Here is a 57,671-nt window from a genome sequence, read left to right as displayed (position 1 = left end):
CGGTGTCACGTTTCACGGACGGGAACAGCGCGGCGGCCGATTCGAGTCCGCTCGTGTCGGCGAACCGTAGGCTGATGTGGCCTCCGGGGATACGGCGCTTCAGCTCGTCCGCAGTGCCTTCCGCGACCAGTTTCCCGTGGTCCAGAACGGCGATACGGTCGGCGAGCTGGTCGGCCTCCTCCAGATACTGCGTCGTCAGGAAGATCGTGACGCCGTCGTCGGCGACCAGGCCTCGGATGATCTCCCACATGGTGCGGCGGCTGCGCGGGTCGAGTCCGGTCGTCGGCTCGTCCAGGAAGATGATGCGCGGATCGCCGACCAGCGTCATCGCGAGATCGAGCTTGCGCCGCATACCGCCCGAGAAGGTGACAACGGGCTTGGTGGCAGCGTCGGTCAGTCCGAAGCGGTCCAGCAGTGCGGCGGTGCGCCGTCGGCCCTCGCGGCGGTCGAGATGGTGCAGGTCCGCCATGAGGATCAGGTTCTCCTCGGCGGTGAGCAGATTGTCCACCGCCGAGAACTGGCCGGTGACACCGATCGTGGCGCGTACGGCATCGGCCTCGCCGGCCAGATCGTGGCCCGCGACACGCGCCACGCCGGCGCTCGCGGGAATGAGCGTGGAGAGGATCTGCACGGCGGTCGTCTTGCCTGCGCCGTTGGGGCCGAGCAGCGCGAAGACCGTGCCCTGCGGGGTGTGCAGATCGATGCCGTCGAGCACCACCTTGTCGCCGAAGGACTTGGACAGGCCGACGGCGGTGATCGCCGGTGGGAGGCCGGATTCGAGAGACGCGGGAGACGCGGTCATGGCAGTCGGGTCCCTATCTGCGGTGCGGACGGGTGAGGAGAAGGAGGAGGAGAAAACGAAGAAGAAGCATCTGCGGATGCGGAGACGTACAGAGAGACACGGAGGTCAGGAGCGGCGGATCACGATGTCGCCCAGCCCGGTACGGGCACGGACCTCGACGGTCTCGTCCGAGGGCCCGGGACCCTCGGCGGAGCTGAGGGAGTTACGCACATGGCCCAGACGGGTGTTCACATCGAGCCAGGCGGCGGTGGACTCACGGATACCGACTTCGAGGTCACCGGCGCCGGTCTGGAGCACGATCCGGCCGCGCGCCGCTTCGCCGATCCTGATGGCGCCGTTGGCGGACTTGGCGTCGACTCCGGCCTGCGCGGCACCGACGGAGATCGGGCCGTTGGAGGAGGCCGCCCGCAGATCGCCGGTGACCTCACCGATCGTGGTCTCGCCGTTGAGATTCTTGATCGTCGCCGCGCCCGTGATGCTGCCGATGTCGACGCGGCCCGCGCCGGTGATCTCGGCGTCTCCCGCCGCGCGGGCCAGGCGGATATCGCCGAGACCGGTCTTCAGATGTACGGTTCCGGCCTCACCGACCCGGATGTCGCCGGCCGAGGTCTTGATCCTGCACTGCCCGAGAGGGCCCTCGCAGATGAAGTCCGCCAAGGGCGCGGTGCCTTGAACGTCGGATCCGGCCGGCAGCTCGATACTGATGTCGAGCGAGCCGCTCCGGCCGAACAGGGAGCGCTTCTTGGGGCCCTTGACCAGCAACGTGCCGTCCGAGCAGGTGACTTCGGCCTGGCGCGCGGCCCGTACGTCGCCTTCGTCGGCTCCGTCGCCCGGCAGGATCTCGACGACCGTGTCCTTCCGCTCGCTCGCGGTGATCCGGGCGGTCCCGACGTCGAATTCAAGGATGACCGAGATGGGCTCGGGTGTGTCGAAACTGGGCATGGCTGTCCCGTCCTCATGGCTGTGGTGTGCGTTCCCGCCGGCAGAGCGGGTGAATGGCGACAACGGAGAGAGAAGTGGTGTGATGTTGCGCTGGCTAGGACATACGGGCCGGGCGCCGGGGCCGGGATCAGCGGACCCAGCCCGTATAGCCCTTCTGGCCTCGATGGCGGCTGCGGCCGGCAGGTCGGCCACCACCCTCGGCGGCGGGTTCCAGGGCCGTGGCGACGGCCCGTACCAGCCAGGCGTTGACCGAGAGGCCCTCCTGTCCCGCGGCGTCCTCGACCCGGGCCTTGAGATGAGCGGGAAGACGGAAGTTGATACGCGCCATCCCGCCCTCGTCTCCGTCCGAGACGGCCGAAGCGGCTGAAACAACGGGAGCGGGTACGGACACGTGCGGTGCGGGCGCGGCCACACCGCCCGGTGCGCTCTCGTACTCCTCGGCGTCTTCCTCGTACGGCTCCGGCGCCGGCGGTGGTGTCACCACGAACTCGGGATCGAGCCCGCGCAACCGTACGTCCACCGAGCCCGGTGCCAGCTCTCGGGTGACTTCTTCCATGGCGGCGGACAGCGCGTTCAGCAGGGTGAGCCGGGCGGCCGATTCCAAGGGCGCGGTGAGCCGCTCGGCCAGTGCGCGCGCCTCGTCCCCGCCCGCTTCCGCGGCGACGGCCAGCTCATGCCGGAGATTGCCGACATACGGCGTGAGATCCATAGCGCCATCATGGCACACACATGGCGCCACAGTCGAGCCATAGTGGCGCCATGCTTGCGCCGTCGTGCCACACGCAGGACGCCACACGCCGCACGAAGGACGCTGCCTCAGCCCTCCGCGAGATCGGAGGGACCCGTGGGATCCGCGAGATCCGCGGGCGGGGCCTGAGTGATCGGCAGCAGGACCTGGAACCGGGTGTCGCCCGGCCGGGACTCCACCCTGATGTCGCCGCGGTGCTTGTTGACCACAATGCGGTACGAGATGTCCAGGCCGAGGCCGGTGCCGTCGCCCACGGACTTGGTGGTGAAGAAGGGCTCGAAGATCCGCGGCCTGACCTCAGGCGGGATACCGGCTCCGGTGTCGGCCACCTCCACGAGCAACCGCTCGCCCGCCCGCCGAGTGCGCAGAGTGAGCGTGCCCTTGTCGCCCATGGCGTCGACCGCGTTGTCGATCAGGTTGGTCCACACCTGGTTCAGCTCGGCGCCGAACGCCGGGATCGACGGCAGCTCACGGTCGTACTCCTTGACCACCCGGATACCGGCCGGGATCTTTCCCTTCAGCATGGTCAGCGTGGCATCGAGCAGGGTGTGCACATCCACCGTTCGGTGAGGCGCCCGGTCGAGCTGGGAGTACTGCTTCGCCGCGCCCACCAGGTCGGAGACCCTGGTCACGGCGTCGTCGATCTCGCCCATCAGGAGCTCGGAGTCGATGGTGTACGCGAGCCAGCGCACCGCCGAGTCCAGATGCTCGTCGCCAACCGTCTCCGCGACCATCGACAGCCAGGGCACACCCACTCCTCCCGACACCAGGATCGGAGCGAGATCCCAGGGACTGGCCACCCTGTGCTCCTCCAGCCAGTCGCCGAGTTCGTCCTCGGCGTCGGCGGCGTCCAGCGCCGACAGCGGAGATGCCGCGGCGGCCTGTTTGACCGCCGCTTCCTGGAGTTCCACCAGGCCGCGCAGCCGGGTGCCGTCCAGTCGTCCGTCCGCGATCATCGCGAGCTTGTGGCGCATACCGGTCACCCGTTCGCGCAGCGCCTCGGTCGCTCGTACCGCCGCCGCGGCCGGGTTGTTCAGCTCATGGGTCAGCCCGGCGGACAGCGCGCCGAGCGCGACCAGCCGCTCCCGCTCGCCCATCACCGTGTCCGCCGCGCGCGTGCCGAAGAACAGTCCTTCCAGCAGATGGAGGGCCATCGGGAACCAGCTGCGCATCGCGTCGGCGAACTCGTCGGCCGGCAGCACGAAGAACTCCGCGTCACTGACGGCCCGCAGGGTGTTCGGATACACCTGCGCCACTCGGTCGCCCAGATACGCCTGCGTCGCGCCGCCGTAAACACCTCGCCGGTCGGTCCTGGAGACCTCGATGTCGTCGCCGTGCAACCGTCGGCTGAGCGTCACCGCGCCGCTGAGCAGTACGAAGAAGCAGGTGGCCGGTTCGCCCTCGTTGTAGACGGCGCTGCCGCCCTCGCGCTGCTCCACCCTGCCGCGCTCCGCCAGCCACGCGAGCTGGCTGTCGTCGAGCGCCTCGAACAGGAACAGCGTGCGCACCTGCTCCGGCGCCAATCGGTCCGAAGCGGTCATTGCGCCTCCAAATTCCCCATATCGCTGGTCATTGCGCCTCCAAGTAACGATGGACCAGCGAGATGGCCATCGCGCCGTCGCCGACGGCGGAGGCGACCCGCTTGAGGGACGCGGCGCGGACATCACCGGCCGCGAAGACCCCGGGCACGCTGGTCTCCAGGTGGTACGGATCCCGGGGCAGGGACCAGTCGGCCGGGCGCTGCCCGTCGGCGATCAGATCGGGACCGGTGAGGACAAAACCTCGCTCGTCGCGCGCGACCACACCGTCCAGCCACTCCGTACGCGGCTCCGCGCCGATGAAGACGAACAGCCAGGAGGTGGCGACCGTGTCCACCGCGCCCGACCGGGCGTCCCGCAGTGTCAGCTGCTCCAGATGGCCGTCGCCCTTCCCGCCGACCACCTCGGTCCATGGATGTACGACGATGTTGTCGATGGTGCTGATCTGGTCGAGCAGGTACGTGGACATCGACCGGGCCAGATCGGCGCCCCGGATCAGCATGTGCACGCGCTTGGCGTAGCGGGAGAAGTGCAGGGCGGCCTGGCCGGCGGAGTTGGCGCCGCCCACCATGTACACCTCGTCGCCCGAGCAGGTCGGCGCCTCGGTGACGGCGGAACCGTAGAACACCCCGGCGCCCGTGAACGGCTCCAGGCTGGGCGCCGCCAGCATGCGGTACGAGACGCCCGTGGCCAGCACCACCGTATGCGCGGTGATCGAAGCGCCGCCGCCGAACCGCAGCACCCTGCCGGAGCCGGCCGCCTCCAGGGCGACGACCTCCCGGGCGCTGAGGATCTCGGCCCCGAACTTCAGCGCCTGGCGGCGGGCCCGGCCGGTGAGCTGTGAGCCGGAGACGCCGTCGGGAAATCCCAGATAGTTGTCGATCCGGCTGCTCTGTCCCGCCTGTCCGCCGGTCGCCTCGCGCTCGACCAGCACCGTACGCAGTCCCTCGGACGCGCCGTACACGGCGGCGCCCAGCCCGGCCGGGCCGCCGCCGACCACCACGAGGTCGTAGAAGTCGGCGGTGGGCATGGTGCTCAGTCCGACATGCGCGGCGAGTTCCTTCTCGGCGGGCGCCACCAGGGAGGTGCCGTCGGCGGTGACCACCAGAGGCACGTCGGCCGCGGTGACTCCGGCGGCGGCCAGCAGACGTGCGCCCTCGGGCTCGTCGGCCCGCAGCCATCGGTACGGCACCAGATTGCGGGCGAGGAAGTCGCGTACGGCGAAGGACGGCGCGGACCAGCGGTGGCCCACCACCCGGGTCTCGGTGGCGGTCGGGTCGGGCGTGGCCGCCCAGGCGTCCAGCAGGGAGTCGATCACCGGATAGAGGTGCTCCTCCGGCGGGTTCCACGGTTTGAGCAGATAGTGATCGAGATCGACCACATTGATCGCGTCGATCGCGGCGCCGGTGTCCGCGTACGCCGTCAGCAGCACCCGCCGGGCGAGCGGGAAGAGGTCCATCGCCTCTTCGAGGAACTCGATGCCGTTCATCTTCGGCATCCGGTAGTCGGCGAGCATGACCGCGAGCCGTTCGCCGCGCAGCTTGATCTCGTGCAGCGCTTCGAGCGCCTCCGCTCCGGAGACGGCGCGCACGACCCGGTACCGGTCGCCGTACCGGCGCCGGATGTCGCGGGCGACGGCTCGGGAAACCGCCGGATCGTCGTCAACGGTCAGGATCGTCGGATTCGCCATGACACCACCATCGTCTGGGGATGGGACGACCTCCCGGACCAGCGGCGTCTTCAAGAGGCCTGGGCATCCAGTGTACGAGCGGCACGGTTGTCCGGGACAGCGCTGAACACGCAGGTCAGCGAGGTGCGTTGTCCGGGACGGCCGATCTGCCTTTCTCCGCCGCTCAGCTGCCGGAACGCTGCTCGGTGTCACAGGGAACTCCTGTGGCACCGCACGAGCGACTGGATGGTCACCATGCGCAGCACAGGTACGTATACATCGGACGGGGCGCCCGCTCCGTCGAAGACTCCATGGGGCGCCGCGGTAGCCGCTCTACGGTTCCACGAAAGCGCGAGCGAGGCCCCTTGAGCGATGATGGTAGAATGGTATGACAGTTTAACCTCAGTGGGAGATCTTCGACCGGAGAGGACACCCGATGCCGCCCGAAGACCAGCGACACCGCCCCCGACGGGACACGGAACGCGGGATGCCGGTCCCGTCCCGGTGTTTCTCCCGATCTTTCCCGTATGCCTCTTGGGGGCCTCGGTGAGCGGGGGGACACTGATTGTCGGCGCGAGTCAGGCCGGTCTGCAACTCGCCGTGTCCCTGCGGCAGTTGGGCGACACGGCGCCGATCACCCTGGTCGGCGAGGAGCCCCATCCCCCGTATCAGCGACCGCCCTTGTCGAAGGAGTTCCTGGCGGGCGAGGCGGACCTCGGGTCGCTGGACTTTCGGGTGCCCGGCTTCTACGAATCCGCCGGGATCGATCTCATCTGCGGTGAACGCGTGACCGATGTGTCCCGGCCCGAATCTGCTGTCGGCAGCCCCGCCGGATCCGGTGTCGCCACGACGGCCACCGGACGCACTCTGCCGTTCGACCGGCTGGCGCTCACCGTCGGTTCCGCGCCACGACGGCTCACCGTGCCCGGATCGGACCTCGACGGGATCTGTGTGCTGCGGGACCGTGACGACGCCGACCGACTGCGGTCACGGCTGCTGACCGCCTCCCGCGTCGTGGTGGTGGGCGGAGGTTTCATCGGTCTTGAGGCGGCGGCGGTGGCCAGGGCGCTCGGCAAGGACGTCACCGTGGTCGAGGCCGCGCCCCGGCTGCTCGCGCGCGCCGTGGCGCCCGTTCTCTCCGAGTTCTATCTGCGGGCGCACCGACGCCGTGGGACGCGCGTCCTGCTCTCGGGCGCGGTGACCGCCTTCTCCGGGACGGACGGGCAGGTGACCGGCGTGGACCTCGCCGACGGCACACGGCTGCCCGCCGATCTCGTACTCGTCGGCGTCGGTGTCGTCCCGCGCACCGAACTCGCGGAGCGGCTCGGGCTGGAGTGCGACAACGGCATCGTCGTCGACGCCGACGCCCGCACCAGCGATCCGGCGGTCTGCGCCGCGGGTGACTGTACGGTGCAGCCGCATCCGACGACCGGGCTCGGCAGGGTACGGCTGGAGTCCGTACAGAACGCCGTGGCCCAGGCCACGGTGGCGGCGGCGACTCTTCTCGGCAGACCGGCGGGCCCGCGCGCGGTGCCGTGGTTCTGGTCGTACCAGGGCGATCTGAAGCTCCAGATCGCCGGTCTCTCCACCGGCTACGACGACTATGTGGTGCGCGGCGAGCCGGACAGCGAGCAATTCTCCGTCCTCTACTACCGGGAGGACCGTCTGCTGGCGATCGACGCCGTCAACAGCCCGGCCGACTATATGGCCGTACGCGGAGCGCTCACCCGAGGCGCCACCGTCGAGCGCGGCGCGGCGGCCGATACGTCCGCCTCCCTGAAGTCGCTCCTGGTCACCCGCACGGATGTGGTACTGCCGACCTGACAGCAGCAGCACCTACAAGGCTCGGCACCGACAAGGCCCGGCACCGTCCTCCGAGAGAGGAGACGGGGCCGGGCCTGCGTCATACGCCATAGGTCATTCGCCATACGCGCCACACGCCGGACGTCGTGCGTCAGATGACCGCTGCTTCCAGTGACTCCGGCGCGAAAAGCTCCTCCGGCGTCCACAGCCGCTCGGAGAGCCCCTGCTCCTGGTGGTAGCGCAGAAAGGTGGCCAAGGTTTCGCGGTTGTCCCGGATCCCGTAGGACCAGTAGTCCCTGCCGAGCAGGGCACGGGCCTCCTCCAGCTGCGGAATCAGCCACGGCAGCATGAAGCGCAGCGCCGAGGTGTCGTAGAGACTCGCGTACGCCTCGTCCCTGGCCGTGGTCAGCGCCTTGTTGAGCGACTGCGCGACCCACGGGTAGCGGTCGTAGACATCCCGTCTGATCACCACCACATGCATGATCGGAAAGATTCCGGTCGCCTGGTAGTACTCCTTCTCACTGGAGACGACATCGGCGAACACGCGCCGCACCCGCGGGTCCCCGGCGGCGAACGGGCTCGGGACACGCGGTGTGCACAGCGCGTCGATCTCGCCCTCGGCCAGCATGGCGGAGAGCGTCCTGTCCTCGGGGATACGGCTGATCCGTACCGAGTCCGGAAGGGCGACGGCGGCCTTCTCCACCCGGCCGGCCGTCTCCTGGCCGCCGGTGAGATAGCTGACCGAGTCGAACGGCACCCCGTGCCGGTCCCCCAGAATGCCGCGCATCCACACACACGCGGTGAGCTGGTACTCCGGAGTGCCGATCCGCTTGCCGCGCAGGTCCTCGGGCGAGGAGATACCGGAGTCGGCATGGCAGTACAGCGATCCGTGCCGGAACATCCGGGAGGTGAAGACGGGCAGGGCCACAAAGGGCGACGGATCGGCGCGCAGCGAGAGCACATACGAGGAGAGCGACATCTCCGCCACCTCGAACTCCTGATGGCGCATCATCCGGAAGAAGGTCTCCTCGACGGGCAGCCGCAGATATGTCAGATCGATACCGTCGGGACGGACCGTGCCCTCGGCCAGGGCCCGGGTACGGTCGTAGTCGCCACAGGCAAAGGTGAGACGCAGTCGGGACATGGTGGAGGACTACCTGCCTTCCGCGGTCAGCCGGGCGCCGAGTCGCGGATAGACGCGCCGGGCGTTCGCCTCGAAGACCTTGCGGAGCTCACGCTCGGAGAGCCCCGTACGGTCGAGATAGCGCTTGGTGTCGTCCCAGGCGATACCGGTCTCGGGATCGACACCGCGGACGGCGCCCAGCATCTCGGACGCGAACAGGATGTTGTCGGCGCCGATGACCTGGCACAGCAGGTCGACGCCGGGCTGGTGGTAGACACAGGTGTCGAAGAAGACGTTCTCCCGCAGCAGTTCGGCGGGATCGGGCCGGCCGAGCCGGACGGCGAGACCGCGGTAGCGGCCCCAGTGGTACGGCACGGCGCCGCCGCCGTGCGGAATCACAAAGCGGAGCCTCGGGAAGCGGGCGAACAGATCGCCCTCGACGAGCTGCATGAACACCGAGGTATCCGCGTTGAGGTAATGGGCCCCGAGCGTATGGAAGTTCGGGTTGTGGGAGGTGGAGACATGGATCATCGCGGGAACGTCCAGCTCCACCATCGCCTCGTACAGCGGGAACCAGTACGGGTCGGTGAGCGGCGGCGAGGTCCAGTGGCCGCCGGACGGATCGGGATTGAGATTGCAGCCGACGAAGCCGAGTTCGGTGACGCATCGGCGCAGCTCCGCGACCGAGTCGTCGAGCGGCCCTTCGGGCACCTGCGGCAGCTGACACACACCGGCGAAGTGCTGCGGGAACAGACCGACCACACGATGGACGAGGTCGTTGCTCACGCGGGCCCATGTGCGCGCCGTGGCCGGATCGGGCACATGGTGCTCCATCCCCGATGCCTTGGGCGAGAACAGCAGCAGATCACCGCCTCGCGCTCGGAGCACCTTGAGCTGGTTGTTCTCGACGCTCTCCCTGATCTCGTCGTCGCCGATGGCGGCGGGCACCGGCAGCGGCAGCGCGGCGTCCCGGAGCCGGGCGAGCTGGGCGTCGCGGAACCGCTGATGCTGAGGCGGTGTGGTGGTGTAGTGGCCGTGACAGTCGATGATCATCGATATGTGGTCCTCGTCCTCGTTGCTCGGCCTGCGCCTCAGTCGCCGGGCGCCTGATCGGGCGCCTGGTCGGGCGCCTCAGGTGCCTCGGGTGCCTGATCGACATACGTCAGTCCCTTGCGTGCCAGCCGCTCGCGCATGGCGTGGACATCGAGGCTGAGTTCACCGCTCTCGTACCGGGCACGTGAGACGGCCTCCTTCTCCTCCCGCGCGCGCGACGCCTCCAGCACCCGCGCGGCGTCGAGCCGGGGCACGACCACCACACCGTCGTCGTCGGCGACAATCACATCTCCGGGCTCCACCCGCTGACCGCCGCAGACCACCGGGACATTGACATCGCCCAAGGTCTCCTTCACCGTGCCGTACGCGCAGATGTGCCGTGCCCACACCGGAAAGCCCATCCGCTCCAGCTCGGCCACATCCCGGCAGCCGGCGTCGATGACCGCGCCCCGGACGCCACGGGAGGCGACGGCGGTGGCGAGCAGTTCGCCGAAGTAGCCCGCCTCGGACGGTGAGGTGGGCGCGACGACAAGGATGTCCCCTTCCCGGCACTGCTCCACCGCGACATGAAGCATCCAGTTGTCCGCCGGCGGCACACTGACCGTCACCGCCGTGCCCGCGATATGCGCGCCCCGGTAGACCGGGCGCAGGGCCGGTGACAGCAGTCCGGTGCGCGACTGAGCCTCGTGCACGGTGGCGACACCGTACGCGGCGAGCCCGTCGGCGCTCGCCCGGTCCGCACGGCGGGGATTGCGCACCACCACGCTCATGCCGCCGCCTCCGCCCAGGGCAGCAGGGACACATGGACGACGCCCTCGCCGTACTCACCGCCGACGGTCCTGATGGCACGGTCGGTATCGGCGAGGCCGAAGCTGTGGGTGCTCAGCCGCTCCAGCGGGAAGCGGCCCGAGGCGAGCTGTTCCAGGGCGAGTTCGCAGGAGCGGTAGCTGTGGCCTCGGGCGCTTCTGACACTGATGGACTTCTCGGTGATCTTCTTCAGCGGGAAGTCGGGGAAGGCCGCCAGCTCTCCCTGGACCACCATCGTGCCCTCCCGGCGCTTGAGCGCGTCGACACCGAGGAGTACGGGAGCGGTGCCGGCACCGGCCGTACAGTCCAGCACCACATCGACGCCACGGCCACCGGTGATCTCCAGCACCCGGGCGAGGGCGTCCTCCTTGCGGACGTCGATGACATGGTCGGCGCCCAGCTCCCTGGCGAGGTCCAGCCGCGCGGCGTCCTGAGTAGTGCCGGTGACGATGACGAGCGAGGCGCCCGCCTGCTTGCAGGCGACGACCTGGGACAGGCCCTGCTGTCCGGGGCCCTGGATGAGCACCGTCGAGGCATAGCCGACACCCGCGGTGACCAGGGCCCACTCGATACCGTTCGACAAGGGCGTGACCAGGCCCGCGAGTTCGGCGGAGACACCGTCCGGCACCCGGTGGATCACCGCGTTCCACGGCAGATACAGATACTGCGAGAAGCCGCCCCAGAGGTGGTACGGATTGCTCGCCGAGGTGTAGCCGTAGCGGCGCGCGTCGGGATTGGTCCGCCAGTCGGTGGCCTCGCAGTGGCGGTATTCGCCCTGGTGGCACCACTCGCAGCGGAAGCATCCGACATAGTGCTCGACAAAAACACGGTCGCCCTCGGCAAGCCCTCGGCGCGCGGTGAAGGTACGGCCGGCCGCGGCGATGACACCGACGTTCTCATGACCCATGATCACCGGATCGCCGAACGGCGGCTTCGCGTACATCTTCACGTCCGTGCCGCAGATTCCGGCGACCTCGACCTTGAGCAGTGCCCCGTCGTCGGGAATGTCCGGCATCGGGAACTCGCGCAGCTCGGTCGTGCCCGGCGCGGTCCTGACCGCCGCCAGCACCTGCTCCGCCATGGTTTCTCCTCACCCTCGGGGACTGTCGGGCGGCCACACTACTCTATGGACTGATGGACTGACCATGGTACCTTTCGGCCGTCAGTCCGCCACGAGTGGAGCCGCCCACGAGAGAGCCGAGCAGACACCATGGCCGCATCTCAGCTCAGGACCGTGACCCGTACGCAGGGCAACAACGAGGCGCTGAAGACCGGGGAGGTGACACCGCGGGGCTTCCGCTTCGACTTCGAGGAGGTACCCGTACTCGTCCACGCCTTCCGGCGGATGGTTCGCGACCTGGAGTTCGACGTCAGCGAGATGGCGCTGACCACCTATCTGGTGGCGAAGGCCCACGGCGTACGGTTCACGGCGCTGCCCGTCTTCCTCGTACGGGGCTTCCACCACGGCGCGATCCTCCACGATCCCGCGTCGGACATCCGGAGCCCCAAGGATCTGGAGGGCCGGTGGGTCGGTGTGAACCGCGGCTATACGGTCACCACCGGCGTCTGGGCGCGGGCGGTCCTGCGCGAGGAGTACGGAGTCGATCTCGACCGGGTGCGGTGGGTGCTGTCGGGCGACGAGCATGTGGCCGCGTACCGGCCTCCGGCGAACGTCGAACCGATGGTGGGACAGCGCTCGCTGGAGGAGCGGCTGACGGACGGCGAACTCGCCGCCACGATCGGTGTGAACGCCGAGTCGCCACGGCTGTCGCCGCTGATCGCCGATCCCGAGGAGGCGGGCTTCGCGGCCCTGCGCGAGCGCGGGTTCTATCCGATCAACCATCTCGTGGTGGTGCGGGACGAGCTGCTCGCCGAACGGCCGGAGCTGGGCCCGGAGGTCTTCGACGCCTTCGCCCGCGCGAAGCGGTTGTACGTCGACCGGCTGCGCGACGGATCGGTGGAGACCCCCGGCGCGGCCGACCGGATGTACCGGCGCGTCATGGACGAGACCGGGGCCGATCCGCTCCCGTACGGCATCGAGCCGAACCGGGCGGTGCTGGAGACGCTCGTACGTCATGCGGTGGACCAGCGGATCCTCGACCGGCCGCCGGTGCTGGAGGAACTCTTCGCCGAGAGCACGCGCGACCTGAAGGCCTGACGGTCGGATCGTGCCGCCGGTCCCTGACAGACCCGTCCCCACAGGAGGAGGAGAGACCCATGCACATTGTCATCGCCGCGGATCACAACGGTGTGGTACTGAAAGGCCGTCTCGCGGCATGGCTGGCGGCACACGGCCATACCGTCGACGACCGTGGCGCCTACGGAGACGCCGAGCAGATCGTGGACTATCCGCCGCTCTGTGCCGATGTCTGCTGGCAGGTGACGAACGGCCCGGCGGACCGCGGGATCGTGCTGGGCGGCAGCGGACTGGGCGAGACCATCGCCTGCAACAAGCTTCCCGGAGTACGGGCCGGGCTCTGCCACGATCTGTGGAGCACCAGGATCTCGCGCGGCAACAACGACTCCAATGTGCTGGTCCTGGCCGCGAAGGTGCTGGCGCCCGAGGCGGCGGAGGAGATCGTGGCCACGTGGCTGGAGACGCCCTTCAAGGGCGGGATACATCAGCGGCGGCTGGACCAGATCGAGGCGATCGAACGCGGCGGCGGGGCGCGGGCGTTCTGACACCGCCCGCGCCCCGCGCCTTCGCCCCGCCCTCGGGCCCTGAGCGAGGGCGGACGCAGGTCGTACGTTCCGTATGTTCACAACCCTGCGGCCGGGACGCTACTCCCCGGCCCCGGCCAGGAATTCCAGCACTCTCGTCGGCGCGCTCGTCTCCGTCTGTTCCGTCACGGGAACATTCCAGTACTCGGCCAGCGGCAGACACTCCTGGAGATACCGGGCGGCCGACGGCGCGTGCGAGTCGTCCTGGCCCGGCACCACGAGCGCCGGGACATCGAGTGTCAGCAGATCCTCGGGCTCCGGGCCCGGCACCGTGTCACGGTCGAAGAGCAGCCGCGCCATACCGGTGACCATCACGCGATACCGCTCCGGGTCCGTCCGTACGTACCGTTCGGCGAACGCCTCGTCCCGGCGGATGACGCCCGCCCACGGGCCCACCCTCGGATCCGCGGTGAATCCCGAGCCGGTGCTCCGCGCCAGTTCCGCCACGCCGGCCGTACCGTACTCCTCGGCATGGGCCAAGTGCCGCAGAAACCGCGCGTGCTGCTTCATCCGGTACTTCACTCCGCCCGCGGGCGAGTAGAGCACCATGCTCAGCACCCGCTCGGGACGGGCCACCGCGAGCACCGCCGCGGTGGAGCAGCCGACGCAGCCGCCCATCAGATGCGCCCGCTCGAACCCGAGATGGTCGAGGAGTCCCAGGCCCTGGGCGGCGTAGTCGGCCCAGGAGATCCGCTCCAGCCGGCCGCCGGAGCGGCCGGACTCACGGCGGTCGAAGGTGATACAGGTGTAGCGCTCGGTGAGCCGGTCCAGCAGGCGCAGCCGCCGGTAGATCCCGGTCTCCCGCCAGCCTTCGAGCGAGGAGTCGAAGCCTCCGGGCGAGAACATCAGCAGCGGCGGGCCGGAGCCGGCCACCTCGTAGCGGGTGGAGATCCCGTCGATGACGGCGGTGGGCATGGGCGCTGTTCCTCTCGTGGTTCCCTGTCCTGCCCGGTCGCGACCGGCCGCGCGAGGGCTCAGGTCCTGGGCGTTACGGAGATGCCTCCGGCGATCTGCCGCGCGGCCCGGACGTCGCCGGCGTACGCGGTGATCGCGTCGAGCGTGATCCGGGCGACGTTCGCATAGGTGTCCGGCGGGTCGTCGAGCGACGAGGCGGCGTAGCCGATGGCCGCGTTGACCATGCGCATCCGGCCGTCGAGCCATGGGCCGCCGCCGAATCCGCCGACGACCGGGATGGAGACCGCCTCGGCGACGGCGGCGCCCACGACCGGGCCCGAGTTGGTGAAGTTGAGCAGGACGGCGCCCGCCTCCTCCAGCAGCCTGGCCTCGGCGACCAGCGCGTCCTTCATCGCCACCGGCACCTGGTCGGCGGCGGAGGGAATCGCGCTGTACTCGACGCCGTAGCGAAGGGCGGTCTGCGGTGTGATGCCGAACTGCGCGAACACCGGGATGCCCGCGCGCGTGATGGCCGTGACCGCCTCGGGAAAGTCCGAGGCGGCGTCCAGCTTGACCATGTCGACGCCGGCCTCCTTGACGAACCGGATCGCCGCGCGCACCGCGCTGTCCGTGCCCTCCTGAAGCGGACCGAACGGGAAGTCCGCGCTGACCAGCGCGCGGCGCACGCCGAGACGTACCGCCCGGGTGACCACGAGCATCTGCTCCATGGTGACCTCAAAGGGATTGGACTGCCCCCACAGATTGACACCGACCGTGTCACCGACCGAGACGAGGTCGACACCGGCCCGGTCCACGATCCGCGCCATCTGGTAGTCCCAGGCCACCACACCGACGATCTTGCGGCCGTCCTCCTTCATCCGCTGGAGCGCGCGCGGACTGATCTTGTCGGTCATGATGCCTTCGTCTTTCCGGTCGTCGTCGGACGGATGAAACAAGACCTGGCCCAGCCCGGACAGGACCGGGACTAGACCCTGAGCGCCGTGAGCAGTTCGAACACATCGCTCTCGTCGGCGGACAGCAGCAGCACCCGGGCGTACGGACGCAGCGCGGCGACGGCGTCGCCGGCCTCGAAGCCGTCGCCGAGCACCACTCCCGCGGTCGTGATGCCCTTCCTCCCGCAGAGCCGCCCGATCGCGGAAGCGGCGGCCCGGCCTCCGTCCTCGGTGGCGAGAACGACCACCACATCGGTGTCGGTCAGCACCTCTTCGAGCCGTACGAACGGACCGTCCAGCTCCCGCAACAGCAACTCGCCGCCGGGACCGGAACCGCCAGGCCCGGAACCAACGGGCCCGGGCCCCCGCCCGCTCCGGTTCGTGTAGAAGCGCGCGTGCCGCCAGCCCCGGCCTGCCAGCCGGTTCGCGACTCCTTCGGCCCGCTCGTCCAGGGCGATCACGCGCGCGGCCCTGGCCGGTGCGATGGCCGCGCGGATCCGGAACCGGGACTCGCCCGGCGCGGTCGCCCGCGCGCATTCGCTGAGATACGTCGACGCCGCCGCCATGTCAGACCGACGACTGCGGAACGCCGGGAGTCGACTTGACCGCGTCACGGCAGGAGTCGAGGAAGGACTCGGCCTGTGGCAGCACCACGGCCGCCGAACGCACCCTGTGGTGTGCGGGATCCACTCCCGGCGGTGTCACACCCTGGTCCCGCAGCGCTATCGCGGCCTTGCGCAGCTTCTGCCGGGCCTTGATGATTCCGCTGTCGGCGGGCACCAGACGCTCCCGGGTACGGTCCACGATCGGTCCCATGCTCTCCTGGAGCGAGGCGTCCTGCATGGCGATGCCCGCGACTCCCGAATAGGTGTCACCGCGCTTCTGGGCCTCGCGGTCGATCAGATAGTCGTTGTCCATATTGGCCTCGGGCCGGTAGGTGCCCGGGATGTTCTTGCTGTGCACACCGTGTCCGTCGATCATGGCCTGGCGCTCGGTGTCGGTGAGCGGGCGGACCGGGTGGTAGTCGAACGAGTAGGTCCAGCAGTTCTCGTCGTCGATCGGTACCCAGAAGTGGCCGTGGATCGGATGGTCGCCGCGCGGTGGCACCATGGTGAAGTTGGGCATCACCCAGGGCGTGATGCGCCAGTAGTAGGTGCCCTCCTCGGCATTGCGCCGGGCGCCCACGAAGAGACCGCCGTCGCTGTCGGCGACCTCGAAGAACGGCTTGGTGTCGTTCATGTTGTACTCGTTGCCCTTGGCGCCCCGGAACAGCGGATCGGTCTTCAGCCCGCCGGAGTGCAGAAAGGTGACATGGCTGGAGTCGATGCCGCCCTCGAACGCCTGGAGCCAGTTGCACTGCTGCCAGCGCTTGGAGGTGTACGTCTGCTCCGGTGGCACCTGGGCGAACTCGAACTCCGGCAGCGCGGGCCGGGTGGCCGCGTCGCCCATATGGGTCCACAGCACATCGCCCACCTTCACCAGCGGATACGACGTCAGCTGCACGTTCTGGCAGAAGCTGCTGTTGTCGGCCTCGGAGGGCACTTCGACACACTGGCCGGTGACGTCGTACTTCCAGCCGTGGTACGGGCAGCGCAGCCCGGATCCCTCGTTGCGGCCGAACCAGAGCGAGGCGCCCCGGTGCGCGCAGAACTCGTCGACCAGTCCGTACCGTCCTTCGCTGTCACGGAAGGCGACCATGCGCTCCGAGAGCAGCTTGACGCGCACGGGCGGGGAGTCGTTCTCCGGCAGCTCCTCGGCCAGCAGCGCCGGAATCCAGTACTGCCGGAACAGCTCCCCCATGGGTGTCCCGGGACCGGTCTGCGTGAGCAGCTCGTTGATGTCTTGTCTAAGCACAGCCGTTTCCCTTTCAGGTACTGAACCGCACCGCGATGGCTTCGGTGGGGTGCGACCGCCGGCGCGGCGGCTCGGGCGCGGTGTGCGGCACGGACGCGCAGAAGCGCCGTCAGGGCTGCACGGGAGGTATGTCGACGGTCAGCCCGTCCAGCTCCGGTGTGACACGGATCTGACAGGAGAGGCGGCTGGTGCTCCTGCGGTCGGACACGCCCATGTCGAGCAGATCGTCCTCCATCTCGCCCGGAGGGCCGACCAGAGGCGCGAACTCCTCCCGCACCCAGACATGACAGGTGGCACAGGAACAGTTGCCCCCGCACTCCGCCACGATCCCCGGGACGCCGTTCCTGACAGCTGCCGCCATCACCGAATCACCGGCCGTCGCGTCGACGGTGTGTTCGGAACCGGCGCTGCCGACGAAGATCACCTTGGGCAAGGTCCACTTCCTCTCAAGGCTGGTCTCTACCGAAGCGACGGACGCGGCATCAAGCCATCCCGCCCTTGGTCCGACCATTAGACCAGATCGCTGACACGTGAACAAGCAAGTGAACGAGAAGGTGGCGCGACCACCGTCGGGCGTGGTCACAATCGGGCCCATGCACACGCTGATCCTGCTCCGCCACGGCGAGAGCGAATGGAACTCCAGAAATCTCTTCACCGGCTGGGTCGATGTGGATCTGACTCCGCACGGCGAGGAACAGGCGCGCGAGGCCGGCCGGTCGCTGCGTACGGCCGGACTGCTCCCGGACGTGGCGCACACCTCCGTGCTGCGGCGTTCGGTGCGCACCGGCACACTCGCACTGGCGGCGCTCGGCCGCCCGCAGGTGCCGCTCACCCGTGACTGGCGGCTCAACGAACGGCACTACGGCACCCTCCAGGGCAGGGACAAGAGCGAGGTGCTGCGGGAGTACGGCGCGGAGCGGTTCCGGCTCTGGCGCAGGTCGTACGATCTGGCCCCGCCGCCGCTCCCGCCCGGCGCCGACGAGGACGGAGGGCCGGCGCCGCGCACCGAGTCCCTCGCCGATGTCAGCGCCCGGCTGCTGCCTCACTGGTACGAGGTGATCGCGCCCGATCTGCGCGCCGGACGGACCGTTCTGGTCGTGGCGCACAGCAACTCGCTCCGCGCGCTGGCCGCCCATCTCGACGGGCTGGACCACGACGAGCTGATGGAGCTCAACATCCCCACGGGCATTCCTCTGCGCTACACGCTCGACGAGCATCTGGCGCCCGTCGTACGCGGAGGCCGCTATCTCGATCCGGCCGGCGCCGCCGAGGCCGCCCGCGCGGTGGCGGAAGAGGGCCACCGGGACCCGCGAACGGCCGGCCGCACCTCGGGATAAGGCCCTGACCTGCGCGCCTGGGACCTGACCCGCGCGCCGGATCCCACGGGAGTCGTTGACATGAAAAATCCGTGGACTTATGGTTCTACCAATCCAGATACGGTTCCACCGGCCCGCCTTCCCGGCTCCCGTGATACGGCCGGTCCGGGGCCTCTTCCGCTACTTCCGTGGCACACAGAGCCGACGTGGCACACAAGCCGACAGGAAAGGCCGTGGTAATGGCCAAGGACGCGATCGTCGACGACAAGCTGGCGGCGAAGTTCGCCACCGAGAAGGACTCTCCCTATACACGCTGGGTCGCCGCGGAGGGACTGGACATCATCTCCGCCCACTATGTGCCCGATCTGCGCACGGTCGAGCTGAAGCCGTGGGCGCGGCGCGGCGGCCGAGGTGTGTTCATCAATCACGAGGCGACCCGTACGTCGAACGACTGCTATGTCTGCGAGATCCCCGCGGGCGGTGAACTGGCCCCGCAGCGGCAGCTCTTCGAGGAGATGATCCTCGTCCTCGACGGACAGGGCTCGACCAAGGTGTGGAACGACACCGGCGCCGAGGTCACCTTCGAGTGGCAGGCGGGATCGATCTTCGCCATCCCGCTCAACGCCCATCACCAGCACTTCAACGGTTCCGGGCTGAAGGCCGCGCGCTTCGTCTCCTCGACGAACATGCCGCCGGTCATCAATCTCTACGACGATGTGGACTTCGTCTTCCACACGCCGCACGACTTCCCGGACCGTTTCAACGGTGAGCCGGACTACTTCTCTCCCAGAGGCGAGCAGAAGGGTCTGCTGCTGGACACCAACTTCGTCGCCGACGCGGTCAATCTGCCGCTGATCGAGGCGAAGGAACGCGGCGCGGGCGGCGGCCATATCCGCTTCGCGATGGCCAAGGGCTCGATGAACAGCCATATCTCGCAGTTCCCGACGGCCACCTACAAGAAGGGTCACCGGCATGGTCCCGGCGCCCATGTGATCATTCTGTCGGGCGAGGGCTACAGCCTGATGTGGCCGGAGGGCGAGGAGCCGCAGCGCTACGAGTGGGGTCCCGGCTCGCTGATCGTGCCTCCGAACATGTGGTTCCACCAGCACTTCAACACCGGCGCCGAGCCGGGCCGCTATCTCGCCTTCAAGCATGAGGTGGTCTCCATGCGCAATGCGCAGGGCGTGCCGAAGGCCTGGATCAGTCGGCGTATCGGCGGCGACCAGATCGACTACGCCGACGAGTCGCCGCTGGTACGGGAGACCTTCCGGGAGGCGCTGGCCAAGCACGGCATGGAGCCGCGGATGGACGAGGTGTACGAGGCGGAGCTGCCCACGCTCGCGCCCAAGCCGGAGGGCACGGTCACCGGCTGACGGACCTCCACCACGTGTGCGGCCCGTGTCCCTCACGGGCACGGGCCGCATGTCTGCTTACGGGCGCGGACTCGACCGCCCGAGCCGTGCCGCGATCACGACGAGGAGCACCATCGTGAGGCACGCCGGACCGCACAGCGCCGACCACCACGACCACGACGACCATCCCCGACACAGCCACAGCCACGCTGACGGTCACGGTCACGGTGAAGACATACGCACGGTCTTCTCCGCCTATGTCCCCGACCATGACCATGTCCACGACGACGAGCCGCTGAGCGCCCTGGAGGAGAACCCGATCTGGCAGCAGGACAACGTGCTGCTGCACAGCGTCGGCATGGACATCGGCTCCTCCGGCACCCAGGTCGTCTTCTCCCGGCTCCGGCTGCGCCGTATCGGCGAGGATCTGACCAGCCGGTACATCGTCGTGCGCAGGGAGACCCTCTACCGCTCCCCCGTCGCCCTGACTCCGTACGCGAGCGACGAGCACATCGACGCCGAGGCGCTGGGCTCGATCATCGACCGCGCGTACAACGACGCGGCCGTGGAACCCTCCGCCGTGGACACCGGCGTCGTGATCCTCACCGGTGAGGCACTGCGCCGCCGCAACGCCGAGGCCATCGCGGATCTGCTGGCCGAGCGCGGCGGCGAGCTGGTCACCGCCACCGCGGGCCACCATATGGAGGCCATGCTCGCCGCGTACGGCTCGGGCGCGGCGAAGGTCTCGTACGACACCGGACTGCGTGTGCTCGTGATCGACATCGGTGGCGGAACGACCAAACTGGCGGTGCTCGACCGGGGCGAGGTGGTGTCGACCGCCGCGCTGGACATCGGCGGGCGGCTCCAGGTCATGGACGGCGCGGGCCGTGTCGTACGGCTCGATCCGGCCGGCCGCCGGCACGCGGCCCGGGCCGGCTACTTCTGGGAGCGCGGCGACCTCGCGCATCCCGACGAGACGGAGAAGGTCGCGGAGGCGATGGCGGACGCGCTGGTCGCGGCCGTCACCGGTGATCCTCCGCCGCCGGACGTCGCGGAGCTGTTCCTGACAGAGCCGCTCGCACCGGCCGGCGCCATCGACGCGGTGATGTTCTCGGGAGGAGTCGCCGAGTACATCTACGGCCGGCAGAGCGAGGCGTTCGGCGATCTCGGACGGCCGCTCGGCCTCGCGGTGCGCCGCCTGGTGGACTCCGGTGCGCTGCCCTTCCCGCTGCTGCCCGCGGGCGAGTGCATCCGCGCCACCGCGCTCGGGGCCTCGGAGTACAGCGTCCAGCTCAGCGGGAACACCGGCTTCTTCTCGGATCCCGGCGCGCTTCTGCCGCTGCGTAACCTCCAGGTCGTACGGCCGGTCGTCGCGCTCGGCGAGAGCGTCGACGCGGGCGCGGTCGAGGCCGCCGTGCGCCACCGTCTCGCCGCTCTGGACGCGGCGCGGGCCGACGCCGATATCGCGCTCGCCGTGCCGTGGAGCGGACCGCCGAGCCATCGGCGGCTGCTGGCCTTCGCCCGTGGTCTGCGGGACGCCCTCGCGGACCGCACCGCGCGCGGGAGGCCCGTGTATCTCGTGCTCGACGGCGATGTCGCCATGACGCTCGGCAGGCTGCTCCGGGACGAACTCGGCGTCCGCGGCGCGCTCCTCGTCATCGACGGGCTGCGGCTGAGGGACTTCGACTACATCGACATCGGGCGGCTGCGCCATCCGTCGAACACCGTGCCCGTCACGATCAAGTCACTGGTCTTCGGCGCGGATCCACGTGTCTGAAACCTCGGATCCGCGCGTCCGAGACCGTGCGCCACCTGGGCCGGCCACGGGAATCCGGCCCTGTTCAGAGGTGCGGCAAGGGCCTTCGCACAAGTCTGCGATGTGTCCGAAAGTCAACGGTTCAATCTACCGACAATCCGTCGGTAACAATAAGGTAACACCGACGTCGCATGGTTAGACCATAAGACCGAACCTGGTGTTTCATGCAGGGACCCAAGCGGCAACGCTCGGACATCACCACCGTATGAACAGCCCGCCGTCCGGTCCCCTCCCTTACTGCCTGCGCCTCACCGCCCGCCGATGAGGGCCGCGACCGGCTTCGCCACAGGAGTGTGCGATGCGACATGGTGCTCTTACGGCCGGCCTTCTGGCCGCCGGACTGATCCTCACGGGTTGCGGTTCCTCTCCCACGACCCAGCCTCCCGGCGGCTCCGCCGGATCCACCGACCCCTACGCCGACTACGCCTCCCTGACCGGGAAAGCACGTACCGACCGACTGCTCGCCGACGCGAAGAGCGATGGCGCGCAGCTCGATCTGTACACCTCGAACACCGATATCCAGGACCTGGTCGACGGCTTCAAGAAGGCCTATCCCGGCATCAAGGTCAACGCCTTCCGGGCCAACTCCGAGACGGTCCTCCAGCGGATCTCCCAGGAGAACCAGGCCAACAAGCCGCAGAACGACGTGGTCGACACCAATGACCTCGAACTGCGCGCACTGGACAAGCAGGGACTGCTCACGCCCTACACGGGACCGTCCGCGGCCGGTCTCAAGGACGCCGCGAAGGGACTCGGCGGCTGGACCGCGGAGCGCTTCAACGCGTTCGTCATCGGCTGGAACACCAATCTCGTCAAGAAGGACCAGGAGCCGAAGAGCTTCTCCGACCTCGCCGATCCGAAGTGGAAGGGCAAGCTGTCCGTCGAGATCGGCGACTGGGACTGGTACGCGTCGATGCACACGTATCTCACCGAAGAGCAGGGCATGAGCCAATCCGATGCCGACGACCTCTTCAAAAGGATCGCCGCCAATGTAAAGGTGACCAAGGGCCACACGGTGCAGGGCGAACTGCTCAGTGCGGGACAGTTCGCCGTCGCCCTGTCCGTATACAGCCACACCATCGACAAGGCCGCCAAAAAGGGCGCGCCCGTGGCATGGCGGCCCGTGGTGGAGCCAGTGATCCTGCGACCCAACGGAGTCGGCCTCATGTCCCGGCCCAGGCATCCCGCCGCAGCGCTGCTGTGGACCGACTGGGTGCTCAGCGACGGACAGAAGGCGATCGCCGAGTCCCTGCGTATCCCGGCGGCCTCCTCCGTCCCGGGCTTCAAGGACCCCATCCCGGCCGGCACCACCACCTACAGCCTCTCGAAGACCACCGAGTTGGACGGCACCAAGTGGAGCGGCGACTACGACGCCCTGCTGCGTGGCGTTCCCAAGGCCGGCTGACCCACTCACCGTTTGCACCTCTCCACAGGAGCGCACCCGTATGAGGACCCGTAACTTGACCTTCTCCGTGTCCGGTCTGCTGGCCGCGACGCTCGTCGCGGGGTGCGGCGGCGTGCCGGGCTCCTCCAACAGTGACGCGGACGAGGTCTACGGCCGGCTGAAGGGGCTGGCCAGGACCGAGCAACGCGCGCAGGCGGAGGACCTGGCGGGCAAGGAGGGCAAGACCCTCTCCCTCTACACCTCGATGACCGCCGACATCGCGACCCCGATAGCCGAGGCCTTCGAGAAGAAGTACGGCATCCGTGTCAGTGTCTTCCGCGGCAACTCGGAGACCGTCCTCCAGCGGACACTCCAGGAGCAGGAGGCCGGCCGGCCCGGCGCCGATGTCATCGAGACCAACTTCGCGGAGATGGCCATCCTCGCCGGCAAGGGCCACCTCGCCGACTACAACGGCTCCGGACTCGACAAGGTCGAGTCCGCCGGGAAGTTCGACCACTGGACGGCCACCCGTTTCAATGTGTTCCAGCCCGCCTGGAACACCACGAAGATCAAGCCCGGTGACGAGCCCAGGAGCTGGGAGGACCTGGCCCTGCCCAAGTACAAGGGCCAGATCACCATGGAGATCAGCGACAGCGACTGGTACGAGAACGTCACCAAGTACTGGCTCGACCACGGAAAGTCACAGGCCGAGGTGGACTCCCTCTGGAAGGCGATCGCCGCCAACTCCAAGGTCGCCAAGGGCCACACCACGATGATGCAGTTCCTGACCGCGGGCCAGACCTCGATGGAGGCGATGAACTACACGTACATCACCGCCAGAGCCGCCAAGGACGGCGCGCCCGTGACCCATCTGCCCGCGAGCGGGGTCTCCACCATTCCCGCCTTCGCCCGGCCCAACGGAGTCGGCATGATCAAGGGCGCCCAGCATCCGGCCGCCGCCTGGCTGTTCTACGACTGGCTGCTCACCGACGGCCAGAAGACCCTCGTGGACCTCGGCCTCACCCCGTCCACCAAGGTCCCGGGCGACAAGAGCGTCGCCGGGCTCACCCTCGTACCGTTCGATGTCGAGGGCCTGACCAAGGACGACACCGTCTGGGACAAGAAGTACGACGCGCTGCTCCGCGGCGCCGACACGGTGGGGCGGTGACCGGCGATGGCACTGGCTTCCACCGCCACCACCTCGCAGGGCGGCGACCGCGGGACGTCCGGTACGGACGCCTCTCCCGAGCCCACCGCTCCCGGCCGGCTCGTGGCACTGCTGCGGCGGCTGCTCTCCTTCCAGGGGCTCCTGGTCGGCGGCGCCGTGGTGATCGTCGGCTATCTCGCCCTCGTACCGCTGGGCTATCTCGTCCATGACACCTTTCTGAACAGCACCGGTACGGGAGTCTCCTTCGGCGCGTTCTCGCGCGCCTACGGAGGCAACTCCCAGGCCGGCTCGATGATGCTCAACTCGCTGGGCTTCGCGCTGGGTTCCGCGGCGCTCGCCCTGGTGCTCGGCACGGTGCTGGCCTATATCCAGGTACGTACGGACACTCCCTTCAAGGGCCTGTTCTTCGCGGCCTCGCTGGTGCCGCTGATCGTGCCCGGCATCCTCTACGCGACCTCGTGGATCTTCCTCGGCGATCCGTCCAGCGGTGTCATCAACACACTCATCTTCAAACCGCTGTTCGGCGCCTCACCGGTGAACATCTTCAGTGTGTGGGGCATGATCTGGGTGCAGGGACTGCATCTGGCTCCCGTCACCTTTCTGCTCATGGTCGCCGCCTTCCGGGCGATGGATCCCTCGCTGGAGGAGTCCGCGGCCATGTCGGGGGCCCGGCGGAGCACCGTACTGCGGCGGATCACCGTCCCGCTGCTGCGCCCGGCGATGATCTCGGCCGCGCTGCTGATGTTCGTGCAGTCGCTGGAGAGCTTCGAGGTGCCCGGCCTGCTGGGCCTGCAGAACGGCATCTACGTCTTCACCAGCCGGATCTACTTCGTACTGCGGGCCTATCCGATCGACTACGGCGCCGCGGGCGCCCTGGCCATCGGACTGCTGCTCATCGCGGCGGCCGGCGTGCTGCTCTCCGGCTGGCTCCAGCGCTCCTCGCGCAACTTCCAGACGGTGACCGGCAAGGCCTTCCGGCCCCGGCCGGTGGACCTCGGGCGGGCCCGGCCATGGGTCGGCACCGGAGTGATCGTGTACTTCCTGGTCACGGTCGTCCTGCCGGTGGCGGTCCTCGTCTACGCGTCCCTGCTGAAGTACTACGCGGCGCCCTCGCGCAAGACACTCAGCACGATGTCGCTGGAGAACTACAACGAAGTCCTGCACATGCCGCTCGCCTTCACCGCGCTGAAGAACTCGCTCATCGTCGGTGTCGGCGCGGCCACGGCCGTCATGCTCCTCACCTCGATCGTCTCCTGGGTGGTGCTGCGGACCAAGGCTCCGGGACGGCGGATGCTGGATCTGCTCGCCTTCACTCCCATCGTGATCCCGGGACTCGTCCTCGGTCTGGCGCTCTCCTTCGTCTATCTGCGGATGCCGCTGCCGATCTACGGCACGCTGCTGATCCTGCTGGTGTCCTACTGCACGCGCTATCTGCCGTACGGAATGCGCTACTCCTCCTCGGCGATGGCCCAGATGTCGCCGGAGCTGGAGGAGTCGGCGGCGGTCTCGGGCGCCTCGTGGTTCCAGACCTTCCGTCGTGTGCTGCTGCCACTGATGAGCAGCGGCATCCTGGCCGGCTGGGTCTACATCCTCGTCGTCTCGTTCCGTGAACTGTCGAGCACGATCCTGCTCTACAGCCCCGGCAAGGAAGTGCTGTCGGTCCTGATCTGGGAGCAGTTCGAGAACGGCCAGTTCACCACGCTCGCCGCCCTCGGTGTCTGCATGGTCCTGATCCTCGTTCTGCTCGTCTCCATCGCCTACCGCCTGGGAGCCCGCTTCGGGCTCCAGGGCGACTCGTCGAACTAGCACCTGCCCGAAGGGACACCAGGGATGCTGACTGTCGAATCCCTCGCCAAGAGCTATGAATCGTCCGCGGGCGCGGCGCGCCGCCGCAAGTCCGCCGACAGCACGCGTGTCTTCGCCGTCGACGGGGTTGACTTCGACGTCCGCGACGGTGAGCTGTTCACCCTGCTCGGCCCGTCCGGCTGCGGCAAGACCACCACACTGCGCTCCATCGCGGGCCTGGAGCAACCGACGGCCGGCCGGGTCTGCCTCGGCGACCGGGTGCTGTTCGACGCCACGAAGGGCGTCAATCTCCGGGCCAACCGGCGCGGCTTCGGCATGGTCTTCCAGTCGTACGCGATCTGGCCGCACATGTCGGTCTTCAAGAACGTCTCGTTCCCGCTGGATGTGATGCCCAGGGCCAAGCGCCCGGGACGCAAGGAGATCGAGGAGCGCGTCCATCAGGTGCTCGATGTGATCGAGCTGGGCGCGTACGCCTCACGGCCCGCCACCAAGCTCTCCGGCGGCCAGCAGCAGCGTCTCGCGCTCGCCCGCGCGCTGGTCACCCAGCCGGAGCTGATGCTGCTCGACGAACCGCTCTCCAATCTGGACGCCAAGCTGCGCGAGAGCATGCGCTTCGAACTCAAGCGGCTCCAGCGGGAGCTGAACCTCACCGCGATCTATGTGACACACGACCAGTCCGAGGCGCTGGTGATGTCCAACCGGATAGCCGTGATGAACGAGGGCCGTATCGAGCAGATCGGCAAGCCGCGCGAGATCTACACCAAGCCGGCCACCCGGTTCGTCGCCGAGTTCATCGGCACGTCCAACTTCATCGAGGCCAGGGTGGTGTCGGTGACGGGCGACGAGGTGGCCGTCGAGACCACACAGGGACGGCTGATCGCCCGGGAGTGCCCGAGGACACCCGCCGTCGGGGACTCGGTCCTGCTCTCCATCCGTCCGGAGTCCATCGACGTCTCCACCACACCGCGCGGCGATGTGCCCAACGAGTGGTCCGGGAAGGTCCGTACACGCGCCTTCCTCGGTGACGCCATCGACCACATCACCGGAGTCGGGGATCTGGAGATCCGCAGCCGCTCCAACCCCACGGTGTCGATCCCGCCCGGCACCGAGGTGCATCTGACCGTCGCGCCGGACAAGGTCACGCTCGTCCCCGTCGACTGAGACGTCCTGGGCGCCGGTGGCCGGTCCCGGCGCCCAGGACCGCCCACCGGGCCGGCCGTCCGCACCGGCCACCGGAACCGGCCGCCAGGACCGGCCGCCAGGACCGGCTGCCAGGACAGAGAAAGGCCCTTGCTTCCGTATGGCGATACCCGAGGTGCTGCGCAATCGCGACTTCACCCTTTACTGGGGCGGCGTGATCCTGTCCCAGATCGGAACACGGGGAGCTGTCGCCGCCAATCTCTACCAGGTCTACCAACTCACCGGTTCCACCGCGCAGGTGGGACTCGTCGGCCTCGCGCAGGCCGTCGCCCTGCTGGTGCTCTCGCCGCTCGGCGGGATCTACGCGGACCGGCTCGACCGGCGACGGCTGTTGCAGGTGACCCAGTGTCTGGCCCTGCTCGTCGCGGCCGGACTCGCCGTCGTCACACTGGCCGGCGCCGCCACCGTCTGGACCGTCGTCGTCTCCTCGCTGCTGGCGACAGCGGCGGCGACCTTCGACCAGCCGGCCCGCCAGGCGCTCATCCCCGCGATGGTGCCCAAGGAGCGGCTCGTGGACGCCTTCGCGCTGCTCAATCCCTCGCGCGAGCTGGCGGTGCTCACCGGCCCGGCGCTCGCCGGTCTGCTCATCGCGGCCGGCGGGCCCGGCGCGGTCTATGTCTTCGACGCCGTCACCTACGGTGTGCTCGTCGTCGTTCTCGCGGTGCTGCGGGTTCCGCCGCTGGCCGTGGACGAGGAGCGGCGGTCGCTGCTGGCGAGCCTGCGCGAGGGCGTCGGCTACATCGGCCGCAGGCCCGTGGTCTGGCAGTTGATGGGCCTGGATCTGGCCGCCACCGTGTTCGGCGCGTACCGGGTGCTGCTGCCCGCGTTCGCCGAGGACGTGCTGCATGTCGGGGCCACCGGTTACGGTCTGCTCTCCGCCGCGCCCTCGGCGGGAGCCCTGATCGGCTCCGTATGGGTCTTCAGACTGGTCCGTACGGCGCGGTCGGGCCATCTCGTGCTGTGGGGCACGGCCACGTACGGGCTCGCCGTGGTGGGGCTGGCGCAGTCACGGGTGTTCCCGGTGGCGATCGTCATGGCCCTCGCACTCGGCGCCGCGGACGCGCTCGCGACCACCGTCCGGCACGCGGCCGTCCAGGTGGAGACACCGGACACACTGCGCGGACGGGTCTCCGCCATCTATCAGATGTGTTCCCGGGGCGGTCCGGCGATCGGGGACACGGTGATCGGCGCGCTCGCGGGTGTGACGGGTCCCGTGCTCGCGCTCACGCTCGGAGGCCTGGTCCCGGCCGCCGTGTCCGGACTGAGCGCCGCCCGCAGCCGTACGGTCCGCGACTACAGCGTACGGAAGGCACGGCCCGCCACCACCTGACCCGCCCCGAGGCCCATGGCACAGGGCGAGCCTCTCCATTCACACCGACAACCGCCCACCCATCGCAGGGAGGCAGTATGAGTACGCACACCACCACCGAAGTCACCCATTACCACGTGCAGAAACGCCGACGCGCCCAGTTCATCGAGGAGTGGCGTGCCAACCATCGCACCGTCGTCGCGCACGAGGACGTCGAGATGCACACCACCTCACGGGGCAGCCGTGTCGGTGTGTATGTGGGCGCCGATGGTGACCGGCCCACCCGCACCATGGACGCCCTCGCCCATGAGATGGACCCGGGAACGACGACCACCGCACACCGTCACTCATGGGACGCCATGGTGTTCGTGGTGGCCGGGCAGGGCTGGTCCGAGATCGACGGGCAGCGCGTCGAATGGGGACCGGGCGACTCGCTGCACTTCCCGGCGTGGGCCTGGCACCGCAGCGGCAACTCCGGTGACACCACGGCGCGTTATCTGACGTTCTCCAGCGAACCGCTCCTGGAGACCATGGGAATGGCCCTCATCGAGGACGCGGGAGACACGCCCTGCTCGGAGCTCCCGCCGCGCCCGCCGTTCTCCGAGGGCCGCGACGGAGCCGACCCGTACGCCGCGCGGCTGCGCCGTCTCGCCCGTGACCAGCAGGCCCGTCGCTCCGGCCGGCTGCACACGAGCTGGGACGAACTCGAACTGCGCAACACTCCACGCGGCACCCGGACCACCTTCCTGCTCGACCGTGCCATCGGCTACCAGGCGTCGGGCATCACCATGGCCATGTTCGAGATCGGTCCGGGCCGGGCCCAGTCGATGCACCGTCATCCGGGCGAGGCCTGGCTGTATGTGGTGGAGGGCTCGGGCGAGAGCTATCTGGGCACCGAGCCGGAGGGCGGTGAGCGGCACCCGTGGAAGAAGGGCGATCTCATCGTCGTCGACCACTTCCTGTGGCACCAGCACATCAACACCGATCCCTCGCGCACGGCGAAGGTCGTCCGTATCCATATGTTCGACAGTCTGCTGGAGACCATGCGGGCGCTGTGCGATCCGCTGGTGCTCTTCGAGGAGCCGCCGGAGCATATCCGTGACGCGCAGGCCGGTGACCCGTCGACCATCGAGTGGCCGGAGCTCCAGCGGCCCACCTGGCCATGAGCGGAAGGCGGACACCGTGATCGCGGCACTGCCCCATGGTGTGGCGGGAATCCACGCGCTGCCCGCCGGCCATCACGACGGACCGTGGGACGCGGTGATCACCGACCCACGGATCAAGGAACGGCTGCTCGCGACCGCTGTCCTCGTGCTCCGGCACGGGGCGCGGCTCGCGGGCTCCGCCGTGGCCCCGCACGGCCTCGTGGTGCTCGCGGGACCGCCGGGCACCGGCAAGACCACGCTGGCCCAAGGGCTCGCGCAGGCCGCCGCGCGGACACTCGCGCCGCACGGCGCGACCACACTGGTCGAGGTCGATCCGCATGCCTTCCCCAGCGAGATGCTGGGCGAGAGCCAGCGCTCGGTCTCCCGGCTCTTCCGCGAGACACTGCCCGAACTGGCCGCGCGCCGTCCGCACACACTGGTCCTGGTGGACGAGGTGGAGGCGCTGGCCGTACGCAGACAGGCGGCCTCGTTCGACACCAATCCGGTCGATGTCCACCGGGCGACGGACGCCGTGCTCAGCGGTCTTGACGCGCTGCGGGCCGAGCGTCCCGGCACCCTGCTGGTGGTCACGACGAACTTCGCCGAGGCGGTCGACGAGGCCTTTCTCTCCCGCGCCGACCTCGTCGTACGGACCGCCCTGCCGGACGAGTCGGTGATTCCGCTCATCGTGGCCGACTCGCTGCGTGAACTGGCCGCCCAGTGGCCCGCGTTGCGTCCGCTGGCCGAGGACACCTCGCTGCACCGGCGCATGGGCAAGCTGCTCACCGGTCTGGACGGGCGGCGGATACGCAAGACGGTGCACGGCGCGCTCGCCCTGCGGCTGGAGACGGCGCGCGAGCCGTCGCTGCTCGGTGCCGACGATCTGATCGCCGCGGCGGAGGAGAGCGCGGCGGACGGTTCCTCGGCCGGAGCGTAGGGCTTGCAACGGCCCGAACAGAAACGGAGGAGGCCGCGTCCCCGGCGGGGACGCGGCCTTGTCCGTTGTGCTGTGTCCGGCGGTCAGCGCTTGGTGTACTCGGGCGCGTCTTCCAGGAAGTGGACATTGTCGTAACCGAGGTGCTTGAACACACGGTTCTGCGCGGAGAGAACACGCAGCGGTGTGCCGTCGGCCGCGAAGAGCTGGCAGATGTGGTTCTGCGGCACATAGAGGGTGTCGCCCTGGGTGACCTCGTACCGCGTGGGCTCCAGAGCGACCCGGGCGTAGTACTTCTCGGCGATCTCGGCCTCGACCTCCCACTGAAGGGCGTAGCCGCCGCCTTCGAGGACATAGAGGACCTCGTCGGCCATCTTCCAGTACTTGCCCGAGCGGCTGCCGGCGGCGATGTCGAGCTCGAAGGCGTCGATGGAGAAGATCCGGGCGTCGGCGCGCTCCGGGGAGGACATCACACGGACGCGGCCGAGCGGAGTGTTCTCCCACTTGGTGTCCGACACACTGATGACCTTCTTGCGGTCCAGAACGCCCGGCGTCCACACGGAGGACCACTCTTCGCGGGGCCCGAACTCGGCCTCGCGCTTGACCGGGCCGCTGCGGCCCTGCTGCCACAGGCCCATGAACATCCAGGTGCTCTTGGCCTTGACGACCAGCGCGGTCGCCGTCTCGTCGTACGGGTTGAAGTGACGGTGGACGGAGTCGGTGTGGACGAAGACGAGGTCGTCCTTGGCCCAGTCGTAGCGCTGGTCGTCATGGATCTCGTAACCGCGTCCGCGCAGGATGTAGAAGGCCGCCTCGTTCTGGTGGCCGTGTCCGTGGTTGCTGGACTCCGGCGGCAGTTCCACGAAGTGGACCTGGATCGTCTGGGTGAGGAAGTCCTCGTCACCGGGGCCGACCCGCCACCAGGTACGGGACTGCTCGCTGTCGCCGGAGTGGCCGACCTTGGCGTCGTCGACGACCACGGAGTCGTCACGTACGCGGTCCACCGCGAGCTGCCGCTGACGGAAATCGTCCAGACCGTAGGTCTCGGACGTCAGGCCGCGGACGAAGACGCGCCCTTTCTTGCCCATGGGTCCTCCTGTGCTGTGCAGGCATGTGTGTGACGCAGTAGGTCAGTTTCAGTGGTCTAACCATAATACCTGCGAGGGTCGCTGGTAACCCCTGGGACGGCATGGCGCCGGAACGGCCCGGCCTTCCCGGAAACAGCACGGCGCCCCATGACGGAGAGCCGTCATGGGGCGCCGGTCCGGCTCATCGGCCGGTGGAGTCACGGACTGAGTGGACTGCGGGAGTGGGCTGCGGGAAAGGAAGAGACGCGTGGGACGACCGGTGTCACCCGGCGGTGTCACCTTCGGCGTGCTCCTCCTTGACTCGGGACGCCGTCCGCTGGAGATGGGCGTTCATGGTCGCCGTCGCGGCATCGAGATCACGCGCGGCGACGGCCTCCACGAAGTCCCGGTGCTCCTTGGAGCCGAGCAGGCCCATCTGCGGCTCGACCGTCTGCGCCTGCCGGAGGCTCATCAGCAGCGGGCCGTGGAAGGACTCCACCAGCATCTTGATCGCCGCGTTGTGCGTACAGGCCGCGACCCGGGTGTGGAAGTCCGCGGACAGCTCCATGGTGTACTCGCCACGCTCCAGCGCCTCGGCGTGCTCGTCGCACATCACCCGCAGCGCGTCCAGATCCTCCTGGGTGGCCCGCTCGACGATCAGCGGGACGATGCCCAACTCCACGACGAGCCGTGCCTCGGTGACCTCGGCGGCGGTCAGCGGCGACAGGGAGAGCAGAGTCGCGAGGCCCTCGCCCACCTGACGCGCGTCCGGCGTGGTGACAAAGGCACCGCCCCGGGCGCCGACCCGGATCTCCACGAGTCCGCTCGCCTCAAGGATGCGCAGCGCCTCGCGTACGGTCACACGGCTGACACCGAAGTGCACACACAGCTCGCGCTCACTGGGCAGCCGGTCACCAGGTTTCAGACGCTCTTCCTTCAGCAGAAGCCGGATCTGATCGACGATGACCTGGGAGACACGGCTGGAGGAAACGGTTTTGAACAGCTCTTCGGGCACGGGAAGTCGCCCGGCAGGCGTGTCGCCACCGGTCTTGACTGCCGGAGGCTGGCTCCTGGGTCGGGTTGGCATGCGCACAGTGTCCCATGGCCGACCGCTCGATTGACGGCTCTCCGAGCAATGGTTTAAGGTCATACCAAAATACCATCTCACTTTCCCGGGAGAGCGTCCGATGACCGACCGCAGGGCGGCGGACCGGCCCCGGCCATGGGAAACGGCTTCCGGTGAGCTGACGCCGGGCGAGTACGAAGCACTGCGCGAGCGCCTCGCCGTCGCGTGCCGTGTGCTGGCCGTCACCGGTCTGGTCGAGCACATCCTCGGCCATGTCAGCGCCCGCGTGGGAGCCGGGACCTTGCTGGTACGGGGACGTGGCCCTCGCGAACGAGGGCTGGCCTTCACCGTCGTGGACGACATCCAGGAGGTCGGCCTCGACGGCCGCAGGACCGGCGCCGAAGGCCGGAGCCACCACGCCGAGGACGTGAGCACCGACGGCTGGGCGGCGCCGAACGAACTGCCCATCCACACCGAGATCCTGCGCGCCCGGCCCGATGTCACCGCGGTCGTGCACGCGCATCCGCCCGCGGTCGTCGCCGTGTCGGCCGCCGGACTCCCCTGGCTCCCGCTCGTCGGCTCGTACGACATCCCCGCCGCGCGCCTCGCGCACGACGGCATACCCGTCTGGCCGCGCTCGGCACTGATCCGCCGCCGTGACCTGGCCGAACAGATGGCCGGCGCGCTCGGCGACCGACCCGTGGCGGTGCTCAAGGGACACGGTCTGGTCGCTGTCGGCGGCGGGGATCCCGCCGAGGCCGTCGCCACCGCCGTCACCCGCGCGCTGGCGGTGGATTCGCTGGCGCGGATCACCCTCGCGGTGGCCGGCACCGGTGCACCACTGCGGCCGGTGAGTGACGAGGACCTGGCCGAACTGCCCGATCTGGGCGCCTCGTTCAATGTCGCGGCGATGTGGCGCCATCTGGAGGCCCGTGCCGCGAGCGAGGGCCTCCAGATGGCGCCGCCGTTGCGCTGACGCGCGACGGCCCGTGCCCACATCCGTACCGAAGACGTCGTCAGGACATCAGGTGGTGATGGGTGTGGTCTGGGTGCAGTTCTTCCATTCGACCCAGGGACGTGTGCCGCCGCTCTGGGGGCCGGTGGCGTAGGTGGGATCGCCGGTGATGGTCTGTTCCTTGTGCTCATGGGTGATGTCGATGCCGAAGAGCTTGAAGCCCATGCTGACCTGGCCCGCGGAGATCCCGAAGCCGATCCCGAGCGAGGCGTTCCACCAGTCCGTGTTGGCCTCGTAGTCCAGACGCGACAGCTTGCCCTTGTCGTGCAGGAGCCGCTCAATCGGGCCGGCGTCCGCGCCGGGCGCCTCGGCCGCCTCCGAGGGCGAGGGCAGCGCGTCGCTCGCGGGGAAGTCACCGCGCCCGCGCAGCCAGTCCTCCACCAGCGTACTGTCCGCGTCATTGTCGAGAGCGACCTCGGCCGACTCCACATGGATCTGCGACTCCACCTCACCGCCGCCACCGCCGACATCGATCGTCACAGGCCCCGCATTGGCACCCGCACCCACATTGACCCCAGGCCCTTCGCCCGCCTCCTGACTGGTCGTGATCACCATCTTCTGCGGATGGTGCGGCTGGCCGTTCTTCTCCTCCTCGTCGTACATGGCCGCGTCATAAGTGACCGCCACCTGCTGCATCCGCGTGCCAATGACCTGGCCCACCTCACCGGCCTTGGCGCCCACCGAGAAGGTGTAGGTGAAGGTGATCTTCCCGGCGTCCGGTCCCGTCTTGGCCCGCAGGACCACCACGTCCTCGGTCATCGAGCCGGAGAACGTCTCGCCGGAGATGCTGCCGAGGTCCTTCGGCTTACCGTCCTTGCCGCCCTCGCCACTGCCCTTCTTGAACGACTTGCCGAAACTCAGCCCGCCCGACTTCTCGACGCTGGTCTTGGTGATGTCGACGTCCGGCGCCCGCTCCGGTGGGAGGTCGGGCTTCTTCTTGCCTGCGTGGTAGCCGCAGATCATCCCGAGTTCGGAGGAACGGGGGCCCGCCGGGCGGCTGTTGCAGTCGTCCATGGCCTTGAGGTACTCGGCGAACTGTTTGGCGTCCTCAAGGTTGGCCTCCAGGTCCGCCTGGGGGTTGTCGCTCTTGTTGCCGTTGAACAGCCACTGGCCGCCACTGCCGCTGCCCGCCAGATAGGTGCCGCTCAGTGAGGCGCTGCCGCCCCAGTCCTTCAGCCCCGGGATCCCCGCGGAGATGCTCGCCGTGACTCCGGCGCCGGATTCGGTGACCCGCTCCAAGGTGACCGTACCGTCGGACCACTGCTGGAGCTTCACGGTCTCCGAGCTGCTGATCTTGATGAAGAGGATCTGGATGACGACCGTGTCCTTGGTCTGATCCTGCGACAGCAGACACTTCGCGGGCTGGAACGGATCGTTGGGAGGTGCGACGGGATCCTCGCCGTCACCTCCGCCGCCGTCGTCCCCGCCGCCGCCTCCACCGTCCTCGCCCGAGGCGCACTCCGCTCCGCCGTCGGCCGCATGGATGATCCGGCAGACGGCGTTCTTCAGTCCGACCGCCTCGTCGTCGGGCACCGTCAGCCCCACGATCGCCGCCACGACCAGGGCCACCACCCCGATCACCGCGACATACTCCACCCCGCCCTGGCCTTTGTCGCCATGAGCTCTACTGCCATGGGCATGCCAAATCCGACCTCCGGCGCCTCTCACCATCCACTCCTCGCCCCACGCCGTCACCGTTCCCCCGAACGGGAGGCAGCGTAGAAATGAATCCGGGCCCAACGGCAGGGCCCCCGGACCCACTTGTGGGCCCAAGCCCCACCGGTCCCGCCCATGCGCCTGCCACCGGCCAGCTTTTCACTCGCCCGGCCTATCTTTTGACGGATCATGAGAAAGTTCCGGAGATTTCATCCGAACCTCTGGACAGTCCCCACGCGCCGCCCTAATGTCTCGGCCCAACCAGGCAAGTGTTTCGTCGCGGTAACACCCACACCGCTCAACAGCACCACGACCACCCGGCGCTCACATGAACGCCGCACAGCACCTCTGTCTTTGTTCGTCTCCCCCCACGGTCGGGCCGCTGCCCGTCCCTAGGCGCTGCGCGTCCGCCGTCGCGACGGCCAGGCGCTCGCGCACTGTGCAGGAACCCCGTCGGCATACGCCGGCGAACGTCGTCATACGGGGTATCGGACCGCGCCGACCCGCGCGGTCCTGACCGCAGGAGAAGGGAAGCGATATGAAGATCCGCACGTTCATCGCCACAGCCTCGATGGTGGCCTCCGGAGGCCTCGTGGCGGTCGCCGGCCCGGCGCAGGCGGCTCTCTACACGACCTGTGTGGGTGACGGCGGCGCCGTCACCGTCGGCGGTGACCTGGTCGTACCGGCCGGGCAGTCGTGCACGCTGACCGGTACGAAGGTCAAGGGCACCGTGAAGGTGGAGGCCGGAGCCGACCTCGTCGCGGCCGGCGCCACCTTCAACGGCGGTGTCACGGTGGGCGCGAACGCCTATGTGGACCTCACCGACACCGCGGTGAAGGGCGCCCTGACCGCGCAGGGAGCCTTCGGCACGCATCTGGAGAACAGCTCCGTCAAGGGCGCGATCACCGCCAACCAGGGCTTCCTGTACGCCGTCGACTCGACTCTCGACGGCAACGTCAGAGCCCAGGCGGGCGAGTTGTACGTCTCCGGCAGCACCGTGGACGGCAGCCTCACCGGTGACGCCAACCAGTACAGCGATGTCTACGACAGCACGGTCGACGGAACGCTCACCGTGACCGGCAACTCCCTCGGCGGCGTCCTGTGCGCCAGCGAGGTGTACGGGAACACCGTATACAAGGCGAACTCCGACGCGCTCCAGCTCGGTGGCGCCGGTCTGCTCGGTTCCTGCGACGGTGCCACGTACCTCGACAAGGACCTCACGGTCACCGACAACACCGCCAACGCGGTGCTGGACAACGCGATCGTCCGTGGCAAGCTCACGGCCACCGGCAACTCCCCCGTGCTCCAGGTCGGTGAACTGGCCCGGATCCGCGGTGGCATAACCGGCGAGACCACTGCCGCCGTGTCGGCCGCCGCCGCGCGCTCCGCCAAGGTGGCCCCGCAGGACCGCGGCAACGACCTGGCCGAGAAGGCCGCCGGGCGTGCCGACGAGGCCCGCGCCGCCGCCCACGCCGCGGGCGCGACCCGTCTCTGACACGCCGTAGCCCACAGCGGCACGGCAGCACACCAGCGCGACACCTCCGCAACCTCCGCACCGCGGCCTCGGCAGCGCGGCGCCCTCAGACCTTTCTCATCTCACTTCCTCCCTCAGGAGTGGCCATGGGCCATCTGCACAAGTCCTTCGACCGCAGGGACTTCCTGCGCGCCACCGTGGGCACCACCGTGGCGCTCGCCGCCGCCTCGGTCACCGGAGCGACGGCGGCCACCGCCTCCGCCGCGACCAGCGGCCTGTCCATCCCCAAGGACCGCATCGGTATCCAGCTCTACAGCATCCGCGACAAGGTCAGCGCGCTCGGCTTCGGCGTCGTCCTGCCGGAGCTGGCCCGTATCGGTTACCGCGAGATCGAGTTCGCCGGATACACCCAGAACACCTCCATCCTGGGCCGGCAGATCACGCTCCCCGAGATCCGGCAGCTGCTGAACGACAACGGGCTCCGCGCGGTCGGCAGCCATGTCGGCATCGGCAATCTGCGCAGCAATCTCCAGGCCGAACTGGACGCCGCGCAGATCCTCGGTATGCCGCACATCGGCACCGCCAACGCGCCGTCGAACGTGAACACGGTCGCGGGCTATCTCGCCGCCGCCGAGGAGTTCAACACCTGGGGCGCGGCGGCGACCGCCCGGGGCCTCAAGCTCTACCAGCACAACCACGCGGGCGAGTTCGCCTTCGCCACCGACCAGCCCTCGGTGCGGCTGTACGACGTGTTCCTCAGGAACACCGATCCGCGCCATGTCTATCTGGAGATGGACATCTACTGGGCGTATGTCGGCCAGCACCGCTGGCCCGGCTTCGATCCGGCCGCGTATGTGCGCAACCAGCCCTACCGCTACCCGCTGTTCCATATGAAGGACGGCGACACCAATCCGTCGAAGGCCGACGGTTTCGACATCGTCGAGTTCGGCGCGGGCGATCTGCCGTACGAGAAGTTCGTCCGTGACATCGGCCCGCGCGCCGCCCACATCGGTATCTGGGAGCAGGACACGGCGCCCAACACCCAGCCCAACCCGCCCGGTTCCCTCGGTGCCGCCGAGCGCAGCTTTGTCGCGCTGAAGGGCCTGCTCGGCTGACGACGGGCCGCCCTCACCGAGAGCGGCCCCGCAGGACCGAACCGATCGAGAGCGTGAGAGCCCCCACCCGCACGCACCCCCACCGGGCCCGGCCCGCCGGAGCTCCGTACCGCTGTCACGGTACGGCCGACGGGCCGGCCCCGGTCGCGCACCCTCCTGACCGCCAGCGACCAAGGAGACGCATCCCTGTGCACCGTACCCTCAGACGTCTGATCTCAGGCGTCCTGCTCGCGGCGATGCCCGCGCTGGGCATGGTGGCCCTCGCGCCCGCCGCCCAGGCACACGAGAACCATGAACACGCCCTTGACTGGGCGAACTACGAGAAGGTCACCCTCACCAAGGACACCGGCGAGCCGATCGACCTCGCCGTACTGCCCGACAGCCGGGTGCTGCACACCGCGCGCAACGGTGATCTGCGGCTCACCGATCCCGGCAGCGGTGTGACCAAGGTCGTCAACCACATCGATGTGTACCAGAACTCGGAGATGGGGCTCCAGACCGTCACCCTGGACCCGGACTTCGCCACCAACAAGTGGGTCTATCTCTACTACTCGCCGCCCCTGAACACTCCGGCCGGCTCGGCCCCGCAGCAACTGCCCGCGGGCGAGACCGACTCGTACTGGGACCGGTGGAAGGGCTACGACACCCTCACCCGCTTCAAGTGGACCGGTGACAAGCTGGATCTGTCGACCGCCCAGGAGATCATCCGGGTCGACGTCAACCGCGGCCAGTGCTGCCATGTCGCCGGAGACGTGGACTTCGACGCGAACGGCAATCTCTTCCTCGCCACGGGCGGCAACACACCGGCGTCGGGGCCCAATGTCAACGGGTACACGCCGATCAACGACGCGCCCACCTACAACCCGGGGCTCGACGAGCGCCGTGGTTCCGGCAACACCAATGATCTGCGCGGCAAGATCCTCCGTATCAAGGTCGCGGAGGACGGCTCGTACACCATCCCGGACGGCAACCTGTTCCCGGTCGGTACGGCCAAGACGCGTCCCGAGATCTTTGTGATGGGCCTGCGTAATCCGTTCCGGCTGGCGGTGGACCAGGCGACCGGCGCCGTGATGTGGGGCGACTACGGTCCCGACGCGGGCACGGCCGATCCGAACCGCGGTCCCATGGGATATGTCGAATGGCAGACCACCACCAAGCCACTGAACAGCGGCTGGCCGTTCTGCACGGGTGACAACACCAAGCCCTACCGGGACTTCGACTTCGCGACGCTCACTCCGGGCCCGGCCTTCGACTGCGCCAAGCCGGTCAACGACTCGCGCTGGAACACCGGTCTGACCGAGCTGCCTCCGTCCACCGCGGCCACGCTCTGGTACGGAGACCGCGACACCGACCAGCCGTGGCCCGAGCTGACCGCGTTCCGCGGACCCGGCGGACCCGGCGGCCAGGCGCCGATGGGCGGTCCGGTCTACCACTACGACGCGGACAATCCCTCCCCGGGCAAGTTCCCCGAGTACTGGGACGGCAAGGCGTTCTTCGGCGAGTTCTCCCAGGACTATGTGGCGGCCTTCACCCTCGCGGGACCGGACGGCCCGGTCACCAAGCTGGAGAACGTACTCCCCAACAGCGAGCGCTCCGAGAACGGCATCCCGCCCTGGGACAACCCGATGGACCTGGAGTTCGGCCCGGACGGCTCGCTCTACGTCCTGGACTACGGCGACGGATTCTTCCGCCAGAACCCCGACGCCGGTCTCTACCGGATCGACTACGCCGAGGGCAACAAGGCGCCCACCGCGGTGATCAAGACCGACCGCACCTCCGGCCAGGCACCGCTGTCGGTCTCCTTCGACGCCACCGGCTCCAGCGACCCGGACGGCGGACAGCTCACCTATCAGTGGGACCTCGACGGTGACGGCACCTTCGACGCCAGCGGGCCCACGGCCAGCCGTACGTATCCGGAGAACGGGCAGTTCCAGGCCCGGCTGAAGGTCACCGACGCACAGGGCAAGACGGGACTGTCGAGCCGTCAGATCACGGTGGGCAACACCGCTCCGACGGTCGGCATCACCTCACCGCCCACCGGAGGGTTCTTCAACTGGGGCGACGCCGTGCCGTACGGAGTCGAGGTCCAGGACGCCGAGGACGGCAACACGGCCGACTGCGCCAAGGTCGCCTGGACCTTCGGTCTCGGGCACAACCAGCACGGCCACCCGGTCAACAGCGGAACCGGCTGCTCGGGCGCGGTCGTGACACCGGCCGACGCCGGGCACGGAGACACCGAGAACGTCTTCGGCGTCCTCGGTATCACCTACACCGACAAGGGCGCGGGCGGCGTTCCGCCGGCCACCGGTGACGCCCAGGTGGTGCTCAACCCGGCGCTGATGCAGGCCGAGCACTACGACTCCGCGCAGGGCGTCACGATCACCGACGACACCGGTGCCTCCGGCCAGCGCAAGGTGACGTCCTTCGACGCCGGGGACTGGATCTCCTACGATCCGGTCTCCTTCAGCGGCATCACCGGTGTGCAGACGCGTGCCTCCGGCGCCGGCACCCTGGCGTTGCGCTGGAACTCCGTGGACGCGGCCCCGTTCGCGACCGTGTCCGTACCGGCCGGTGAGGGCTGGCAGACCGTCACCACGGCTCTGTCCGACCGGCCTTCCGGCAGCGGAGAGCTGTTCGTCACCACCTCGGGCGGTGTCGATCTGGACGCCCTGACCTTCCAGGGTCCCGGCGTCGCCGACAAGACACCGCCGAAGGCGACGGCCACGCTCAGCCCGGCGCAGCCGAGCGGGAGCAACGGCTGGTACACCGGCAATGTGTCGCTGAGCGTCACCGCCACGGACAACGGCACGGTCAGCAGCCGTCAGTACTCCGTCAACGGCGGTACGACATGGCTGTCGGCCACTGCCGCCGTCACCCTCTCCACCGAGGGCACCACCACCGTCCTGTACCGGGCGACCGACAGCGGCGGCAATGTCTCCGAGGTCGGCAGCCTGACCGTACGGATCGACAAGTCCGGGCCTTCGGTGACGGTCACCGGTCTGGACGCCGACGGCACCTACGGCGACTCCAAGCAGCCGGCGCCGGTGGTCACGGCCACCGACGCGGTCTCCGGCGGAGCCACCGCGACCGCCACCCTGGACGGAACGGCGGTCACCTCGGGCCGGCCCGTACAGCTCTGGCGGCTGCCGCTGGGAGGCCATGACCTCAAGGTCACGGCCCAGGACCGGGCGGGCAACACCACGACGAGGACCGTGCACTTCACCACCACCACGTCCCTCGCCGATCTCGACGCGCTGATCCCGCGGCTGCGCGCCGAGGGCCTGATCACCGCACAGGGCCAGCAGCGGCTGACGGTCCGGCTCGACCAGGCACGGGCACATGCCGAGGCCGGGCGGATCAGCCAGGCGGCGGCGGTGCTGGAATCGTTCGCCACCTCGGCGGCCGACACCGCCCTGGTGAACGACGCGGCGGCGCGCGCGGCCCTCGCGCGTGACGCACGGGCCGTGAAGGGAGAGCTCACCGACTGACGCTTCTTCGAAGCACTGTCCGAAGCGCTGTCCCGAAAGCAGGGGCAGCGCTTCGGACAACTTTTGGCAGGATGAGCGAAAGTTTCATACGATCGAACAGTAATCCGTTGACAATGGCCAAGAGCCGATAGCGACCAGCGGCCGGCCGGACGTCCCGATGGTGCCTTGAGGAAGTGGAGCCCGTGAGCGTTCAGTACCGTGTATTGAGCATGCTGCGCGACAACGGCCCACTGTCCCGGGCCCAGTTGTCGGACAGAATGGAAGTACCGCGCCCTCGGCTGCTCGCCGAACTCGACCGTATGGTCGCCACCGGAATGGTGCTGGAGGCGGGCCCGGCCGCCTCGCGCGGCGGCCGTCGCTCCACCCTCGTCCAGCTCGATCCCGGCCTCCGGTTCGCCGCCGTCGATCTCGGCGCCAGCTCGATCGACATCGAGATCACGGACGGCGGTCTGGAACCCGTGGCCGCCTACTCCGAGGCCGCCGACATCCGCTCGGGGCCGGTCGCCGTACTGGACCGCGTCAGCGAACTCCTGCACAAGCTGCGCGCCCAGGGCCACTACACCGATCTCGACGCGATCGGTATCGGTCTGCCGGGACCGGTCAGCTTCCGCAACGGTGTACCGGTCTCGCCGCCGATCATGGTGGGCTGGAACCGCTATCCCGTACGTGACACCCTCGCGCGCGAGCACGGCTGTCCGGTGGTCGTTGACAACGACGTCAATGTGATGGCCCTCGGCGAGGCACACAGCGGAGTGGCCCGATCCGTCGATCATCTGCTCTTCGTGAAGATCGGCAGCGGAATCGGCTCCGGCATGCAGCACCACGGCCGGATATATCGGGGCGCGGAGGGCTGCGCCGGGGACATCGGCCATATCCAGGTCGAGGCCGACGGACCCGTCTGCTCCTGCGGCAACACCGGCTGTCTGGAGGCGTACTTCGGCGGTGTCGCGCTGGCCCGTGACGCCATGGAGGCGGCTCGCTCCGGCCAGTCCCCGGCCCTCGCCGACCGGCTCGCCGCGCAGGGCACGCTGACCGCCGTGGATGTGGCCGAATGCGCGACGGGCGGCGACAACGCCTCCGTCAATCTCATCCGGGCCGGCGGCCACCGCGTCGGCCAGGTCCTCGCCACTCTGGTCAGCTTTATGAATCCGTCGATGATAGTGATCGGCGGCGGTCTGTCGGGGCTCGGCTATCTCCTGCTCGCCGAGATCCGCAGCGTCGTCTACAAACGCTCGCTCCCGCTCGCCACGGGCAACCTGCCGATCGTGATGTCCGAACTCGGCCCGCGCGCCGGAGTCGTCGGAGCGGCGCTCCTGGCCAGCGAACTCGCATACGGCGGACCTTCCTGACGAGGTCCTGACGAAGCCGCCCGTTCGAGCGGGTGGCAAGCGTGAGCGGCAGCCGGATCAGCGGCTGCCGCTCCTGTGCGCTCAGGCGGGTGTCACCAGGTGGACGGCGCCGGTGGGACGATCACCGGCGGCCGGTCGTCGCAGGTGATGGTGTTCGGCAGTTCCCACGGCGCGAGCCAGGCGCCGGTGGTGCCGCCTCCGTCGTTGCCGCCGAGGTCCGTCAGCGAGAACTCCGAGCCTGCGGGCGTGAAGTTGAACGATCCGCAGTTGTTGACACCGACCGCTCCGACATTGCGGGCGTCGACGTTCTGGAAGGACGCCGAGCCCGCCACCCGCGCGCTGACCACCGAGGTGCCCGTACCGTCGACCTTGATGTCCTTGAAGTGGACATTGGTGATCGAGTACAGATCCTTCACCGGCCAGTCGCTGACCAGCATGATCGCGTTGTAGGTGTTGTCGAGGAAGTGGTCCCCGGTGACCTGGATGTCGGCGTCGATGTTCTTCTCCAGCGCGTAGAACCAGATGGCGCCGAGGCCGATGTTCCAGTTCAGCTCGTACGTACCGGCGCGGACCGTGGTGTTGTCGGTGATCCGCAGATGCCCGGTGAACGCCTCGGCGCCGAAGCGTGATCCGATCTGGATGGCGCTGCCCTCGCGGATCGGGTCGGCGATGAGGTTGTTGGAGACGGTGTTGTCCTTGCCGCCGTAGATGGCGATGCCGTTGGCGAGCACCGGCGTCTGTACGGTGTTGTGGTCGAACGTGTTGCCGGCGTTGGCGGTCTTCTCCGACCACATGGCGAGACCGTCGTCACCCGAGTTGCGGACAAAGTTGTCCGACACCACCGAATCCGTCACACCGGTGTGGAAGTTGAGGCCGTCGGCGATCTGGTCCACGATCACATTGTTGGTGATCCGCAGATTCGACATCGGTCCGTCGAACCAGAGACCGACCTTGGTGTGGCGGATGTAGAGGCCGTCGATGGTGGAGTCGCTCATCGCTCCGCCGATTCCGTTCACCTGGTCGGTGTCGATGCGCTCGCGGACATCGCCCTCGATCGCGAAGCCGGACAGATGCACATCGGTACTGCCGCCGTCCGCCGCGTCCTTGCCGTAGAAGCCGACACCGGTGTGGACCGAGCCGTCGGGTGCCGGCGTGCTCAGCTCCACCTGGCGGCCCTTGATGATGGTGTACCAGTTGCCCGCGCCCACGATCGTGACGTCGTCGACGATGATGTGACGGTTCACCTGGTAGGTGCCCGGCGGTATGTACACCTTGAGGTGCTTGCGCTTCGCGAAGGCGATCGCCTTGTCGAACGCGTCGGCGGAGTCGCGCCGGCCGGACGGATCGGCGCCGAAGGCCAGGACGTTCGCGGCGAGGAGCTCGACACGCGGCGGACCGACGAGCTCCGAGTCGAGCAGATCGATCACCGTCCACGCGGCCCTGCTGCCGGCGGGAACCGTGAGCCGTACCTTGTCACCGGCGCGGTACGTCGCACCGAGCAGCAGACGCTGCTCGTCGTAGAAGTGGTTCGGCCGGAAGGGCTTGTCGATCGTCGGCGCCGGCGTCGTCTCGCTCGGCACACAGGAGCACTCGGTGATCCACCAGTCGGGATGCAGCAGACCGGCGTTCGGGTCGTTCGAGAACGGATACTGGTTGTAGAGCCACGCGTACTGCGACGTCAGAGTCATGGTGGAGCGCTTCTTGCCGTTCACCGCGACATCGAGCGGTGCGGTGATGCCGCCGCCGTCGGAAGCGTCCGGAATGCTGTACCGCACGGTGATCGCGTTGGCCGCGCTCGGCAGTGTGAACTCGACATGCTGGCCCGGCGTCAGTTTGACCGCCTTACGGCCGGACGCCTCGGCCGGCAGCGTGTACGCGGTACGGTCCGGGCCGATGACCGCGCCGTTCGTCGTGGCGTTCTCCGCCTCCTGCTCGACAAAGCCGACGCGCGCGCCTCTGCCCGCGACGAGCGAGGGATCAAGGGCGGCGCGTGTCACAACAGGGATCGACGCGGCCGACGCGGCCGACGCGGCCGACCTGGCCGACCTGGCCGACCTGGCCGACGCACCGTCAGCGCCCGTACCGGCGAGGGCCGTACCACCGGCCAGCACGCTGAGACCGACAGCGACCGCGGTCGCGGCGGCGACGGTCCTTGCGGTCCCGCGCGCCGGTCTGCCGAACCGTCTCGCTGCGGCTCCTGTGATGCTCCATGACATCGAAATGCTCGTTTCTGTCGGGAGGGTGAACGCCTGTGACGCTCGGCGGAGCGGACGCCATGAGGTGAGGCGACAGTAGGACCCGCGCAGCCCGTTCCACAAGGTTCATGCGAACTGATTTCGTCTCCTTGCTGCCCAACTGCGCGCACTCGTTGAATTCTTGCGCTGGCCGCCTGGTTCATTGCCAGATTTCCGCAACGCGGGACGAGGTTCGCCGGTACCGGCGCGTCCGGTAGATGGGTCGCCACCGCCGAGGTGGGCGGTGGCGCTGAGACAGGGACTGCCGGTCCCTGGACAAGTGGGCCCTTCATCCGGTCCATGGCTCGGCCCAAGCTGGGGCGCGGCGAGTGGTTTGTCCGGATCGCGTGACCAGCACGCGGCGGCCACCCGCCATGAGGGAGCCGTCCCATGACCACACAGGGCAAGATCGCGATCATCACGGGAGCCAACCGGGGCCTGGGGCGCAGTGCCGCGCTCCGGCTCGCCGAGGACGGTGTCGATCTGATCATCACCTACCGCTCCCACGCCGACGAGGCCGACGCCGTTGTCGACGCCGCGGCAGGGCTGGGCCGTACCGCTTTCGCCCTTCAGCTCGACACCGGTGCGCTCGAATCGTTCGACCGGTTCACCGACGACGTGCGCCGTGTGCTGAAGGACGGCTGGGGCCGGGAGAGCTTCGACTTCCTGGTCAACAACGCCGGCGGCGCCCTGATGGCGCCGTTCGCGGAGACCACTCCGGAGGGCTTCGACCAGCTGATGAATGTGCACTTCCGCGGTGTGTACTTCCTGACCCAGGGACTCGTACCGCTCATCGCGGACGGCGGGCGCATCATCAACGTCTCCACGGGACTGACCCGATTCACCGGTCACGGTGCCTCGGCGTACGCGTCGATGAAGGGCGCCGTCGAGGTTCTCACCCGGTATCTCGCCAAGGAACTCGGTCCGCGCGGCATCACCGTGAACACGGTCGCTCCCGGTCCCGTGGCCACCGACTTCGCCGGCGGCTTCATACGCGACAACGAACAGGTCCGCGCCCAGTTGGACAGCCAGACGGCGCTGGGCCGGGTGGGAGAGCCCGAGGACATCGGCGGTGTCGTCGCGGCGGTGCTCTCCGAGCACACCGGATGGATCACCGGGCAGCGTATCGAGGCCTCGGGCGGCACTCTGCTCTGAGCGGAGCGGTACGAGGTGGCGCGCGGTTCCATGATCCCGCGCGCCACCGTCGCCACACCTGGGCGCATCCGGGCGTACCTGGGCTCCGATGACCGAAGAGGGAGACTGAGCAGATGGACCGAGCACAACTGGCGGACTTCCTCCGCACCCGCCGCGAAGCCCTTCAGCCCGAGGACGTCGGCCTCCCCCGCGGCCCGCGTCGGCGCACCCGTGGTCTGCGCCGCGAAGAGGTGGCGGCTTTGTGTGGTATGTCCACCGACTACTACAGCCGTATCGAGCAGCAGCGCGGTCCGCAGCCCTCGGAACCGATGCTCGCCGCGATCGCGCGCGGACTGCATCTGTCCCTGGACGAGCGCGACCATCTCTTCCGGATGGCCGGGCACAACACTCCGGGCCGGGCGCTCCGCGGCGACCATGTCAATCCGGGCATCATGCGCATCCTGGACCGGCTGGACGACACTCCGGCCCAGGTCATCAACGGAATCGCCGAAACACTGACGCAGACCAGACTCGCGGTCGCGCTCCTCGGCGACGAGACCCACCACACCGGTCTGGCGCGCAGCCTGCTCCACCGCTGGTTCACCGATCCGCGCGCACGGCTGATCTATCCGGAGGACGACCATCCGACGCACAGCCGGTTCTTCGCCTCCCAGCTCCGCGTCGCCTACTCACGCCAGGGCGCGGACTCCCGCGCCGGGCAGATCGTCACCGCGCTCCTGGAGGAGAGCGAGGAGTTCGCCGCGCTGTGGAGTGCGCATGAGATCGGCATCCCGCGCGACGAACCGAAGCGGATCCGCCACCCGGAACTGGGCGTGCTCGAACTGCACTGCCAGGTCCTCTTCGACGTCGACCAGGCGCAGGCCCTTCTCGTCTACACCGCCACGCCCGGTACGGAGAGTTACGAGAAGCTCCAGCTCCTGTCCGTCATAGGCGACCGGCAGCCCCACACCTGACGGCGGTCAGCCGCCGTCGCCTGAGCCCGAGCCCGAGCCCGAGCCGGAGCCGGAGCCCGCATCGGCCGACGTGCGATCGGCGAAAACGCCGTGGAGTATCCCGGTGGCCTGGCCCACCTCGACCAGATATCCGTCCGGATCACGCAGATAGCAGCGCAGCTCCGCCTTGCGGTCGAGCGGCTCGGTCAGGAAGTGCGCGCCCTTCGCGGTGGCCTGCTCATAGAACGCGGCCAGATCGGCGACCCGTACATTCAGGAACGAGGACACGGGGTCGCCGGGAGCGGGCGGAGTGAGGATGACATCGGGCTTGTCCGGAGTGGGTCCGCCGCCCGGGTTCATGATGATCCAGCCGTTGGCCACCTTCACGATCGCGGGATTCTCGGCGAGCACCACCTCGCCGCCGAGGATGTCCGCGTAGAAGCGGCTCGAAACGCCGACATCACGCACCGTGAGGAAGTGCGTCAGGACCAGCCCCTGTGACGGTGCCGGAAGATCTTCTCGTCGCGCCATCGCCGTCTCCCTAGCTCACCCGCCCGAGCTCACCCGCCCGACAGCACCGCACCGTGTGCGGGACCGCACAGCGTGTACGGGCCGCTCCGCCATGTCCACTCTGCTGGCCCCAGGACACCCGGGCAACTCAACGGGCGCCGACAGGGCCGCAATCGCGCCGAATGAGACAGCCGGAGACGGAACGGACCGCAGGGCCGTACGGGCGGTATGCGACAGGCCGTCCGTATCCCGTCTTCCGTTGTGCCGTACGGACAGGGCGCGCCAAAGCGGTGATCACGGACATGCCAGGCCCGCCCATGAGAAGCGGCGGGAGACGCCGGGATCGCCCGCGTTTTTCCGTCATGTTTCACAACCGGCGCACGGAACCCGCACGCACCCATCACCATATGAGACATCAGTGCACGGCGCCGGTTCTCTGTACGAGGGCCGGCGCCGTGCTGGGGGCCGGGGTCCGGCGGTCGGGAGAGCCGACCGGACCCGCCGGGGAGGGATTCGACCGTATGAAGCGGAGCATTCGCACGACCGCACTGACCGCCGGAGCGCTGCTGCTCGCGCTCGCGTTACCCGCGGCGCCGGCGCTCGCCGATGAGCCGGCGCCCCGTATCGATCTGCGCGTCCTGGTGGTCGCCGACGGCGGTCCGGCCACGGCCGCCATCGCCGCCGAACTCGACACCGCCGGCACGCCGTACACCGTGGTGGATCTCGGACGCTCCGACCGGCCCGTGATCGAACCGGCCTTCCTGGCCGATACGGTGGACGGCCGGCCACGGGCGAAGTTCCAGGCCGTGGTCCTGCCCAACGACAATCCGTTCAACGCCGGCTCGCCCGAGATGGCCGCCCTCGTCGCCTATGAGCGGACGTACGCGATCCCGCAGGTCGACGCGTACACCTACGCACGGCCTCAGGCCGGTCTCGAAGTGCCCACCAGTGGCGGCTACAGCGGTTCCCTGGACGGTGTACGGGCCGAGGTGACTCCCGCGGGCAGCGCGGGCCCGTTCGGCTATCTCGACGGCGAGGTGCCCTTCGAGGACAACGCGCCGGACATCGGGGAGAGTTACGCCTATCTCTCCCGGCCGCTGGCCGGCGCCGACTTCACCACCTATGTGGACGCGCCGATACCCGGCTCCACCGCCAGAGGCTCGCTCGTCGGCGAGTACCGGCACGACGGCCGCCGGGAACTGGTGGTCACCTTTGTATACAACCAGTACCAGCAGCAGTTCAGGCTTCTCGCCCGTGGCATCGTCGACTGGATGACCGAGGAGATACGCCTCGGTGGTTCCCGGAACTACTTCGCCGTCCATGTGGACGATGTCTTCGGCGCCGACGACCGCTGGGACCCGCTGCTCAACTGCACTCCCGGCGATGTGGACTGCCCGCCTGGCCAAGGCACCCAGAATCCCATCCGGATGTCGGCCGAGGACGTACGCGACGCCGCCGACTGGTCACGGCGGCGCGGCTTCGCGCTCGATCTGGCGTACAACGGCGCCGGCAGCGAGCAGCACCGCGAGGACAACGGCGGAGCCGATCCGGCCACCGATGAATTCCTGGCCAGGCGCGCCGACTTCCGCTGGCTCAACCACACCTACGACCACGCGTTCCTCGGCTGCGAGCAGAATGTCACCGTCGTCCCGTGGAAGTGCGCCACCAATGCCGACGGCAGCACACGCTATGTCAGCCGTACGGAGATCTCCCGGCAGATATCCGAGAACCGGCAGTGGGGCGAGCGGGCCGGACTCCCGTTGCGGAACGACGAGTTGGTGACCGGTGAGCACTCCGGGCTGAAGGTGCTCCCGCAGCAGCCCGACGACAACCCGAATCTCGCTCCCGCGCTCGCCGACAACGGTGTCGCCTGGCTCGCCTCCGACAACTCCCGCGACCCGGGCCAGCGCGCCGTCGGTCCCGCCCTCACCGTGGCCCGGTACCCGATCAATATCTTCTACAACGCGGGCCGGACGTCCGAGCAGGTCGACGAGTACAACTGGCTCTACACCAGCCGGGCGCAGGGCGGCAGCGGTCTGTGCGAGGACCTCGCCAACACCACCTGCCTGGACGCGCCACTGGACACCGCGACCGGCTACACCAACCACATCGTGCCGCTGGAGACGAGCATCGCCCTCGGGCATGTCCTCGCCAACGACCCGCGTCCGCACTTCATGCATCAGTCCAATCTCGCCGAGGACCGGATCGGATACCCGGTCCTGGACGCGGTCCTCGACCGGTACGCGGCGCTCCACGCCGACAACACGCCGCTGGTGAACCTCCGGATGAGCGACATCGGTGAGGAGCTGCGCGAGCGGACCGTCTGGAACACCGCCGTCAAGAGCGGCGCCGTCACCGGCTACCGGATCGGCGACGCCGTGACCGTACAGGCGCCGCAGGACGTGGCCGTCACGGCCACCATGCCGGCCGGGACCGCCCAGAGCCTCCCGGCGGGGACCACGGGCTTCGGCGAGCCGTACGCGGGAACCGTCTCGGGCTGGGTCTCGCGGGCGGCCGGCCAGGACAGCGTGACGCTCACGCTACCGCAGGCTCTCGTGCCCGCTCACGCCGTAGCGGACCAGGCAGCCGGCCACGGCGACCGGACCGCGCGTCGCGCCGAGGAGCCACCACTGCGGACCGCGCCGCGCGCGCCGGTACCCGCCGGTGTCCTGCGGCCGGAACGGCCCGTGGGGACCGTGCAGCCCGTGCGGTCCGTGCAGCTCGGCACCGAGCACTGATCCCGGCACCTTTCTCCCGGCACCGGGTCCTGTCCACCGCTCGGTCGGCAGGGCCCGCCACGCCACCGCACTCTTCTCGCCGTGGAGCGCCTCCATGCCCCAGCGTCACCGCACGCCGCGTCCCGGCGCGGCGCGTGTCACCCTCCTCACCGAAGGCACCTACCCCCACAGTCACGGCGGCGTGAGCGTCTGGTGCGATCAGCTCGTCGGCGGTATGCCCGACATGGACTTCCATGTCGTCGCGGTCACCGGAACCGGCCGCGAGAGCGCCGTATGGGAGCTGCCGCCGCAGGTGACCGGGCTGGACCCGGTCCCGATGTGGGGGCCCGCTCCCGACGGAGCCCTGCCGCGCGGTCGCGCGCTGCGCCGGCTGATGGCCGCGTACGAACGGTTCCTGACGGCGCTGCTCGATCCGGCCGCAGAGAGCGGTTTCGCTCCCGCCCTCTACGAGATGGCGCGCGCCGCGCAGGACGGGACGCTCAGCCCGGCCCTGCGCGACAACCGCGCGGTGCGGATACTGACCGCCGTATGGAACCGGCCGGGACTGCCCGTACGCGAGGCCCGCCCGACCCTGTACGACGCGGTCACCGCCACCGGACTCCTGGAGCACGCGCTGCGCCCGTTCGCCGCCCGTCCGCCGGAGCTGGGCGTGAGCCACGCGGTCAGCGGCGGTGTCGCCGTGCTGCCGGGCCTGGCCGCGGCAGAACTCCACGGTGTCCCGCTGCTTCTGACGGAGCACGGCGTCTATCTGCGGGAGCGCTATCTCGGCTACCGGACCGCTCCTTACCGCTGGCCCGTGAAGGCGGTCCTGCTGGGCTTCTTCCGGCTGCTGGCGGAGGAGACGTACCGCAGGGCCGCGCTGATCACTCCCGGCAACCGCTACAACCGGCTCTGGGAGGAACAGGGCGGAGCCGATCCACGGCTGATCCGCACGGTCTACAACGGAGTCGATCCCGCGGCCTTCCCGCCCGCCGGACCCGAACCGGCCCTGCCGACCCTGAGCTGGGCGGGACGCGTCGATCCGATCAAGGACCTGGAGACACTGATACGGGCGTTCGCCCGGGTCCGCGCGGAGCTGCCGCAGGCGCGGCTGCGGCTCTTCGGCGGTACTCCGCGCGGCGGCGAGGCCTACCGGGAGCGGTGCGAGAAGCTCGCCGCCTCCCTCGGCCACGGCGACGCGGTCACCTTCGAGGGACGGGTCGAGGACATCAAGGACGCCTACGCGGCGGGCAATGTGGTGATGCTCTCCAGCATCAGCGAGGGCTTTCCGTTCACTCTGATAGAGGCGATGTCGTGCGGGCGGGCGACCGTCTCCACCGATGTCGGCGGTGTGCGCGAGGCGGTGGGACCGACCGGTCTGGTGGTACCGCCGCGCGAGCCCGCCGCCATGGCCGCGGCGGCGCTGGAGCTGCTGGCCGATCCGCCACGGCGTGCCGCGATGGGCGAGGCGGCGCGGCTGCGCGTGATCGAACAGTTCACGCTCAGACAGACGGTGGACACCTTCCGGGCCATCTATCTGGAACTGTGCGCACGCGGCACCTCCGTTCCGGCCGTACCGCGCGCCGACGGCCCCGCGCTGCCTTCAGGGCTGCCCACGGCGGTGCCCGCACCGGTGTCCGCCGTCCGGCTCCCCTCCGCGGCGAGGGCGACGGACCTCGCTCCGGCCGGGCGTCCGGCCGTCGCCGATCTCGAAGGAATGGCGGGATGAGCGGCCCGATATCCCTGGAACCCGATGACGGACAGGACGACACCCTCTCCCTGAGACTGGCCGACTCCCGAAGACCGGCCGGCTCCCGGAGACTGGCCGGCTCCCGGAGACTGGCCGATGACACGGCCCTCGCGCCGAACGACACGACGCTCGCGCTGCGGCTGCCCCGTACCGGCCATGTCGGACGGCGCTCGCGGACCGACGATCCCGTGGACCGGCTGGCGGCCGAGCTGGCTGATCGGATAGGGCCCGCCGTGCACGCGTACGAGGTGGCCGCGCTGCTGGAGTCCGAAGGTCTGACCAGTGAGCGGATACAGCATCAGTACGGGCATCCGGATCTGTTCTCGCTCGCCGAGGATCTGTTCCACAAGGTGCCCCGCAGCTTCCCGGAACCGCCTTCGCCGCCCGATCCCTGGGCACCCGACCATGTACGGTGCGCCCTGCGCGGAGCACTGTTCGCCCTGCCGGCCCTGGCGTATCTACTGGTTCCTCCGCTCTGGCACGGCGGACGGGAGACCCAGGGACTGATCGCCGCCGCGCTGCTCTCCTGGGCATGGGGCCAGGCCCTCGGGCACCGTACCCATCTGCGGCTCACCGTCGGCCCGCACGAGGCCGGCCGGACGCTGCTCGTCGGCGCACCGGCGGGAGCGCTGCTGGCGTCGGCTGTGGGAACGGCCGTCGCCGGGCCCGGTCCCGCGGCGCTCTTCGCCGTGGCGCAGTCCTGCTATCTCGCGGCGGCGGGTGTTCTGCTGGTGCTCGGCAGGGAGCGCGTTCTGCTGGCCGCGCTCGTTCCGGTGGCCGCGGGAGCGGCGGCGCTGCCCTGGTGGCAGCCCGGTCCGCTGCCGCGCACCGCGCTTCCGCTGCTCACTCTGGCGCTGGCCGTCGCGGCGGCGGGCCATGCCGTACGAGGAACGCTCAAGGCGCCGCCCGGGCCCGGCGCCCGGCGGCCCCCTCTGCGGGCCTCCTTGCCGTACGGTCTGTTCGGTCTGGCGGCCGGAGTGCTGGTCCTGTCCGTAGGGCGCGGCCATACGCTCGCGGTGGTCGTACTGACCGTGAGCATGGGCCCGGCGGAGTGGCTGCTGTACCGCTACCGCGGGCTCTCGGTGGCGGCCCTGCGCGCCACCACGACACCGCGCGCCTTCCGGCTGCGCTCGGCCGCCGTACTGGCGGTCTGTCTGGTGGCCTATGTCCTGCCGCTGATCCCGGGAGCGCTGCTGACCGGTGCCGATCCGCTGCCGCTGGCCGCGCTGGGAGCGACGCTGTGGACAGCTCTGCTGCTCCAGGCGTTCGGTATCGGCCGGCTCCCGGCGGCGATCTGTTGCACGGTGGCGGCGGGCCTCACCGCCGGGCACCTGCTGCACGCGCCACCGGGGCCCTTGACGCTCGCGCTGTCCTGCGGCGCCGCGGCGGCCGTGCTCGCCGGCTGTGCGCTGTGGCTGCTGGGCAGACCGACGGCGCACGCCTGACCGGACCTGCCGCGCCTGCCGCGCCTACGTAGCTGCCGCCGCCCGCCGCGTACGACGGCCGGGCCACCGGTCACCACCGTCCGCGTACGACCACTCGCCCACGACCACCCGCAGACAACCCGAGGAGACACCCGTTGACATCCGTACCGCTCGTAGCCGTCACCGGAGCCGAGGGCTTCATCGGCTCGCATCTGACCGAGGCACTCGTGGCGTCCGGACACCGGGTCCGGGCCATGGTGCAGTACAACTCCTTCTCCTCCTACGGCTGGCTGGACAGCCTGCCGTCCGATGTCATCGACCAGGTCGAGATCGTGCTCGGAGACATCCGTGACCCGGGCTCCGTCCGGGCCCTGGCCGAGGGCGCCGAAACGGTTTACCACCTGGCCGCGCTCATCGCGATCCCCTACTCGTACCAGGCACCTCACAGTTACGTGGACACCAATGTGACCGGCACCCTCAATGTGCTGGAGACGGTCCGCGCCCTGGGCACGCCCAGGCTGGTGCACACCTCCACCAGCGAGACCTACGGCACCGCGCGCACCGTGCCCATCACCGAGGACCATCCCATCCAGACCCAGTCGCCGTACGCGGCCTCCAAGGCGGGCGGCGACCGGCTCGCCGACAGCTACCACGCCAGTTTCGGCACTCCGGTCGTCGTCCTGCGTCCGTTCAACACCTATGGTCCGCGTCAGTCCATGCGGGCCGTGATTCCCACGGTGATCGGCCAGGTCGCCGCCGGTTCACGGACCGTCACGCTCGGGGATCTGCGGCCCACCCGCGACTTCACCTTCGTCTCCGACACGGTCCGCGCCTTTCTGGCCGTGGGGACCGCTCCGGCCGCGACCGTCGTGGGCCGGACCTTCAACGCGGGGACCGGGGACGAGATCTCGATCGGTGATCTGGTCCGGCTGATCGGCAAGGTCATGGACGCCGAACTGACCGTACGGGAGGACGAGCGGCGTATCCGTCCCGCCGACTCCGAGGTGATGCGCCTGGTCGCGGACGCCGGCCGGCTGCGTACGGCCACCGGCTGGGCGCCGGAGCACGATCTGGAGAGCGGACTCGCCCGTACCGCCGACTTCTTCCGCGATCCCGCGAACCTCGCCCGCTACAAGGCCGGTGTCTACCACATCTGATCCGCGCGCCACCTCGATTCCGTCATCCCGATGACGCCATAGACAGGGAGACATCCCATGCACGCAGTGATCCTCGCCGGAGGCAAAGGCGTCCGCTTACGCCCTTACACCACGGCACTGCCCAAACCTCTTGTACCGATCGGCGATCAGCACGCCATTCTGGAGATCGTGCTCCGTCAGCTCGCCGCCGCCGGATTCACCAGTTGCACGCTCGCCATCGGCCATCTGGGACAGATCATCCGCGCCTATGTCGGCAGCGGCTCCCGCTGGGGGCTCCGGATCGACTACTCCAGCGAGGAGAGTCCGCTGGGCACCTTGGGCCCGCTCCTGACCATGCGGGACCGGCTGCCCGAGACCTTTCTTGTGATGAACGGCGACATCCTCACCGATCTCGACTACCGCGATGTGCTGCTGCGTCACCGCAGTTCCGGCGCGCCTCTGACGATCACCACCTACGCGCGCAAGGTGCATATCGACTTCGGTGTTCTGACCACGGACGCCGGACGGGTCGTCGGTTTCACCGAGAAGCCGAGTGTGGACTACCGGGTCTCGATGGGCGCGTACGGGCTGAGCCGGGCGACTCTCGACGCCTACACACCGGGACTGCCGCTCGGCTTCGACGAACTCGTCCTCGATCTGCTCAAATCGAGCAATCCTCCGCATGCCTACGAGTTCGACGGATACTGGCTCGACATCGGCCGCCCGGACGACTACGACCGCGCCAACGCCGAGTTCACCACCTACCAGTCCCTTCTGCTCAAGGGAGCCTGAGCACTCCATGCGCATCCTCGTCCTGGGCCTCACCGGATACCTGGGCGGACACGCCGCCGAGCAGCTTCGCGCCCTGCCCGGCGCGCGGCTGCTCGGCGGCGGCCGGGCCCCGGCCGCGGGCTTGGCCGTCGACCTCGCCACCATCGGCTCCCGTCAACTGGCGGACAGGATCGCCTCGTTCGCGCCGGACGCGGTCGTCAACTGTGCGGGAGCCGTCGGAGGTGACGCCGTGACACTCGCCGAGGTCAACGCCCGAGGTCCCGCTGTGCTCTGCGCCGCCCTGCGCGAGGCGGCTCCCCGGGCGCGGCTGGTCCATCTCGGATCCGCCGCCGAGTACGGTCCGACCGCTCACGGCGAGCGCGTCACCGAGAGTGCCGCCACCCGGCCGACCGGTCCGTACGGTGCCACCAAGCTCGCGGGCACGGTCGCCGTCACCGCGTCCGGGCTGGACTCCGTCGTCCTGCGCGTGGGCAATCCGGTCGGGCCGGGCGCGCCGGCGGCCGGACTGCCCGGCCGTCTCGTCCGGCAGCTCCGGCGGGCCGGGCAGGCCGACGGAGATCCGGACGCCGTCGTGCGTCTCGGCGATCTCTCGGCGTACCGCGACTTCGTGGACGTACGGGACATCGCCCGCGCGGTCGTCCTGGCCACCACCGCACCGGGCCCGCTGCCTCCCGTACTGAACATCGGCGGCGGACGGGCCCTCCCGGTCCGCGATCTGGTGCACGGTCTGGCACGGGCGGCGGACTTCCGGGGCAGGATCGAGGAGAGCCGGGACGGCTCCCCGCGCTCCTCGGACGTGTCCTGGCAGTGCTCGGACATCACCGCCGCCGCGAACGCGCTCGGCTGGGTTCCCCGTTACGGACTGGCGGAGTCCCTCGCCGATCTGTGGGCCTCCGCGCGCACCGGGCCGGAACCGGAACCGGAACGGGCACAGACACCGGAATCGGCACCGGCACCGGAATCGGCCGGGGACCGTGGCCGATGAGCCTGCTCGTACCGCTCTACATCCATCCCGTCGAGGATCCGGCCGCCTGGCGGCTGCTGACCTCGGCGGCCGACCATGTCTACGGCGTCGTACTCAACCCAGGTGACGGTCCCGGCCGTTCCTCCGATCCCGCCTTTGTCTCCGCCGCACGTGCGCTGCGCGACGCGGGCACACGCGTCCTCGGTTATGTCGATCTCGCCTACGGGAAGCGGCCGGGCACCGCCGTACGGGACGATCTCGACCGCCATCGCGAGTGGTACGACGTCGACGGCTGCTTCCTCGACCGCGCGCCGGCCGGGACCGCCGAACTGCGCCGCTGTCGGCGTCTGGTCCGTGCCGCACGGCGCCGGGGAGCGGCCACGGTCGTGCTCAACCCGGGTGTCCATCCGGCCCGCGGCTATGCCCGGATCGCCGACCTGATCGTCACCTTCGAAGGGCACTGGACGACCTATCTGTCTCCTTTCGTCCGTCCGCGCTGGACCTCCCGCCATCCGTCCGAGCGGTTCTGCCATCTCGTGTACGGCGTGCCGCCTGCGCTGACCCGGCTCGCCGTCCGTACCGCCCTGGAGCGTGGCGCGGCCGTCTCCTGCCCGGTCGCGGGCGAACTGCCCAACCCATGGGCGGCGCCACCGTTCGCCCTGCTCCGGAAGGCGCCATGACGCGTTCACTCCTCGCTCAACCGTCCCGGCGCGCCCGAAGCGTGCCGCTCATGGCCCTCCTGCCTCTCGCCGTCCTTGTGCTGCTCCTGCTGGTGACGGGCTGCTCGCCGGCCGGCCCGGAGAAAGGCACAGCGACCGAGAAGCCGACCTCGGCCGGACGCTGGGCGCCTCGGCCGGGCAGCGCCTGGCAGTGGCAGCTCGACGGCCGGGTGGATCCCGGGATCGATGTGCCCGTGTACGACATCGACGGCTTCGAGAACACCGTCGCCGATGTCGCCCGTCTCCACCGGGACGGACGGAAGGTCATCTGCTACATCAACGCCGGTGCCTGGGAGGACTTCCGCCCGGACAGCGACGCCTTTCCGGCCTCCGTCCGTGGCCGCCCCAACGGCTGGGACGGCGAGCGCTGGCTCGACATCCGGCGCCTCGACATCCTGAAGCCGCTGATGGAGAAGCGCTTCGACATGTGCCGGGCGAAGGGATTCGACGCGGTCGAACCCGATCTGCTCGACGGCTATCTCAACGACACCGGATTCCCGCTCCGCGCCGCCCATCAGCTCGCCTACAACCGTATGATCGCCCGGATCGCGCACGAACGGGATATGTCGGTCGGCCTCAAGAACGATCTGCCACAGGTGCCCGCGCTCGTGGGCACCTTCGACTTCGCCGTGAACGAGGAGTGCGCACAGTACGACGAGTGCACGCTGCTCACTCCCTTCGTGGAGGCCGGGAAGGCCGTCCTCCATGTCGAATACGCGCTGTCCACCAATGATTTCTGCACGCAGAGCCGCCGTCTGGGATTCTCGTCCA

At 69.2% G+C, this 57,671-nt stretch carries 47 protein-coding genes (2 of these 47 running past the window's edge); 28 read left to right on the top strand and 19 right to left on the bottom strand.

Annotated elements, in window-relative coordinates:
* The 5 genes from ACFV6H_RS28555 to ACFV6H_RS28535 all read right to left on the bottom strand — a co-directional run.
* Positions 1-802: the 5' portion of an ATP-binding cassette domain-containing protein gene (locus ACFV6H_RS28555; RefSeq protein WP_385547611.1), read on the bottom strand. 197 nt of this gene lie to the left of the window's left edge; 802 of the gene's 999 nt are visible here — the first part of the coding sequence; its start codon is at positions 800-802; its stop codon lies beyond the left edge, outside the window.
* 105 nt (positions 803-907) lie between these two features.
* Positions 908-1,744, bottom strand: a complete 837-nt coding sequence (locus tag ACFV6H_RS28550) for a DUF4097 domain-containing protein (RefSeq protein ID WP_385547608.1) — start codon at positions 1,742-1,744, stop codon at positions 908-910.
* A 127-nt stretch (positions 1,745-1,871) separates the two neighbouring features.
* Complete coding sequence (locus ACFV6H_RS28545; protein ID WP_385547605.1) at positions 1,872-2,453, bottom strand: hypothetical protein; 582 nt, start codon at positions 2,451-2,453, stop codon at positions 1,872-1,874.
* A 107-nt stretch (positions 2,454-2,560) separates the two neighbouring features.
* Complete coding sequence (locus tag ACFV6H_RS28540; RefSeq protein ID WP_385547602.1) at positions 2,561-4,033, bottom strand: ATP-binding protein; 1,473 nt, start codon at positions 4,031-4,033, stop codon at positions 2,561-2,563.
* Positions 4,034-4,061: 28 nt separating this feature from the next.
* Positions 4,062-5,720, bottom strand: coding sequence for an FAD-dependent oxidoreductase (locus tag ACFV6H_RS28535; RefSeq protein WP_385547599.1), 1,659 nt, complete (start codon positions 5,718-5,720; stop codon positions 4,062-4,064).
* Positions 5,721-6,245: 525 nt separating this feature from the next.
* Between ACFV6H_RS28535 and ACFV6H_RS28530 the strand changes: the two genes are divergently transcribed.
* Positions 6,246-7,523, top strand: a complete 1,278-nt coding sequence (locus ACFV6H_RS28530; protein WP_385547596.1) for an NAD(P)/FAD-dependent oxidoreductase — start codon at positions 6,246-6,248, stop codon at positions 7,521-7,523.
* 130 nt (positions 7,524-7,653) lie between these two features.
* Here ACFV6H_RS28530 and ACFV6H_RS28525 read toward each other — a convergent pair whose 3' ends face one another.
* From ACFV6H_RS28525 to ACFV6H_RS28510, 4 genes are read right to left on the bottom strand one after another with little or no spacing between them, the layout of a single operon-like run.
* Positions 7,654-8,646 (bottom strand): ABC transporter substrate-binding protein, encoded by a 993-nt coding sequence (locus ACFV6H_RS28525; protein ID WP_385547593.1) that lies wholly within the window; start codon positions 8,644-8,646, stop codon positions 7,654-7,656.
* A gap of 9 nt (positions 8,647-8,655) precedes the next feature.
* Positions 8,656-9,678 (bottom strand): amidohydrolase family protein, encoded by a 1,023-nt coding sequence (locus ACFV6H_RS28520; protein WP_385547590.1) that lies wholly within the window; start codon positions 9,676-9,678, stop codon positions 8,656-8,658.
* A gap of 38 nt (positions 9,679-9,716) precedes the next feature.
* Positions 9,717-10,448, bottom strand: coding sequence for a 4-carboxy-4-hydroxy-2-oxoadipate aldolase/oxaloacetate decarboxylase (locus tag ACFV6H_RS28515; protein WP_385547587.1), 732 nt, complete (start codon positions 10,446-10,448; stop codon positions 9,717-9,719).
* Positions 10,445-11,566, bottom strand: coding sequence for a zinc-binding dehydrogenase (locus ACFV6H_RS28510; RefSeq protein WP_385547584.1), 1,122 nt, complete (start codon positions 11,564-11,566; stop codon positions 10,445-10,447). Before ACFV6H_RS28510 ends, ACFV6H_RS28515 begins: the two co-directional genes overlap by 4 nt.
* Positions 11,567-11,695: 129 nt before the next feature.
* On the opposite strand from ACFV6H_RS28510, the gene ACFV6H_RS28505 reads away from it, so the two are divergent.
* Together ACFV6H_RS28505 and ACFV6H_RS28500 are read left to right on the top strand one after the other, a co-directional pair.
* Positions 11,696-12,643, top strand: a complete 948-nt coding sequence (locus tag ACFV6H_RS28505; RefSeq protein ID WP_385547582.1) for an ABC transporter substrate-binding protein — start codon at positions 11,696-11,698, stop codon at positions 12,641-12,643.
* Between the two features lie 59 nt (positions 12,644-12,702).
* On the top strand, positions 12,703-13,167 hold the full coding sequence (locus tag ACFV6H_RS28500; RefSeq protein WP_385547579.1) for an RpiB/LacA/LacB family sugar-phosphate isomerase: 465 nt from the start codon (positions 12,703-12,705) through the stop codon (positions 13,165-13,167).
* Positions 13,168-13,266: 99 nt separating this feature from the next.
* On the opposite strand, the gene ACFV6H_RS28495 is transcribed toward ACFV6H_RS28500, so the two are convergent.
* The 5 genes from ACFV6H_RS28495 to ACFV6H_RS28475 form a co-directional block, all read right to left on the bottom strand.
* A complete protein-coding gene (locus tag ACFV6H_RS28495) occupies positions 13,267-14,121 on the bottom strand; it encodes an alpha/beta fold hydrolase (RefSeq protein ID WP_385547576.1) in 855 nt (284 codons plus the stop codon).
* A 59-nt stretch (positions 14,122-14,180) separates the two neighbouring features.
* Entirely contained in the window at positions 14,181-15,014 is an 834-nt protein-coding gene (locus ACFV6H_RS28490) for a 3-methyl-2-oxobutanoate hydroxymethyltransferase (protein WP_385547573.1), read from the bottom strand.
* 71 nt (positions 15,015-15,085) lie between these two features.
* The gene (locus tag ACFV6H_RS28485; RefSeq protein WP_385547570.1) at positions 15,086-15,619 is read right to left on the bottom strand and encodes a 3-methyl-2-oxobutanoate hydroxymethyltransferase; all 534 of its coding nucleotides are present in this window, start codon (positions 15,617-15,619) and stop codon (positions 15,086-15,088) included.
* A gap of 1 nt (position 15,620) precedes the next feature.
* Positions 15,621-16,907: a Rieske 2Fe-2S domain-containing protein gene (locus ACFV6H_RS28480; RefSeq protein WP_385547567.1), complete on the bottom strand. Its 1,287-nt coding sequence runs from the start codon at positions 16,905-16,907 to the stop codon at positions 15,621-15,623.
* 109 nt (positions 16,908-17,016) lie between these two features.
* Complete coding sequence (locus ACFV6H_RS28475) at positions 17,017-17,340, bottom strand: 2Fe-2S iron-sulfur cluster-binding protein (RefSeq protein ID WP_093604250.1); 324 nt, start codon at positions 17,338-17,340, stop codon at positions 17,017-17,019.
* Between the two features lie 160 nt (positions 17,341-17,500).
* Here ACFV6H_RS28475 and ACFV6H_RS28470 point away from each other — a divergent pair, with 160 nt between their 5' ends.
* The 10 genes from ACFV6H_RS28470 (at position 17,501) to ACFV6H_RS28425 (ending at position 30,340) form a co-directional block, all read left to right on the top strand.
* Positions 17,501-18,244: a 2,3-diphosphoglycerate-dependent phosphoglycerate mutase gene (locus tag ACFV6H_RS28470; RefSeq protein ID WP_385547562.1), complete on the top strand. Its 744-nt coding sequence runs from the start codon at positions 17,501-17,503 to the stop codon at positions 18,242-18,244.
* Between the two features lie 185 nt (positions 18,245-18,429).
* Positions 18,430-19,596, top strand: coding sequence for an ethanolamine ammonia lyase-activating protein (locus ACFV6H_RS28465; RefSeq protein WP_384984691.1), 1,167 nt, complete (start codon positions 18,430-18,432; stop codon positions 19,594-19,596).
* Positions 19,597-19,711: 115 nt separating this feature from the next.
* Complete coding sequence (locus ACFV6H_RS28460) at positions 19,712-21,352, top strand: ethanolamine ammonia-lyase reactivating factor EutA (RefSeq protein ID WP_385547559.1); 1,641 nt, start codon at positions 19,712-19,714, stop codon at positions 21,350-21,352.
* 337 nt (positions 21,353-21,689) lie between these two features.
* Positions 21,690-22,796 (top strand): ABC transporter substrate-binding protein, encoded by a 1,107-nt coding sequence (locus ACFV6H_RS28455; protein ID WP_384984697.1) that lies wholly within the window; start codon positions 21,690-21,692, stop codon positions 22,794-22,796.
* Between the two features lie 40 nt (positions 22,797-22,836).
* Entirely contained in the window at positions 22,837-23,943 is a 1,107-nt protein-coding gene (locus tag ACFV6H_RS28450) for an ABC transporter substrate-binding protein (protein WP_384780804.1), read from the top strand.
* 6 nt (positions 23,944-23,949) lie between these two features.
* A complete protein-coding gene (locus ACFV6H_RS28445; RefSeq protein WP_385547554.1) occupies positions 23,950-25,749 on the top strand; it encodes an ABC transporter permease in 1,800 nt (599 codons plus the stop codon).
* 24 nt (positions 25,750-25,773) lie between these two features.
* On the top strand, positions 25,774-26,910 hold the full coding sequence (locus tag ACFV6H_RS28440; protein ID WP_093592544.1) for an ABC transporter ATP-binding protein: 1,137 nt from the start codon (positions 25,774-25,776) through the stop codon (positions 26,908-26,910).
* 139 nt (positions 26,911-27,049) lie between these two features.
* Entirely contained in the window at positions 27,050-28,279 is a 1,230-nt protein-coding gene (locus tag ACFV6H_RS28435) for an MFS transporter (RefSeq protein ID WP_385547549.1), read from the top strand.
* Positions 28,280-28,356: 77 nt separating this feature from the next.
* Positions 28,357-29,424 carry a cupin domain-containing protein gene (locus tag ACFV6H_RS28430; protein ID WP_384984708.1) on the top strand — a complete coding sequence of 356 codons (1,068 nt, stop codon included), beginning with the start codon at positions 28,357-28,359 and terminating at the stop codon, positions 29,422-29,424.
* 16 nt (positions 29,425-29,440) lie between these two features.
* Entirely contained in the window at positions 29,441-30,340 is a 900-nt protein-coding gene (locus tag ACFV6H_RS28425) for an AAA family ATPase (RefSeq protein ID WP_093592534.1), read from the top strand.
* Between the two features lie 83 nt (positions 30,341-30,423).
* Here the strand turns inward: ACFV6H_RS28425 and ACFV6H_RS28420 are convergent, their stop codons facing one another.
* Together ACFV6H_RS28420 and ACFV6H_RS28415 are read right to left on the bottom strand one after the other, a co-directional pair.
* Positions 30,424-31,425 carry a cupin domain-containing protein gene (locus ACFV6H_RS28420; protein WP_385547545.1) on the bottom strand — a complete coding sequence of 334 codons (1,002 nt, stop codon included), beginning with the start codon at positions 31,423-31,425 and terminating at the stop codon, positions 30,424-30,426.
* Between the two features lie 262 nt (positions 31,426-31,687).
* On the bottom strand, positions 31,688-32,491 hold the full coding sequence (locus ACFV6H_RS28415; protein ID WP_384984714.1) for a FadR/GntR family transcriptional regulator: 804 nt from the start codon (positions 32,489-32,491) through the stop codon (positions 31,688-31,690).
* 100 nt (positions 32,492-32,591) lie between these two features.
* Here ACFV6H_RS28415 and ACFV6H_RS28410 point away from each other — a divergent pair, with 100 nt between their 5' ends.
* Positions 32,592-33,446, top strand: a complete 855-nt coding sequence (locus ACFV6H_RS28410; RefSeq protein WP_385547542.1) for a class II aldolase/adducin family protein — start codon at positions 32,592-32,594, stop codon at positions 33,444-33,446.
* 48 nt (positions 33,447-33,494) lie between these two features.
* Here the strand turns inward: ACFV6H_RS28410 and ACFV6H_RS28405 are convergent, their stop codons facing one another.
* Positions 33,495-35,081 carry a hypothetical protein gene (locus ACFV6H_RS28405; RefSeq protein ID WP_385547539.1) on the bottom strand — a complete coding sequence of 529 codons (1,587 nt, stop codon included), beginning with the start codon at positions 35,079-35,081 and terminating at the stop codon, positions 33,495-33,497.
* A gap of 598 nt (positions 35,082-35,679) precedes the next feature.
* On the opposite strand from ACFV6H_RS28405, the gene ACFV6H_RS28400 reads away from it, so the two are divergent.
* The 4 genes from ACFV6H_RS28400 to ACFV6H_RS28385 all read left to right on the top strand — a co-directional run bounded on the left by ACFV6H_RS28400 (position 35,680) and on the right by ACFV6H_RS28385 (position 42,567).
* Positions 35,680-36,636 (top strand): hypothetical protein, encoded by a 957-nt coding sequence (locus ACFV6H_RS28400; RefSeq protein WP_385547536.1) that lies wholly within the window; start codon positions 35,680-35,682, stop codon positions 36,634-36,636.
* Positions 36,637-36,761: 125 nt separating this feature from the next.
* Positions 36,762-37,730: a sugar phosphate isomerase/epimerase family protein gene (locus ACFV6H_RS28395; protein WP_384984722.1), complete on the top strand. Its 969-nt coding sequence runs from the start codon at positions 36,762-36,764 to the stop codon at positions 37,728-37,730.
* Between the two features lie 188 nt (positions 37,731-37,918).
* Positions 37,919-41,218, top strand: coding sequence for a PQQ-dependent sugar dehydrogenase (locus ACFV6H_RS28390; protein WP_385547533.1), 3,300 nt, complete (start codon positions 37,919-37,921; stop codon positions 41,216-41,218).
* Positions 41,219-41,427: 209 nt separating this feature from the next.
* Positions 41,428-42,567 carry an ROK family protein gene (locus tag ACFV6H_RS28385; RefSeq protein ID WP_093595196.1) on the top strand — a complete coding sequence of 380 codons (1,140 nt, stop codon included), beginning with the start codon at positions 41,428-41,430 and terminating at the stop codon, positions 42,565-42,567.
* A gap of 92 nt (positions 42,568-42,659) precedes the next feature.
* Here ACFV6H_RS28385 and ACFV6H_RS28380 read toward each other — a convergent pair whose 3' ends face one another.
* On the bottom strand, positions 42,660-44,783 hold the full coding sequence (locus ACFV6H_RS28380; protein WP_385547530.1) for a glycosyl hydrolase family 28-related protein: 2,124 nt from the start codon (positions 44,781-44,783) through the stop codon (positions 42,660-42,662).
* 408 nt (positions 44,784-45,191) lie between these two features.
* Between ACFV6H_RS28380 and ACFV6H_RS28375 the strand changes: the two genes are divergently transcribed.
* Together ACFV6H_RS28375 and ACFV6H_RS28370 are read left to right on the top strand one after the other, a co-directional pair.
* On the top strand, positions 45,192-45,956 hold the full coding sequence (locus ACFV6H_RS28375) for an SDR family NAD(P)-dependent oxidoreductase (protein WP_385547527.1): 765 nt from the start codon (positions 45,192-45,194) through the stop codon (positions 45,954-45,956).
* Positions 45,957-46,069: 113 nt separating this feature from the next.
* On the top strand, positions 46,070-46,909 hold the full coding sequence (locus ACFV6H_RS28370; protein ID WP_385547524.1) for a helix-turn-helix transcriptional regulator: 840 nt from the start codon (positions 46,070-46,072) through the stop codon (positions 46,907-46,909).
* Between the two features lie 6 nt (positions 46,910-46,915).
* On the opposite strand, the gene ACFV6H_RS28365 is transcribed toward ACFV6H_RS28370, so the two are convergent.
* Positions 46,916-47,419 carry a VOC family protein gene (locus ACFV6H_RS28365; protein WP_385547521.1) on the bottom strand — a complete coding sequence of 168 codons (504 nt, stop codon included), beginning with the start codon at positions 47,417-47,419 and terminating at the stop codon, positions 46,916-46,918.
* 500 nt (positions 47,420-47,919) lie between these two features.
* On the opposite strand from ACFV6H_RS28365, the gene ACFV6H_RS28360 reads away from it, so the two are divergent.
* The 8 genes from ACFV6H_RS28360 to ACFV6H_RS28325 all read left to right on the top strand — a co-directional run.
* Positions 47,920-50,136, top strand: coding sequence for a hypothetical protein (locus ACFV6H_RS28360; protein ID WP_385547518.1), 2,217 nt, complete (start codon positions 47,920-47,922; stop codon positions 50,134-50,136).
* 94 nt (positions 50,137-50,230) lie between these two features.
* Positions 50,231-51,844: a GT4 family glycosyltransferase PelF gene (gene pelF, locus ACFV6H_RS28355; RefSeq protein WP_385547515.1), complete on the top strand. Its 1,614-nt coding sequence runs from the start codon at positions 50,231-50,233 to the stop codon at positions 51,842-51,844.
* Complete coding sequence (locus ACFV6H_RS28350) at positions 51,841-53,310, top strand: hypothetical protein (RefSeq protein ID WP_385547512.1); 1,470 nt, start codon at positions 51,841-51,843, stop codon at positions 53,308-53,310. Before pelF ends, ACFV6H_RS28350 begins: the two co-directional genes overlap by 4 nt.
* Before the next feature lie 134 nt (positions 53,311-53,444).
* Positions 53,445-54,446 carry an SDR family NAD(P)-dependent oxidoreductase gene (locus ACFV6H_RS28345; RefSeq protein ID WP_385547509.1) on the top strand — a complete coding sequence of 334 codons (1,002 nt, stop codon included), beginning with the start codon at positions 53,445-53,447 and terminating at the stop codon, positions 54,444-54,446.
* 57 nt (positions 54,447-54,503) lie between these two features.
* Positions 54,504-55,217, top strand: a complete 714-nt coding sequence (locus ACFV6H_RS28340) for an NDP-sugar synthase (RefSeq protein WP_384780876.1) — start codon at positions 54,504-54,506, stop codon at positions 55,215-55,217.
* A 7-nt stretch (positions 55,218-55,224) separates the two neighbouring features.
* The gene (locus tag ACFV6H_RS28335; RefSeq protein ID WP_385547505.1) at positions 55,225-56,202 is read left to right on the top strand and encodes an NAD-dependent epimerase/dehydratase family protein; all 978 of its coding nucleotides are present in this window, start codon (positions 55,225-55,227) and stop codon (positions 56,200-56,202) included.
* Positions 56,199-56,861 carry a spherulation-specific family 4 protein gene (locus ACFV6H_RS28330; RefSeq protein ID WP_384780882.1) on the top strand — a complete coding sequence of 221 codons (663 nt, stop codon included), beginning with the start codon at positions 56,199-56,201 and terminating at the stop codon, positions 56,859-56,861. The genes ACFV6H_RS28335 and ACFV6H_RS28330 overlap by 4 nt, the downstream gene beginning before the upstream one ends.
* A 50-nt stretch (positions 56,862-56,911) precedes the next feature.
* Positions 56,912-57,671, top strand: the 5' portion of a protein-coding gene (locus ACFV6H_RS28325; protein ID WP_385547502.1) for an endo alpha-1,4 polygalactosaminidase. Its footprint extends 44 nt past the window's final position; only the first 760 of its 804 coding nucleotides appear in the window; the start codon lies at positions 56,912-56,914; the stop codon falls past the right edge of the window.

The sequence above is a fragment of the Streptomyces sp. NPDC059743 genome (genome assembly GCF_042732975.1).
GTDB lineage: Bacteria > Actinomycetota > Actinomycetes > Streptomycetales > Streptomycetaceae > Streptomyces.
This window is presented reverse-complemented; position numbering and strand designations above follow the sequence as displayed.

Excerpts from the sequence above, each read along its gene's own strand:
- ACFV6H_RS28550 (WP_385547608.1), bottom strand. The coding sequence starts at position 1,744 with ATGCCCAGTTTCGACACACCCGAGCCCATCTCGGTCATCCTTGAATTC.
- ACFV6H_RS28545 (WP_385547605.1), bottom strand. The coding sequence starts at position 2,453 with ATGGATCTCACGCCGTATGTCGGCAATCTCCGGCATGAGCTGGCCGTC.
- ACFV6H_RS28540 (WP_385547602.1), bottom strand. The coding sequence starts at position 4,033 with ATGACCGCTTCGGACCGATTGGCGCCGGAGCAGGTGCGCACGCTGTTC.
- ACFV6H_RS28535 (WP_385547599.1), bottom strand. The coding sequence starts at position 5,720 with ATGGCGAATCCGACGATCCTGACCGTTGACGACGATCCGGCGGTTTCC.
- ACFV6H_RS28525 (WP_385547593.1), bottom strand. The coding sequence starts at position 8,646 with ATGTCCCGACTGCGTCTCACCTTTGCCTGTGGCGACTACGACCGTACC.
- ACFV6H_RS28520 (WP_385547590.1), bottom strand. The coding sequence starts at position 9,678 with ATGATCATCGACTGTCACGGCCACTACACCACCACACCGCCTCAGCAT.
- ACFV6H_RS28515 (WP_385547587.1), bottom strand. The coding sequence starts at position 10,448 with ATGAGCGTGGTGGTGCGCAATCCCCGCCGTGCGGACCGGGCGAGCGCC.
- ACFV6H_RS28510 (WP_385547584.1), bottom strand. The coding sequence starts at position 11,566 with ATGGCGGAGCAGGTGCTGGCGGCGGTCAGGACCGCGCCGGGCACGACC.
- ACFV6H_RS28505 (WP_385547582.1), top strand. The coding sequence starts at position 11,696 with ATGGCCGCATCTCAGCTCAGGACCGTGACCCGTACGCAGGGCAACAAC.
- ACFV6H_RS28500 (WP_385547579.1), top strand. The coding sequence starts at position 12,703 with ATGCACATTGTCATCGCCGCGGATCACAACGGTGTGGTACTGAAAGGC.
- ACFV6H_RS28495 (WP_385547576.1), bottom strand. The coding sequence starts at position 14,121 with ATGCCCACCGCCGTCATCGACGGGATCTCCACCCGCTACGAGGTGGCC.
- ACFV6H_RS28490 (WP_385547573.1), bottom strand. The coding sequence starts at position 15,014 with ATGACCGACAAGATCAGTCCGCGCGCGCTCCAGCGGATGAAGGAGGAC.
- ACFV6H_RS28485 (WP_385547570.1), bottom strand. The coding sequence starts at position 15,619 with ATGGCGGCGGCGTCGACGTATCTCAGCGAATGCGCGCGGGCGACCGCG.
- ACFV6H_RS28470 (WP_385547562.1), top strand. The coding sequence starts at position 17,501 with ATGCACACGCTGATCCTGCTCCGCCACGGCGAGAGCGAATGGAACTCC.
- ACFV6H_RS28455 (WP_384984697.1), top strand. The coding sequence starts at position 21,690 with ATGCGACATGGTGCTCTTACGGCCGGCCTTCTGGCCGCCGGACTGATC.
- ACFV6H_RS28450 (WP_384780804.1), top strand. The coding sequence starts at position 22,837 with ATGAGGACCCGTAACTTGACCTTCTCCGTGTCCGGTCTGCTGGCCGCG.
- ACFV6H_RS28445 (WP_385547554.1), top strand. The coding sequence starts at position 23,950 with ATGGCACTGGCTTCCACCGCCACCACCTCGCAGGGCGGCGACCGCGGG.
- ACFV6H_RS28440 (WP_093592544.1), top strand. The coding sequence starts at position 25,774 with ATGCTGACTGTCGAATCCCTCGCCAAGAGCTATGAATCGTCCGCGGGC.
- ACFV6H_RS28435 (WP_385547549.1), top strand. The coding sequence starts at position 27,050 with ATGGCGATACCCGAGGTGCTGCGCAATCGCGACTTCACCCTTTACTGG.
- ACFV6H_RS28430 (WP_384984708.1), top strand. The coding sequence starts at position 28,357 with ATGAGTACGCACACCACCACCGAAGTCACCCATTACCACGTGCAGAAA.
- ACFV6H_RS28420 (WP_385547545.1), bottom strand. The coding sequence starts at position 31,425 with ATGGGCAAGAAAGGGCGCGTCTTCGTCCGCGGCCTGACGTCCGAGACC.
- ACFV6H_RS28415 (WP_384984714.1), bottom strand. The coding sequence starts at position 32,491 with ATGCCAACCCGACCCAGGAGCCAGCCTCCGGCAGTCAAGACCGGTGGC.
- ACFV6H_RS28410 (WP_385547542.1), top strand. The coding sequence starts at position 32,592 with ATGACCGACCGCAGGGCGGCGGACCGGCCCCGGCCATGGGAAACGGCT.
- ACFV6H_RS28400 (WP_385547536.1), top strand. The coding sequence starts at position 35,680 with ATGAAGATCCGCACGTTCATCGCCACAGCCTCGATGGTGGCCTCCGGA.
- ACFV6H_RS28395 (WP_384984722.1), top strand. The coding sequence starts at position 36,762 with ATGGGCCATCTGCACAAGTCCTTCGACCGCAGGGACTTCCTGCGCGCC.
- ACFV6H_RS28385 (WP_093595196.1), top strand. The coding sequence starts at position 41,428 with ATGCTGCGCGACAACGGCCCACTGTCCCGGGCCCAGTTGTCGGACAGA.
- ACFV6H_RS28380 (WP_385547530.1), bottom strand. The coding sequence starts at position 44,783 with ATGTCATGGAGCATCACAGGAGCCGCAGCGAGACGGTTCGGCAGACCG.
- ACFV6H_RS28375 (WP_385547527.1), top strand. The coding sequence starts at position 45,192 with ATGACCACACAGGGCAAGATCGCGATCATCACGGGAGCCAACCGGGGC.
- ACFV6H_RS28370 (WP_385547524.1), top strand. The coding sequence starts at position 46,070 with ATGGACCGAGCACAACTGGCGGACTTCCTCCGCACCCGCCGCGAAGCC.
- ACFV6H_RS28365 (WP_385547521.1), bottom strand. The coding sequence starts at position 47,419 with ATGGCGCGACGAGAAGATCTTCCGGCACCGTCACAGGGGCTGGTCCTG.
- ACFV6H_RS28360 (WP_385547518.1), top strand. The coding sequence starts at position 47,920 with ATGAAGCGGAGCATTCGCACGACCGCACTGACCGCCGGAGCGCTGCTG.
- pelF (WP_385547515.1), top strand. The coding sequence starts at position 50,231 with ATGCCCCAGCGTCACCGCACGCCGCGTCCCGGCGCGGCGCGTGTCACC.
- ACFV6H_RS28350 (WP_385547512.1), top strand. The coding sequence starts at position 51,841 with ATGAGCGGCCCGATATCCCTGGAACCCGATGACGGACAGGACGACACC.
- ACFV6H_RS28340 (WP_384780876.1), top strand. The coding sequence starts at position 54,504 with ATGCACGCAGTGATCCTCGCCGGAGGCAAAGGCGTCCGCTTACGCCCT.
- ACFV6H_RS28335 (WP_385547505.1), top strand. The coding sequence starts at position 55,225 with ATGCGCATCCTCGTCCTGGGCCTCACCGGATACCTGGGCGGACACGCC.
- ACFV6H_RS28330 (WP_384780882.1), top strand. The coding sequence starts at position 56,199 with ATGAGCCTGCTCGTACCGCTCTACATCCATCCCGTCGAGGATCCGGCC.